Annotated in this window: 58 protein-coding genes (2 of these 58 cut by a window edge); 40 read left to right on the forward strand and 18 right to left on the reverse strand. The window is 64.8% G+C overall.

The window, feature by feature from the left end:
- The 3 genes from atpD to KTQ37_RS13050 form a co-directional block, all read left to right on the forward strand.
- Nucleotides 1-659, forward strand: partial view of a F0F1 ATP synthase subunit beta gene (atpD, locus tag KTQ37_RS13040; protein ID WP_218630955.1) — the 3' end only. 760 nt of this gene lie to the left of the window's left edge; 659 of the gene's 1419 nt are visible here — the last part of the coding sequence; its start codon lies beyond the left edge, outside the window; the stop codon is at nt 657-659.
- A 12-nt stretch (nt 660-671) separates the two neighbouring features.
- On the forward strand, nt 672-1070 hold the full coding sequence (locus KTQ37_RS13045) for a F0F1 ATP synthase subunit epsilon (RefSeq protein ID WP_218630956.1): 399 nt from the start codon (nt 672-674) through the stop codon (nt 1068-1070).
- A 130-nt stretch (nt 1071-1200) separates the two neighbouring features.
- Entirely contained in the window at nt 1201-1815 is a 615-nt protein-coding gene (locus tag KTQ37_RS13050) for a LysE family translocator (RefSeq protein WP_218630957.1), read from the forward strand.
- Between the two features lie 65 nt (nt 1816-1880).
- Here the strand turns inward: KTQ37_RS13050 and groL are convergent, their stop codons facing one another.
- Together groL and groES are read right to left on the reverse strand one after the other, a co-directional pair.
- Entirely contained in the window at nt 1881-3518 is a 1638-nt protein-coding gene (gene groL, locus KTQ37_RS13055; RefSeq protein WP_218630958.1) for a chaperonin GroEL, read from the reverse strand.
- 56 nt (nt 3519-3574) lie between these two features.
- Nucleotides 3575-3862, reverse strand: a complete 288-nt coding sequence (groES, locus tag KTQ37_RS13060) for a co-chaperone GroES (RefSeq protein WP_218630959.1) — start codon at nt 3860-3862, stop codon at nt 3575-3577.
- 215 nt (nt 3863-4077) lie between these two features.
- On the opposite strand from groES, the gene msrB reads away from it, so the two are divergent.
- The 5 genes from msrB (at nt 4078) to KTQ37_RS13085 (ending at nt 7339) form a co-directional block, all read left to right on the forward strand.
- Nucleotides 4078-4518 (forward strand): peptide-methionine (R)-S-oxide reductase MsrB, encoded by a 441-nt coding sequence (gene msrB, locus KTQ37_RS13065; protein WP_218630960.1) that lies wholly within the window; start codon nt 4078-4080, stop codon nt 4516-4518.
- A 68-nt stretch (nt 4519-4586) separates the two neighbouring features.
- Nucleotides 4587-5633: an aldo/keto reductase gene (locus KTQ37_RS13070; protein WP_218630961.1), complete on the forward strand. Its 1047-nt coding sequence runs from the start codon at nt 4587-4589 to the stop codon at nt 5631-5633.
- A 1-nt stretch (nt 5634) separates the two neighbouring features.
- Nucleotides 5635-5961: a hypothetical protein gene (locus KTQ37_RS13075; RefSeq protein ID WP_218630962.1), complete on the forward strand. Its 327-nt coding sequence runs from the start codon at nt 5635-5637 to the stop codon at nt 5959-5961.
- The gene (locus tag KTQ37_RS13080; RefSeq protein WP_218630963.1) at nt 5949-6446 is read left to right on the forward strand and encodes a lipocalin/fatty acid-binding family protein; all 498 of its coding nucleotides are present in this window, start codon (nt 5949-5951) and stop codon (nt 6444-6446) included. Before KTQ37_RS13075 ends, KTQ37_RS13080 begins: the two co-directional genes overlap by 13 nt.
- Complete coding sequence (locus tag KTQ37_RS13085) at nt 6443-7339, forward strand: EamA family transporter (protein ID WP_218630964.1); 897 nt, start codon at nt 6443-6445, stop codon at nt 7337-7339. Before KTQ37_RS13080 ends, KTQ37_RS13085 begins: the two co-directional genes overlap by 4 nt.
- On the opposite strand, the gene KTQ37_RS13090 is transcribed toward KTQ37_RS13085, so the two are convergent.
- Together KTQ37_RS13090 and KTQ37_RS13095 are read right to left on the reverse strand one after the other, a co-directional pair.
- Nucleotides 7336-8052 carry an NUDIX hydrolase gene (locus tag KTQ37_RS13090; protein WP_218630965.1) on the reverse strand — a complete coding sequence of 239 codons (717 nt, stop codon included), beginning with the start codon at nt 8050-8052 and terminating at the stop codon, nt 7336-7338. The genes KTQ37_RS13085 and KTQ37_RS13090 overlap by 4 nt on opposite strands.
- Nucleotides 8045-8449, reverse strand: coding sequence for a DUF983 domain-containing protein (locus tag KTQ37_RS13095; protein ID WP_218630966.1), 405 nt, complete (start codon nt 8447-8449; stop codon nt 8045-8047). The genes KTQ37_RS13090 and KTQ37_RS13095 overlap by 8 nt, the downstream gene beginning before the upstream one ends.
- 178 nt (nt 8450-8627) lie before the next feature.
- Here KTQ37_RS13095 and KTQ37_RS13100 point away from each other — a divergent pair, with 178 nt between their 5' ends.
- From KTQ37_RS13100 to KTQ37_RS13115, 4 genes are all read left to right on the forward strand, one after another.
- On the forward strand, nt 8628-9326 hold the full coding sequence (locus KTQ37_RS13100) for an EF-hand domain-containing protein (protein ID WP_236021219.1): 699 nt from the start codon (nt 8628-8630) through the stop codon (nt 9324-9326).
- An 82-nt stretch (nt 9327-9408) separates the two neighbouring features.
- Nucleotides 9409-9993 (forward strand): RNA polymerase sigma factor, encoded by a 585-nt coding sequence (locus tag KTQ37_RS13105; RefSeq protein WP_218630967.1) that lies wholly within the window; start codon nt 9409-9411, stop codon nt 9991-9993.
- Nucleotides 9986-10354 carry a dihydroorotate dehydrogenase gene (locus tag KTQ37_RS13110; RefSeq protein ID WP_218630968.1) on the forward strand — a complete coding sequence of 123 codons (369 nt, stop codon included), beginning with the start codon at nt 9986-9988 and terminating at the stop codon, nt 10352-10354. Before KTQ37_RS13105 ends, KTQ37_RS13110 begins: the two co-directional genes overlap by 8 nt.
- A gap of 10 nt (nt 10355-10364) precedes the next feature.
- Nucleotides 10365-10865, forward strand: coding sequence for a periplasmic heavy metal sensor (locus KTQ37_RS13115; RefSeq protein WP_218630969.1), 501 nt, complete (start codon nt 10365-10367; stop codon nt 10863-10865).
- A 3-nt stretch (nt 10866-10868) separates the two neighbouring features.
- Here KTQ37_RS13115 and KTQ37_RS13120 read toward each other — a convergent pair whose 3' ends face one another.
- Complete coding sequence (locus KTQ37_RS13120; protein WP_218630970.1) at nt 10869-12260, reverse strand: diguanylate cyclase domain-containing protein; 1392 nt, start codon at nt 12258-12260, stop codon at nt 10869-10871.
- Nucleotides 12261-12355: 95 nt separating this feature from the next.
- On the opposite strand from KTQ37_RS13120, the gene KTQ37_RS13125 reads away from it, so the two are divergent.
- The 7 genes from KTQ37_RS13125 to dacB all read left to right on the forward strand — a co-directional run bounded on the left by KTQ37_RS13125 (nt 12356) and on the right by dacB (nt 18977).
- Nucleotides 12356-12634: a DUF3572 domain-containing protein gene (locus tag KTQ37_RS13125; RefSeq protein WP_218630971.1), complete on the forward strand. Its 279-nt coding sequence runs from the start codon at nt 12356-12358 to the stop codon at nt 12632-12634.
- A gap of 9 nt (nt 12635-12643) precedes the next feature.
- Nucleotides 12644-13342, forward strand: coding sequence for an HAD family hydrolase (locus tag KTQ37_RS13130; RefSeq protein ID WP_218630972.1), 699 nt, complete (start codon nt 12644-12646; stop codon nt 13340-13342).
- 64 nt (nt 13343-13406) lie between these two features.
- Complete coding sequence (locus KTQ37_RS13135) at nt 13407-15149, forward strand: DUF4153 domain-containing protein (protein ID WP_218630973.1); 1743 nt, start codon at nt 13407-13409, stop codon at nt 15147-15149.
- A 57-nt stretch (nt 15150-15206) separates the two neighbouring features.
- Nucleotides 15207-15794: a heme NO-binding domain-containing protein gene (locus KTQ37_RS13140; protein WP_218630974.1), complete on the forward strand. Its 588-nt coding sequence runs from the start codon at nt 15207-15209 to the stop codon at nt 15792-15794.
- Nucleotides 15791-16843 (forward strand): GGDEF domain-containing protein, encoded by a 1053-nt coding sequence (locus KTQ37_RS13145; protein ID WP_218630975.1) that lies wholly within the window; start codon nt 15791-15793, stop codon nt 16841-16843. The genes KTQ37_RS13140 and KTQ37_RS13145 overlap by 4 nt, the downstream gene beginning before the upstream one ends.
- A gap of 60 nt (nt 16844-16903) precedes the next feature.
- Nucleotides 16904-17512, forward strand: coding sequence for a nicotinate-nucleotide adenylyltransferase (locus KTQ37_RS13150; protein ID WP_218630976.1), 609 nt, complete (start codon nt 16904-16906; stop codon nt 17510-17512).
- Nucleotides 17513-17567: 55 nt separating this feature from the next.
- Nucleotides 17568-18977: a D-alanyl-D-alanine carboxypeptidase/D-alanyl-D-alanine endopeptidase gene (gene dacB / locus KTQ37_RS13155; protein WP_218630977.1), complete on the forward strand. Its 1410-nt coding sequence runs from the start codon at nt 17568-17570 to the stop codon at nt 18975-18977.
- 3 nt (nt 18978-18980) lie between these two features.
- On the opposite strand, the gene KTQ37_RS13160 is transcribed toward dacB, so the two are convergent.
- Nucleotides 18981-19403 (reverse strand): tellurite resistance TerB family protein, encoded by a 423-nt coding sequence (locus KTQ37_RS13160; RefSeq protein ID WP_218630978.1) that lies wholly within the window; start codon nt 19401-19403, stop codon nt 18981-18983.
- 105 nt (nt 19404-19508) lie between these two features.
- Between KTQ37_RS13160 and KTQ37_RS13165 the strand changes: the two genes are divergently transcribed.
- Complete coding sequence (locus KTQ37_RS13165; RefSeq protein WP_218630979.1) at nt 19509-21116, forward strand: lysine--tRNA ligase; 1608 nt, start codon at nt 19509-19511, stop codon at nt 21114-21116.
- Here KTQ37_RS13165 and KTQ37_RS13170 read toward each other — a convergent pair whose 3' ends face one another.
- Nucleotides 21117-21968, reverse strand: coding sequence for a CHAD domain-containing protein (locus KTQ37_RS13170; RefSeq protein ID WP_218630980.1), 852 nt, complete (start codon nt 21966-21968; stop codon nt 21117-21119).
- A gap of 218 nt (nt 21969-22186) precedes the next feature.
- Here KTQ37_RS13170 and KTQ37_RS13175 point away from each other — a divergent pair, with 218 nt between their 5' ends.
- On the forward strand, nt 22187-24475 hold the full coding sequence (locus tag KTQ37_RS13175) for a glycoside hydrolase family 55 protein (RefSeq protein ID WP_218630981.1): 2289 nt from the start codon (nt 22187-22189) through the stop codon (nt 24473-24475).
- 49 nt (nt 24476-24524) lie between these two features.
- Here KTQ37_RS13175 and KTQ37_RS13180 read toward each other — a convergent pair whose 3' ends face one another.
- Complete coding sequence (locus KTQ37_RS13180) at nt 24525-25019, reverse strand: HugZ family pyridoxamine 5'-phosphate oxidase (RefSeq protein ID WP_218630982.1); 495 nt, start codon at nt 25017-25019, stop codon at nt 24525-24527.
- Between the two features lie 651 nt (nt 25020-25670).
- Between KTQ37_RS13180 and acs the strand changes: the two genes are divergently transcribed.
- From acs to KTQ37_RS13220, 8 genes are all read left to right on the forward strand, one after another.
- Entirely contained in the window at nt 25671-27641 is a 1971-nt protein-coding gene (acs, locus tag KTQ37_RS13185) for an acetate--CoA ligase (protein WP_218630983.1), read from the forward strand.
- A gap of 4 nt (nt 27642-27645) precedes the next feature.
- Nucleotides 27646-28338 carry an adenylate kinase gene (locus tag KTQ37_RS13190; protein ID WP_218630984.1) on the forward strand — a complete coding sequence of 231 codons (693 nt, stop codon included), beginning with the start codon at nt 27646-27648 and terminating at the stop codon, nt 28336-28338.
- Nucleotides 28339-28400: 62 nt separating this feature from the next.
- The gene (locus KTQ37_RS13195; RefSeq protein WP_218630985.1) at nt 28401-28658 is read left to right on the forward strand and encodes a DUF4212 domain-containing protein; all 258 of its coding nucleotides are present in this window, start codon (nt 28401-28403) and stop codon (nt 28656-28658) included.
- 15 nt (nt 28659-28673) lie between these two features.
- Nucleotides 28674-30401: a sodium:solute symporter family protein gene (locus tag KTQ37_RS13200; RefSeq protein WP_218630986.1), complete on the forward strand. Its 1728-nt coding sequence runs from the start codon at nt 28674-28676 to the stop codon at nt 30399-30401.
- A gap of 89 nt (nt 30402-30490) precedes the next feature.
- Nucleotides 30491-32317, forward strand: coding sequence for a DUF294 nucleotidyltransferase-like domain-containing protein (locus KTQ37_RS13205; RefSeq protein WP_218630987.1), 1827 nt, complete (start codon nt 30491-30493; stop codon nt 32315-32317).
- Nucleotides 32318-32326: 9 nt separating this feature from the next.
- Complete coding sequence (locus KTQ37_RS13210; RefSeq protein ID WP_218630988.1) at nt 32327-32854, forward strand: hypothetical protein; 528 nt, start codon at nt 32327-32329, stop codon at nt 32852-32854.
- 2 nt (nt 32855-32856) lie between these two features.
- Nucleotides 32857-33252 carry a response regulator transcription factor gene (locus KTQ37_RS13215; protein WP_218630989.1) on the forward strand — a complete coding sequence of 132 codons (396 nt, stop codon included), beginning with the start codon at nt 32857-32859 and terminating at the stop codon, nt 33250-33252.
- On the forward strand, nt 33249-35342 hold the full coding sequence (locus tag KTQ37_RS13220) for a 3'-5' exonuclease (protein WP_218630990.1): 2094 nt from the start codon (nt 33249-33251) through the stop codon (nt 35340-35342). The genes KTQ37_RS13215 and KTQ37_RS13220 overlap by 4 nt, the downstream gene beginning before the upstream one ends.
- A 3-nt stretch (nt 35343-35345) precedes the next feature.
- Here the strand turns inward: KTQ37_RS13220 and arsC are convergent, their stop codons facing one another.
- The 3 genes from arsC to KTQ37_RS13235 are packed head-to-tail and all read right to left on the reverse strand — an operon-like array spanning nt 35346 to nt 37071.
- Nucleotides 35346-35687 carry an arsenate reductase (glutaredoxin) gene (arsC, locus tag KTQ37_RS13225; RefSeq protein ID WP_218630991.1) on the reverse strand — a complete coding sequence of 114 codons (342 nt, stop codon included), beginning with the start codon at nt 35685-35687 and terminating at the stop codon, nt 35346-35348.
- Nucleotides 35678-36736 (reverse strand): quinone-dependent dihydroorotate dehydrogenase, encoded by a 1059-nt coding sequence (locus tag KTQ37_RS13230; RefSeq protein WP_218630992.1) that lies wholly within the window; start codon nt 36734-36736, stop codon nt 35678-35680. The genes arsC and KTQ37_RS13230 overlap by 10 nt, the downstream gene beginning before the upstream one ends.
- Nucleotides 36733-37071, reverse strand: a complete 339-nt coding sequence (locus tag KTQ37_RS13235; protein ID WP_218630993.1) for a DUF952 domain-containing protein — start codon at nt 37069-37071, stop codon at nt 36733-36735. Before KTQ37_RS13235 ends, KTQ37_RS13230 begins: the two co-directional genes overlap by 4 nt.
- A gap of 171 nt (nt 37072-37242) precedes the next feature.
- Here KTQ37_RS13235 and KTQ37_RS13240 point away from each other — a divergent pair, with 171 nt between their 5' ends.
- Together KTQ37_RS13240 and KTQ37_RS13245 are read left to right on the forward strand one after the other, a co-directional pair.
- Nucleotides 37243-38826, forward strand: a complete 1584-nt coding sequence (locus tag KTQ37_RS13240; protein WP_218630994.1) for a bifunctional metallophosphatase/5'-nucleotidase — start codon at nt 37243-37245, stop codon at nt 38824-38826.
- 92 nt (nt 38827-38918) lie between these two features.
- Nucleotides 38919-40181, forward strand: coding sequence for a glycerate kinase type-2 family protein (locus KTQ37_RS13245; RefSeq protein ID WP_218630995.1), 1263 nt, complete (start codon nt 38919-38921; stop codon nt 40179-40181).
- Here KTQ37_RS13245 and KTQ37_RS13250 read toward each other — a convergent pair.
- From KTQ37_RS13250 to puuE, 4 genes are all read right to left on the reverse strand, one after another.
- A complete protein-coding gene (locus tag KTQ37_RS13250) occupies nt 40178-41203 on the reverse strand; it encodes an NAD-dependent epimerase/dehydratase family protein (protein ID WP_218630996.1) in 1026 nt (341 codons plus the stop codon). The genes KTQ37_RS13245 and KTQ37_RS13250 overlap by 4 nt on opposite strands.
- Before the next feature lie 61 nt (nt 41204-41264).
- Nucleotides 41265-41753, reverse strand: coding sequence for an ureidoglycolate lyase (locus KTQ37_RS13255; protein WP_218630997.1), 489 nt, complete (start codon nt 41751-41753; stop codon nt 41265-41267).
- A gap of 77 nt (nt 41754-41830) precedes the next feature.
- Nucleotides 41831-42661 (reverse strand): bifunctional allantoicase/(S)-ureidoglycine aminohydrolase, encoded by an 831-nt coding sequence (locus tag KTQ37_RS13260; protein ID WP_218630998.1) that lies wholly within the window; start codon nt 42659-42661, stop codon nt 41831-41833.
- The gene (puuE, locus tag KTQ37_RS13265) at nt 42658-44073 is read right to left on the reverse strand and encodes an allantoinase PuuE (RefSeq protein ID WP_218630999.1); all 1416 of its coding nucleotides are present in this window, start codon (nt 44071-44073) and stop codon (nt 42658-42660) included. The genes KTQ37_RS13260 and puuE overlap by 4 nt, the downstream gene beginning before the upstream one ends.
- Nucleotides 44074-44184: 111 nt before the next feature.
- Here puuE and uraH point away from each other — a divergent pair, with 111 nt between their 5' ends.
- The 7 genes from uraH to KTQ37_RS13300 all read left to right on the forward strand — a co-directional run bounded on the left by uraH (nt 44185) and on the right by KTQ37_RS13300 (nt 49385).
- The gene (uraH, locus tag KTQ37_RS13270) at nt 44185-44541 is read left to right on the forward strand and encodes a hydroxyisourate hydrolase (protein ID WP_218631000.1); all 357 of its coding nucleotides are present in this window, start codon (nt 44185-44187) and stop codon (nt 44539-44541) included.
- Nucleotides 44542-44674: 133 nt separating this feature from the next.
- Nucleotides 44675-45901, forward strand: coding sequence for a urate hydroxylase PuuD (locus KTQ37_RS13275; protein WP_218631001.1), 1227 nt, complete (start codon nt 44675-44677; stop codon nt 45899-45901).
- Nucleotides 45902-46033: 132 nt separating this feature from the next.
- The gene (locus tag KTQ37_RS13280) at nt 46034-46663 is read left to right on the forward strand and encodes an ATP-dependent Clp protease proteolytic subunit (protein WP_218631002.1); all 630 of its coding nucleotides are present in this window, start codon (nt 46034-46036) and stop codon (nt 46661-46663) included.
- A 116-nt stretch (nt 46664-46779) separates the two neighbouring features.
- The gene (gene clpX / locus KTQ37_RS13285) at nt 46780-48045 is read left to right on the forward strand and encodes an ATP-dependent Clp protease ATP-binding subunit ClpX (protein ID WP_218631003.1); all 1266 of its coding nucleotides are present in this window, start codon (nt 46780-46782) and stop codon (nt 48043-48045) included.
- Nucleotides 48046-48168: 123 nt separating this feature from the next.
- Nucleotides 48169-48543: an NADH:ubiquinone oxidoreductase subunit NDUFA12 gene (locus KTQ37_RS13290; protein ID WP_218631004.1), complete on the forward strand. Its 375-nt coding sequence runs from the start codon at nt 48169-48171 to the stop codon at nt 48541-48543.
- 24 nt (nt 48544-48567) lie between these two features.
- Nucleotides 48568-49017: an outer membrane lipid asymmetry maintenance protein MlaD gene (gene mlaD, locus KTQ37_RS13295; RefSeq protein ID WP_218631005.1), complete on the forward strand. Its 450-nt coding sequence runs from the start codon at nt 48568-48570 to the stop codon at nt 49015-49017.
- Complete coding sequence (locus tag KTQ37_RS13300; protein WP_218631006.1) at nt 49017-49385, forward strand: DUF2155 domain-containing protein; 369 nt, start codon at nt 49017-49019, stop codon at nt 49383-49385. Before mlaD ends, KTQ37_RS13300 begins: the two co-directional genes overlap by 1 nt.
- Here the strand turns inward: KTQ37_RS13300 and aat are convergent.
- From aat to accB, 3 genes are all read right to left on the reverse strand, one after another.
- Complete coding sequence (gene aat / locus KTQ37_RS13305) at nt 49349-49987, reverse strand: leucyl/phenylalanyl-tRNA--protein transferase (RefSeq protein ID WP_218631007.1); 639 nt, start codon at nt 49985-49987, stop codon at nt 49349-49351. The two genes, KTQ37_RS13300 and aat, sit on opposite strands and share 37 nt — an antisense overlap.
- A 105-nt stretch (nt 49988-50092) precedes the next feature.
- A complete protein-coding gene (gene accC, locus KTQ37_RS13310) occupies nt 50093-51439 on the reverse strand; it encodes an acetyl-CoA carboxylase biotin carboxylase subunit (RefSeq protein WP_218631008.1) in 1347 nt (448 codons plus the stop codon).
- Between the two features lie 10 nt (nt 51440-51449).
- Nucleotides 51450-51947 (reverse strand): acetyl-CoA carboxylase biotin carboxyl carrier protein, encoded by a 498-nt coding sequence (gene accB / locus KTQ37_RS13315; RefSeq protein WP_218631009.1) that lies wholly within the window; start codon nt 51945-51947, stop codon nt 51450-51452.
- Between the two features lie 301 nt (nt 51948-52248).
- Between accB and KTQ37_RS13320 the strand changes: the two genes are divergently transcribed.
- Complete coding sequence (locus KTQ37_RS13320) at nt 52249-53586, forward strand: NAD(P)-dependent oxidoreductase (protein ID WP_218631010.1); 1338 nt, start codon at nt 52249-52251, stop codon at nt 53584-53586.
- 3 nt (nt 53587-53589) lie between these two features.
- On the forward strand, nt 53590-54879 hold the 5' portion of the coding sequence (gene preA / locus KTQ37_RS13325) for an NAD-dependent dihydropyrimidine dehydrogenase subunit PreA (protein WP_218631011.1). Its footprint extends 9 nt past the window's final position; only the first 1290 of its 1299 coding nucleotides appear in the window; it begins with the start codon at nt 53590-53592; its stop codon lies off the right edge, out of view.

Raw genomic sequence — 54879 nt, forward strand, 5'->3', positions numbered from 1 at the left:
TCCGCTTCACCCAGGCAGGTTCGGAAGTGTCGGCGCTTCTCGGCCGTATTCCTTCGGCCGTGGGCTACCAGCCGACGCTGGCGACCGACATGGGCGCTCTGCAGGAACGCATCACCTCGACCAACGCTGGCTCGATCACCTCGGTGCAGGCCATCTACGTTCCGGCCGACGACCTTACCGACCCGGCTCCGGCCACCTCGTTCGCCCACCTCGACGCCACGACCGTTCTGTCGCGTGCGATCTCGGAACTCGGCATCTATCCGGCCGTGGACCCGCTCGACTCGACCTCGCGTCTTCTCGACCCGGCCGTGATCGGCGAAGAGCACTACATGGTTGCCCGTGATGTGCAGGGTATCCTCCAGCGCTACAAGTCGCTGCAGGACATCATCGCCATCCTCGGCATGGACGAACTGTCGGAAGAGGACAAGCTGACCGTGGCTCGCGCCCGTAAGATCCAGCGTTTCCTTTCGCAGCCGTTCGACGTGGCGAAAGTGTTCACCGGCTCGGACGGTGTGCAGGTTCCGCTGGAAGACACGATCAAGTCGTTCAAGGCTGTTGTGGCTGGCGAATACGACCACCTGCCGGAAGCGGCCTTCTACATGGTCGGCGGTATTGACGAAGTGATCGCCAAGGCCGCGAAACTCGCCGCTGCGGCGTAAGGAGGCTGATCCATGGCCGATACGATGCAGTTCGACCTCGTCTCCCCTGAACGGAAGCTCGCTTCCGTCCAGGCCCGCGAGGTGCGGATCCCGGGCGCTGAAGGTGACCTGACCGCGATGCCGGGTCACTCGGCCCTGATCACGACCCTGCGCCCCGGCATCCTGACCGTCGTCGGACCCGAAGGCACCGCGGAATACGCGGTGACCGGCGGCTTCGCCGAGATCAGTGCTGAAGGCGTGAGCGTTCTGGCCGAGCGCGGCGTGCCGAAGGCGGAACTGACCGCCGCGATCCACGCCGAGATGATGGCCGAGGCCAAGAAGGTCGTTGACGTGGCTCATCCGTCGGTGACGGATGCCGCGGTCAAGATGCTCTCGGATATGGAAGCGCTCGGCGCCCATATCAACGCCTGAGAACGGCTCTGACTTTTTTGAAAGGCCCCGGTGAAAACCGGGGCCTTTTTCTTTGGGCCGCTCAAAGGGGGGCCTTGCAAGGCGATCCCGATATGCGTCTTCTCGTATGAACCATAGGGGGGAGGGCGCGATGACCTGGGAAAGTTGGCTCGGCTATGTTCTGGCCTATACCGCCATTTCCGTCATCCCCGGGCCGAGCGTGCTGATGATCATCAGCCAGTCGCTGACCAGGGGCCGCCGCGCGGCACTCATCTGTATTGCGGGGGACCTTGCCGGAGGGCTGATCGTGATGAGCGCAGCTTACCTCGGGTTGGGCCTGGTTCTTGCCGCGTCCAGCCTGGCCTTCGCGGTGCTCAAATGGGTCGGGGTTGCCTATCTGGCTTATCTCGGCTGTGCGCAAATTCTGACCGCGCGATCGCTTGCCGAGGGGGCGGTCGAGATACCCCGTCGCGATGGCAGGAGCTTCCGTGCGGGGTTTCTGACCGGGGTGCTCAATCCGAAGGCCATCCTGTTCTACATGGCGTTCCTGTCGCTGTTCATCGTCCCCGAGGCACCGCGTCTGCCGCAGTTCCTGATCCTGATGGCCAGTTCCACCGTGATTGTCGCGCTGGTGTTGGGTGGCTACGCCATGATGGCGACGATGATCGGGGCGCGGCTGCGCAGCGTACAGGCGCGCAGACACATGGGGTATGCCGCGGGGGCATGCCTCATGGGCGGGAGCGGGCTTCTGGCCGTGGCGCGGTAAGGGCCGGCAGCGCGCAGTAAAAAGGGCGCCCGGAGGCGCCCTTTTCGTTTCCCTTGGGGGGAAGATTACATCATGCCGCCCATGCCGCCCATGTCGGGCATGCCACCGGCCGGAGCCTTCGGCTCGGGCTTCTCGGCGATCATGCATTCGGTGGTGACGAGCAGGCCAGCAACCGAAGCGGCGTCTTCCAGTGCGGTGCGGGTCACCTTGGCCGGGTCGATCACACCGAACTTGAACATGTCGCCATATTCTTCGGTCTGAGCGTTGAAGCCGAAGGCCAGATCCGAGGACTCGCGGATCTTGCCGGCAACGACGGCACCGTCAACGCCTGCGTTCTCGGCGATCTGGCGCATCGGGGCTTCCAGTGCGCGCTTGACGATCGCGATACCGGCTTCCTGGTCGCTGTTCGCGCCCTGAAGGCCGTCGAGCTGCTTGCCAGCCTGAACCAGAGCCACGCCACCGCCGACAACGATGCCTTCCTGAACGGCCGCGCGGGTCGCGTTCAGCGCGTCGTCAACGCGGTCCTTGCGCTCTTTCACTTCGACCTCGGTCATGCCGCCAACGCGGATGACGGCCACGCCGCCAGCCAGCTTGGCCACGCGCTCTTGCAGCTTCTCGCGGTCGTAGTCCGAGGTGGTTTCCTCGATCTGGGTGCGGATCTGTGCCACGCGGGCTTCGATCTCGGCCTTGTCGCCGGCGCCGTCCACGATGGTGGTGTTCTCTTTCGAGATCGTCACTTTCTTGGCGCGGCCGAGCATGTCCATGCCGACGTTCTCAAGCTTCATGCCGAGATCTTCCGAGATCACCTGGCCGCCGGTCAGGATCGCGATGTCCTGCAGCATGGCCTTGCGGCGGTCGCCGAAGCCCGGAGCCTTGACGGCAGCGATCTTGAGGCCGCCACGCAGCTTGTTGACCACGAGGGTGGCCAGCGCTTCGCCTTCCACGTCTTCGGCGATGATCAGCAGCGGCTTTTGCGACTGGATCACGGCTTCGAGCAGCGGAACCATCGGCTGAAGCGACGAGAGTTTCTTCTCGTGCAGCAGGATGTAGCAGTCTTCGAGATCCGCGATCATCTTGTCGGGGTTGGTCACGAAGTAGGGCGACAGGTAGCCGCGGTCGAACTGCATGCCTTCGACGACTTCGACTTCGGTTTCCATGCCCTTGTTCTCTTCGACGGTGATAACACCCTCGTTGCCGACCTTCTGCATCGCGTCAGCGATGAAACGGCCGATCTGGGCTTCGCCGTTGGCCGAGATGGTGCCGACCTGGGCGACTTCGTCGCTGTCCTTCACCGGGCGGGCGGCAGCCTTGATGGCCTCGACGACCTTGGTGGTGGCCAGATCGATGCCGCGCTTGAGATCCATCGGGTTCATGCCGGCGGCGACCGCCTTCATGCCTTCGCGCACGATGGCCTGGGCCAGAACGGTCGCGGTGGTGGTGCCGTCGCCAGCCTCGTCATTGGTGCGCGAGGCGACTTCTTTCACCATCTGCGCGCCCATGTTTTCGAACTTGTCCGACAGTTCGATTTCCTTGGCGACCGACACGCCGTCCTTGGTGATGCGCGGGGCACCGAACGACTTTTCGATAACAACGTTGCGGCCTTTCGGGCCCAGGGTCACCTTCACCGCATCGGCGAGGATGTTCACGCCCTTGAGCATACGGTCACGGGCGTCGGTCGAGAACTTCACGTCCTTGGCTGCCATTTTGCTTGGCTCCTTGACTTGGAATTTCGTTAGAGATCAGAGGGTTCTCGTGAGAATTACGAGATGATCCCCATGATGTCGGATTCTTTCATGATCAGCATTTCGGTGCCGTCGAGGGTCACTTCGGTGCCCGACCATTTGCCGAACAGCACGCGGTCGCCGACTTTGACCGAGGGTGCGATCAGCTCGCCCGAATCCTTGCGCGCGCCTTCGCCAACAGCGACGATCTCGCCTTCAGCCGGCTTTTCTTTCGCCGAGTCGGGGATGATCAGCCCGCCCTTGGTCTTTTCTTCGCTTTGCACGCGCTTGACCAGCACGCGGTCATGAAGCGGTTTGAATGCCATCTGGGTCACTCCCTAAGGTTCCAGGTTCTAAACTTTTAGCACTCAGCGATGGCGAGTGCTAACGGCGCAGGAGTTAGGCATTCCTCCCCCTGGGTGTCAACACCCCGGCCGCGGATTTTCTGTGAAATCGACATGCGCATGGTGTGGGCGCAGGACAGGGCTTTTCCTGTGCGCCGCGGCACCTATCTTTCGGGAAAGCGGAACAGGAGGAAACCATGACGGAATTTCGCAAGACCCCCGAGGCTCTGGCGCGACTGACGCCCGAGCAATACCGCGTTACGCAGGAAAGCGGCACCGAGCGGCCCTGGTCGGGCGAGTTTGTCTCGAACAAGCGGCGCGGGATCTATGTCGATATCGTCTCTGGCGAGCCACTGTTTTCCTCGGCGGACAAATACGAGTCCGGCTGCGGCTGGCCCTCGTTCACGCGGCCCATCCTGTCCGAGCATATCCGCGAGCTGAGCGACGTGAGCCATGGCATGGTGCGCACCGAGGTGCGCTCGACCCACGGCGACAGCCATCTGGGCCATGTGTTCGAGGACGGCCCGGAGGAAGAGGGCGGCTTGCGCTACTGTATCAACTCTGCCTCTCTCCGGTTCATCCCGCTCGAAGAGATGGCGGCCGAGGGCTATGCCGACCTGATCGATCTGGTCGAGTAGGCCCGGCCCCTTTTCCTTGCCCGGCCCCTGTGGCAGGGTCGCGCCCAAACCGGATCGAGGAGTAGATGATGCGCAAGGTGGAGCTTGGCCGCACGGGCCTGAAGGTGTCTGAACTGTGTCTGGGCTCGATGACCTGGGGCACGCAGAACACCGAAGGAGAGGGTCACGCCCAGATCGACCGCGCCGTCGAGCGTGGGGTGGATTTCATCGATACCGCGGAGATGTATCCGGTCAACCTGGTCACTCCTGAAACCTGTGGTCGCACCGAAGAGATCATCGGCACGTGGTTTGCAAGCCGTCGGCAGCGCGATCAGATCGTGCTGGCGACCAAGGTCTCGGGCGAGGGGCTGCGCGCGGTGCGCGATGGCGCGCCAATCTCGCCCACGTCGATCCGGCTGGCGGTCGAAGGGTCGCTTCGGCGTCTGCAGACCGATTATATCGACATCTGCCAGTTCCACTGGCCGAACCGGGGCAGCTACCACTTCCGTCAGAACTGGAAATTCGCGCCGAACAAGCAGGCGCCGAAAGAGGTGATCGAGGCCGACATGGTTGCCTGTCTCGAAACCCTTCAGGTGCTGGTGGAAGAGGGCAAGATCCGCCACTTTGGCCTGTCGAACGAAAGCGCATGGGGGACGGCGCAGTGGCTGCGGCTGGCCGAGGCCGGGCATGGTCCGCGCGTCGCCACCATCCAGAACGAGTATTCGCTGATGTGCCGCCTCTACGATACTGACATGGCCGAGATGGGCGTGCATGAGCAGGTCACGCTGCTGGCCTATTCGCCGCTGGCCGTAGGGATGCTGAGCGGCAAGTATTCCGGTGGGGCGGTGCCCGAAGGCTCGCGCCGCTCGATTGTGCGCGAGTTGGGCGGACGCTCGAACGCGCGGGCTTTCAAGATCGCCGATCATTATGTTGCTCTGGCGCGGCAGGCGGGGCTCGACCCGGTGACCATGGCCATCGCCTGGACGCTGAGCCGCCCGTTCCCGATCGTGCCGATCCTGGGGGCAACCTCGGTCGCGCAGCTGGACAAGTCGCTCGACGCGGCGGGGATGGAGCTGCCGAGCGATCTGCTGCGTGAGATCGAAAGGACGCATCATGCGCATCCGATGCCGTTCTGAGATGCGCGCGCTTACCCTGTCCCTAGCCGCTGCGGTGTTGCTGGTCGGCTGCAAGCCCGATGACGGCAAGCTGGAACCCGTGGGCGAGTCGCTGATGCAGCTGGAGCAGGCCGCCTGCGAAAAGCGCGGCGGCGAGTGGAAATCTGACGGCAGCGCGCGGTTTTGCCTGAACCGCACCCGCGATGGCGGCCAAAGCTGCCGCACCGCGCGCGATTGCGAAAGCGCCTGCCTTGCGCGCTCGATGACCTGCGCGCCGGTCAAGCCGCTGGTCGGCTGCAACGAGGTGATCACGAGCGGTGGGCTGCGGGTGACCGAATGCGTCGACTGATCCCGGCGCTTTTGTGCCTGCTGGCTGCCTGCGCCGCGCCGCCGCCCGAGCAGGGTCTGCGTAACCGCGAGGCGATGATCTCGTCTGCGGTGGTCTTCGATCCGGCGCGTTTTGCCGGGCGCTGGCATGTCGCCGCAAGCGGTGTTCCGGGCTGCGCGGGCGCCGCGCAGGACTGGGCGCTCGATGGGCGCGGCGCCTATGTGCTTAGCGGCATCGACTGCGCGGGAACGCGCCCGGCGCATCTGACTGGCCGTGCGGTCATCACCGGCCCCGGCGCGCGCTTTGCTCCGGATGCGGGGTTCGGGCGTGCCCCGGTCTGGGTGCTCTGGGTCGATCAGGATTATCGCATCGCCGTTCTGGGCACGCCGGAGGGGCAGTTCGGTATGATCGTCACGCGCGAGCTTCCCCCGCGCGCCGATCTGATGGCCGCGGCGCAAGAGGTTCTGGCCTTCAACGGCTACGATCTGCGGCGGATCGGGCGGTGACTCTGCTCTGGGTCTGGGTGACGCTGGCCGCCGCCGCCGTGCAGACCCTGCGTTTCATGTTGCAAAAGCGCCTGACCGGAACCGGCCTTTCGACCGGTGGCGCGACCTTCTCGCGCTTTCTTTTCGGGGCGCCGATTGCTGCGTTGGCGGCGGTTCTCACCCTTGCCATGGCGGGGGGCGAGGTGCCTGTGCCCGGGCCGCGCTTCTGGGCGTTCGCGCTGGCTGGCGGGGCCGCGCAGGTCGCCGCGACCTTCCTGACCGTCGCGCTGTTCAAGCTGCGCAATTTCGCGGTGGGCGTGGCCTTCACCAAGACCGAGACGGTTCAGGTCGCCGCCTTCTCGGTGCTGGTTCTGGGAGAGGCCGTGACGCCCCTTGGTTGGTTCGGGATCGCGCTTGGGCTGGTGGGTGTGCTCTTGCTGTCGCGCACCCCGCGCGGCACGGCCTTTTCGGCGCGCGCGGTGGTTTATGGTGTGCTCGCAGGGGGGCTCTTCGGGCTTTCGTCCATCGGCTATCGCGGCGCGACGCTTGAACTGATGCCCGCCGCCTTCTTTACCCGCGCCATCGTGACGCTGGCCTGCGTGACCTTCGCGCAAAGCCTTGGCATGGCGCTTTACCTGCGTTTGGTCGAGCCGAGAGAGCTCGGGCGCGTGATCCGGGCCTGGCGGCGCACGATCTGGGTAGGCGTGACGGGGGTTGCAGGCTCGGCGGGTTGGTTCACGGCCTTTGCGCTGATGAACGCGGCCTATGTGCGCGCCCTTGGTCAGGTCGAGATCGTCTTCACCCTGATCGTATCCGTGCTGGTCTTCCACGAGCGGCTGAGCCCCCGCGAGGGGGCCGGGATCGCCCTTGTCGTGGCCTCGCTGATCGCGATCGTGCTGGCGCAGTCGGTCTAGTCGATCCGACGGAACACCGAGCGCGCGCCCGAGTTGTCGAAGAACGGCACGCTCGCGGGTGGCGCGATCTGCGCGCCCGACTCGGCCAGAACCGCCTGAACCTCGGCCAGAACAACCTCGGTGATGAAGGGCAGGTTCAGCGCGCGGGCCTCGGCCATCGGCACCCAGTGCAGGTGTGAAAGCTCGTCGCAGGCGCGCGAGAAATCCTCGGGGTCGGTGGAAAGATCCGCCGCGTCGATCAGGAAGAAGCGGGCGTCAAAGCGGCGCGGCCGGCCCGGAGGCGTGATCGCGCGGAACACGAAATGCAGCGGCGCGGCCGAGGGCGTCATGCCCTGCGCGGCAAAGCCCGTCCAGTCGGCGGGCGGTGCGATGGGCCATTCGCCACGTGTGCCCAGGATTTGTCCGGTTTCTTCCCACAACTCGCGCACGGCGGCGGCGGCAAGGGCGTGGCCGATCCGGGCGGGGGCCTCGACATCGAGGCGCCGCGCACAGGTGGCATTCAGCGGGCTGCCAAAGGGGATCTCCGCATCGCCCTGATCCAGCGCGCCGCCGGGGAACACATATTTCGAGGGCATGAAGGCCGCGCCTGCGCCCCGCATCCCCATCAGAACGCGCGGGGCACCGGGGCCGTCACGGCGCACGACCAGAACAGTCGCCGCGTGGCGGATGGCCGTCTTGTCGGCGGAGGGTGCTGCCAGGGCCGTCTCAGTCATGCACAACATCTCCGGCGCCGAACCCATGCATCCGGCGCGACCATTGGATCGCGACGATCGCCCCCTTCATGCGCGGCAAAAGCGCCAGCGACAGCGCGACCGTGCCGGTCAGGAAGATCGCGATCATGGTCAGCGGGGTGGGGCGGAAGGCAACGAAGAACCACAGCATCAGCGGCGCCATCAGATGGCCCACGATCAGGATCGTCAGATAGGCCGGGCCGTCGTCCGCGCGGTGATGCTCCAGCACTTCGCCGCAATCGGGGCAGGACGTGCGCACCTTGAGATAACTTTCCAGCAGATTGCCCCGGCCGCAGGCGGGGCAGCGGCACATCAGGCCGCGGCGGATGGCGGCGCCGACGGGGCGGTCGTCCTCGGTGTCATGGCTGGCTGCGATCATCGACTTCTCCCTTTGCGCCTTTATCGACCGAATGTGGGGCAGAAGCAAAGCCTAAGCGCTGCGGGCAATGCGTTCACGCCTGTGTGAGCCTGCGCGCGTTGCGACGGAAACCCGAAAGAGCGGCGTTTGGACTGATGGGAGCAGCGCAGACCGCGCCGCAGGAAACAGGAGAAAGACGATGAAACGCAGCATCAAACAGGCTCTTGTCGGGGTTTTGCTGGCCGGGACGGCCCTTGCCGCGGTGCCGGCTGTGGCGCAGCAGATGAATGGTCAGCCCCAGATGCGGGCGCAGATGCAAGATGGCACCGGCCCGATGGCGGGCGGCATGGGCGCAGGCCCGATGGGCGGTGCCGGAATGATGGGGCAGATGGGCGACGCTGACATGGGCGATGGCCCGATGGGCATGATGTTCGACCGCTTTGATACCGACGGCGACGGGACTGTCACCAAGGAAGAAATCGCCGCCAAGCGCGCGGCCGACGCGGTTGCGCTGGATGCCAATGGCGACGGCAAGCTGAGCGCCGAGGAACTGGTTGCCGCCGATATGCGCCGGATGCAGCAGCGCGTGGAAGAGCGTGTGAAGGCGCGCATCGCGGCTCAGGATATTGATGGCGACGGGATGCTGTCGGCGGCCGAGCTGGCGATGCCCGATATGCCGGCGATGATGTTCCAGCGTCTTGATACCAACGGTGATGGTGCGCTGGACAAGGACGAACTCGCTGCGGCCAAGGCGCGGAAGCAGGGCCGTATGGCAGAGCGCGGCGGCCATAGTCATGACGGCAAGCACATGGGCGGTCACATGGGTGGCATGCGCCATGGCGGCCAGCAGGACGGCATGATGGGCCAGCGCTGGATGATGAACCCGCAAGGGAACTAAGCACGGCCCGGCCCGGGGTCAGCGCCTCGGGCCGGTTGTCCAAATTGCCTTTGTCCGGGATTCGGGCTAGGCGGGGACGAGTATGGACATGGCATTCGACGCGCTTTCCGACGCCTCGGACGAGGCCTTGCTGGTTCTCTATGGTAATGGAGACCCTGCGGCCGCGCGTTCGCTGACGCTGCGCATGGGGCCGCTGGCCTTTCGTGTCGCGATGCGGATGCTCGGCGATCGGGCCGAGGCAGAGGATCTTGCGCAGGAGGCCATGCTGCGGCTCTGGAAGATCGCGCCCGAGTGGCGTCAGGGTGAGGCAAAGGTTTCGACCTGGCTCTACCGCGTGGTGACCAACCTGGCGACCGATCGGCTGCGTCGCCGCCGCGGCGTGGGGCTCGATGACGCGCCCGAGGTGGCCGACGGGGCAGCCTCGGCGGTTGAGCGGATGATCGACGCGGATCGTGCCGCCGCGCTGCAACTGGCGCTTGATCAGCTGCCCGCGCGGCAGAGGCAGGCGGTGATCTTGCGCCATCTGGAGGGCCTCGCGAACCCCGAGATCGCCGCAGCGATGGAAATCGGGGTCGAGGCCGTAGAAAGTTTGACGGCGCGTGGAAAGCGCGCCTTGGCAGCCCTGCTGGAGGGGCGACGGGAAGAATTGGGGTATGGTCATGACTGACGAAAAGGCGAAAGGGTTGGCGCTCGACGATTTCTTTGCCGCCGCCCGCAGCGATCTGCCCGAGCCCTCGGGCGTGTTTCTTGCGCGTGTTCTGGAGGATGCCGAGGCGGTTCAGGCCGGGTTCGCCGCCGTGCCGACGGCGCCGCCGCGTGCGGGGCTGTTCGCGCGCTTTGCCGATCTTGTCGGCGGCTGGCCTGCCTTGGGCGGTATGGTGACAGCAACGCTTGCCGGAGCCTGGATCGGGTTTGTCGGGGTGGACCGGATCGACACCATCTCGGGGGCCTATTTTGCCTCGGCGGAGACGCTCGGGACGGTTAATCTCTTGCCGGACGGGGACCTTCTGGCCCTGGCCGCGGAATGACGGGGGAGCGATGACGCAGGAAAATAGCACTGCCAAACCGGCAAGCGGCACGCCGACCTGGGTGCGCGTGTTGCTGGGCGTGTCGCTGACGCTGAACCTGCTGGTTGCAGGGGTCGTGGTGGGCGGCATTCTGGGGCATGACCGTCATCCGTCGCGTCCCGAGATCGAAGAGGTCAATCTGGGGCCCTTCACCGGCGCCTTCTCGCGTGACGACCGCGAGGCGATGCGCCGTGCAGCTGACGCGGAGGGGCTGAGCTTCCGTGCCATGCGGCGCGAGGCCCGCGAAGATCTCGACGCCCTTATTGGTGCGTTGGAGGCCGAGCCCTGGGATCAGGGCGCCGTCGCGGCGATGATCGGCCGCTACCGCGAGCGCACGCTTGGTCGGATCGGCATCGGCGAGCGGCTGATGATCGAGCGGCTCGAACAGATGCAGCCCGCAGAGCGGCGCGCTTTTGCCGAACGTCTGCGCCAAGGCTTCGATCATGGTCGCATGCCGCCGCGGGATCGCTGATCCTCAGGCGGCGTTGTCGCATGAGGCGGTGGTCACCCGGTTGCGGCCCTCGCGCTTGGAGCGCATGAGCGCCTGATCTGCCGCGTCCAAAACCGCCGAGACCGGGTCGGTGCCGTCACTGGTCGTTACACCCACGGAAATCGTGACCGCGACATTCCCGGCATCGGCCGGCAATGCGAAGGGTGTGGCCTCGATCGCACGGCAGATCGCAGAAGCGATGGCTTCGGCTTGTGGCAAAGAGGTCTCGGGCAGGGCTATCAGGAATTCCTCCCCGCCAAAACGGGCCAGTAGATCCTGTTCTCGCAGGCAGTTGCGCAGGCGCTGTGCGACATCGGTCAGGACGGTGTCGCCTGCAGCATGGCCGAAGGTGTCATTGACCTCCTTGAACCGGTCTAGGTCGAGAGCCATGAGCGCGAAGCCTTGCCCGCTGGTCCTGGCCTGATCGGCGAGACTGCCCAGTCGTTGCAGGGCGTAGCGGCGGTTGTGGAGCCCTGTCAGGGGGTCGGTCATCGCAAGTCTGAGCCCGTCGGCGACAAAGCTCCGCTTGCGGTCTCGCGTCCGCTTCCGCTCCAGCTGCATCGAAAGGCGCAGCGCGGCTTCCTGCGTTTGGGAGGGTTGCGTGACGTCGATGGGCAGCACATCATCGGCGCCCATGTCCAGCGCCATGACAACCGTATCGCTATCGCTGCGCGCCGGTGCGATGCAGATGACCGAATTGCGCGACTGCGCGCGCGAGCGCAGTTCGGACATCAGGCGCAGCCCGTCGCCGGGCTGGGTGCGGTCGGTCGCGATCACATAGGCATCCGGTGCTTGCGTCGCCGTCTGCCCGAGCGCATCGCTGGCGCTCAGGCTTTCGACCCGGTCGTTCGGTAGATCCCGTGCAAGCGCATCGGTCCAACGCGATGCCGTGTCGCGATCCGGCGCGATGACAGCGACCCGTGCGGCAGGCGCGAAATGTGACGAGGGTTCAGCAAGGCCCCAGTCACGACAGGCAGCCTCTCCGACGCGCAGGTCCTGCTCGGTCTCGCGGGCGCGCAGCAGGCTGCGCAGCCGCGCCATCAGGATGCTTTCGTCCACGGGCTTGGCCATGAAATCGTCAGCACCCGCGCGCAAGGCCGCAAGCCTGTCCTCGGGCGCGGGCGTCGCGCTGAGCACGATCACGGGAAGGGTGGCTGTTGACGGATGTGCCTTGATCTGGCGGCAAAGGGCAATGCCATCGATATCGGGAAGGTGCATGTCCAGCAGCAGCAGATCCGGCGCCTCCTGCGCGATCTGGCGCAGAACCTCCGCCCCGGTCCAGGCCTGAACGGTATCATACCGGGCTGCCGAAAGCTTGACCTTCAACATGATCCGGTTCGTCGCAACATCATCCACGATCAGGATTTTTCCTGCCATGGCGATCCGAACTCCCTTACCCTGAAACGATACCTCCTGTAGCTATGCGTCGATAAGGTTAACAAACTCTTTCACGCCGTAAGGGGGCAGGGGAAATGCAGCATGAATCGGCGCAGGTTCTGGCCATTCGCGCACTTGGCTGGCTGGCCGGTCAGGATGAGATCTTCGACGCCTTTCTTGCCGCCTCGGGGGCTGCGGCAAGCGATGTGCGCGCGATGGCCTCTGATCCCGGTTTTTTGTGCGCGATGCTCGATTTCCTCATGCAAAGCGATGCCTGGGTGATTACCTGTGCCGGTGATCTGGGCGTGCCCCCCGAGGTGCTGCAAGGCGCGCGTGCGGTGCTTGGCGGTGGCGATCAGAGGCACTGGACCTGAGGGGATGAGATGACGCGGATAGCCGGGATTCTGTTTGACAAGGATGGAACGCTCTTTGATTTCAACGCTACCTGGGCGGTTTGGGCGCATGGGGTGATTGAGCGGCTGAGCCGCGGCGATGCCGGGCTAGCCGCGCGGATGGCGGACGCGATCGGGTTTCTGCCCGCGCAAATGCGTTTCGCCTCGGGGTCGCCCGTCATCGCGGGCACCCCGGCCGAAGTCGCGGGGTATCTGCTGGCGCATCTTCCGGGCCGCGCGCTGGATGAACTGGTGGCCGAGCTGGACGCGGCCGCGCAGACGGCGCCGCAGGTGGCGGCGGTTCCCCTCGCTCCCTGTCTGGGCGAGTTGCAAGCGCAGGGTCTGCGTCTGGGCGTCTGTACGAACGATTCTGAGGCCGCCGCGCGCGCACATCTGGATGCGGCCGGGGTCGCGCAGCTTTTCGACATGATTGTGGGCTATGACAGTGGCTATGGCGAGAAGCCCGCGGCGGGGCCGCTGCTGGCCTTCGCGCAAAGGGTCGGGCTGGAGCCCGCGACGATTGCGATGGTGGGTGACAGCCCGCATGATCTTCATGCCGCTCGGGCGGCGGGCATGGTTGCGGTGGGCGTGCTGAGCGGCCCTGCCGACGAAGCGACCCTTGCACCACTGGCCGATGTCGTTCTGCCCGACATTTCGGCACTTGCCGCATGGGTAGGGCGTCGGGGCTGACGGCGCCTCTGGCCAAGCACATGCCCACCGGCTAGCGTGAAGCGAGATCGCAAGGAGGCGGGCCATGATCGGGGCAAGAGTGCAGTATCTTCTGTTGGGTATCGCGGGCGGCCTGGCGTTCTGGCTGCTTCAGCAGATCGACGAAGAGATTGCGGCCGGGCGCCTGCTGCTCGCGCTCGGCGTCTTCTCGGTGACGTTCTTCGGCGGTGCCCTTGGGATGCTGAGCGAGCTTGGCCTACGGCGCTCGGTGATTGGTGCGGCGGGGCTGGGCGTGGTCGTTTCGCTCTTGGCGCTTTGGGAAAGCCTCGGGTTTGCTACGGCCGGCCAGATGCTGTCGGCGGGTCATGCACTCGTCGCCGTCGCGACCGTCGCGGCCTTGCCGGTGCCGTTCCTGATCGCGGCTGGCTTGCCCGGCGGCAAGGGCTGGTCCGACTACCGCATCCTGTTCATGGAAAGCTGGAATATCGTCGTGCGATACGGTGCGGCCTGGCTTTTCGTCGGGATCGTCTGGATGGTCCTGATGCTGGGGGGCGAGTTGCTGGAGCTTGTGGGGATCACCTTCCTCACCGAGATTCTGCGCGAAGATATTGTGGTCTCGCTTGTTTGCGGCGCGGCCCTTGGCCTGGGGCTATCGGTGGTGGCCGAGATGTCCGACATGGTCTCACCCTACCTTCTGCTGCGCTTGCTGCGCCTGTTGACGCCGGTGGTGCTGGCGCTGGTGGTGATCTTTCTGGCCGCGCTTCCGGTGCGCGGGCTGACGCATCTGTTTGGCGGCATCTCGCCAAGCGGCGTTCTACTAGGCATGGCCTGGGCGTCGATTTCCCTCATTTCCATCGCGGTTGATCAGGACGATATCGAGGCCGTGCACGGCCCGCTTCTGGCCTGGGCCGGGCGCGGGCTTGCGCTGGTGTTGCCGGCGCTTGCGGCGCTTGCGGGGTGGGGTATCGCGCTGCGCGTGCAGGACCACGGCTGGACGCCCGACCGGGTGATGGCGGCCACGGTGGCGGCGGTCGTTCTGGGCTATGCGGGCCTCTATGCGCTGAGCGTGCTGGCGGGGCGGGGCTGGATGGTCTGGATCCGGCGCGCCAATATTGTAATGGCGCTTGCCCTCATCGCGCTTGGGGTGCTGTGGCTTTCGCCGCTGATCAACCCCGAGAAGATCTCGACCCACTCGCAGATGGCGCGGTTCGCGGCGGGTGAACTGACGCCCTCCGAACTGCCGCTGTGGGAGTTCAAGAGCGAATGGGGCAACCCAGGCGCGCTTGCACTGGCCGAGTTGCAGCGAACGGCGCAGGACCCCGCGCAGGGCGATCTTGCGAAGCGGCTGGAGAAGTTGGCCAGCGCCGAGAGCCGGTATGATCTGCCGGGGCCCGACGAAACCGATCTTGATCTTCAGGTCGACGGCCTTCGCGGTGCTGTGACCACCGTGGCTGCGGGCGGTGAGGCGCCCGAGGCGCTCTGGATCGAGCTTGTGCGTATGAACGCGCCGGGCTACGCGGCGGATTGTGCGACCAAGACCGCGGCGGGGAACGGGCGTTGTGTTCTCGTTCTGGCCGACTTCCGGCCTGAAGTGCCGGGCGAAGAGGCCATTTTCTTCCGCGCCCGGCCGGATGGTGCGCTTGAGACCCAAGCCTATCGCGCCGAGGGAGGGCGGTGGCTGACGACGGCGGCGGTGCCTCTGGTCGGGGCCGGGTCGATGCCTGCGGATGTGCTGATCGACACGCTCTCGGGGCAGGCCCCTGCGCTGGTTCCCTCGGGTATCATGGCGCTTGAGATCGGCGGTGCGAAGTTCACCGTTTCGCCCTGAGCGCCTTGGGGAATTGTTAACGGGCCTGTCCTAACGTGCCTCTGGGACGGAGGCATCATGCACGGCTTGATCAACAAATCGATTCAGGCGTTTCTGCGCGCAAATTACGGCCAAAGGCTATGGTTGCAGGTCGCCGAGCGTGTCGGTTTCGATTCCGAGGGGTTCGAGGCGATGCTGCGATATGACGATCAACTGACCGAGGATCTGCTGCAAGCTTCGGTCGAGGCGCTCGACAAGCCGCGCGGTGTGTTGCTGGAGGATATTGGCGCTTATCTCGCCTCGCTTGAGCCGATCAGGCGGCTGCTGCGCTTTGGCGGAGAGGATTACTGGGAATTCCTGCAATCGCTCGATGAATTGCAGGGTCGGGGTCAGATGACGTTGCCCGACCTGGAGTTGCCTGAACTGGCCCTGCGAACGCTGCGTGGGGCGCAGTTCATTCTGGATGTGGACGGGACGATACCGGGCTGGGGGGCGGTCATGACGGGCCTTTTACGAGCCATGGCCGATGACTACGGCGCCTTGGCAATGATCGAAGAGGCGGAGGCCGCCGAGGGCAGGGAGGCCGTGCAGGTGGTTTTGCTGGAGGCGGCTTTCAACGAGGGGCGGCGGTTCGATCTGGCGCGCCCTGTCGGGAGTAGCCGATGAGCGCGCCCTGTGCCTGCCAGAACTGGGTGCGTCTTGCACGGGGGCTTGGCCCGGATGCCTTGGGGCAGCTGATGCCGATGTTTCTCTGGCTTGACCCGCAAGGACGGATCAGCGCCCTCGGCCCGGCGCTTGGCAAGATCCTGGGGCCGGGTCGCATACTTGGATCGCGCTTCGAGCAGCATTTCCGGTTGCGTTGCGCGCGGGCGGGCCGGTCCGGCGTGGCCTCTGCGCTCGATGGCCGTCGCCGGATCAGCCTGTCGCTGCGCGTGCGCCCCGAGATCACCCTGCGCGGCTCGGTTGCCGATGTTGGGCTTGGGGCGGCGGACGGGTTGCTCTTAAACCTCAGCTTCGGGATTCATCTTGCGGAAGCCGTGCGCGAGTTCGGCCTGACGGAAACCGATTTCGCACCGTCGGACATGGCGATGGAACTGCTCTACCTGCAAGAGGCCAAGGCGACCGTGTTGAACGAGTTGCGCGCCCTGACCGTGCGGCTGGAGGATGCCCGCCGCTCCGCGCTGAGCGAGGCGCAGACCGACCCACTGACCGGGGTCGCGAACCGCAGGGCTTTCGATCTGGCACTGGAACGCCTGATCCGCGGTCTCGGGCGCGGCGGGCAGAGCTTCGCGTTGGCCCATGTGGATCTGGATTACTTCAAGTCGGTCAATGACACGCTTGGGCATGCCGCGGGCGATCAGCTGTTGCGCAACGTCGCGCGGGTGCTTGAGGAAGAGACCCGCCGGAGCGATCTGGTCGCGCGTGTCGGCGGCGACGAGTTCGTGCTGCTGCTGCGCGGCGCGACCGATCCCGAACGTCTCCAGTCACTTGGCGCGCGGATCATCGCACGGCTGGAAGAGCCGTTCACCTATGGCGAGCAGACCTGCCGGATCTCGGCCTCGATCGGTGTCGCGCTCTCGCCCGATTACGATGAGCCGACCGCCGAGGCGATGCTGGCCGATGCGGATGCCGCGCTTTATCTGTCTAAGCGGCTGGGCAAGGGGCGCTGCTCGCTGGCCGCGCCACAGGCGGATGCCGAAGGGATGCGCGCCTAACGTCATCGGTGCGTTACATTTTTCTTTCCAGTCCCGAGGCGGATCGGGTAGGGCTTGCGCATGAAGCAGGGCTTTCCCATTGCGGCGCCGGGGATGCGGATCGGCATTCTGGGTGGATCGTTCGATCCTGCCCACGAGGGACATGCGCATATCACCCATCAGGCGATCCGGCATTTCGGGCTGGACCGGGTGTGGTGGATGCTCAGCCCGGGCAATCCGCTCAAGGCGCGCGGTCCGGCGCCAATGGCGCTGCGCATAGCGCAGGCGCGCCGGATCATTCCCGACCCGCGCGTCGATATTACCGATCTCGAGACCCGGCTGGGCACACGCTACACCGCCGAAACGCTCTCGCGCCTGTTGCCGCTTTATCGCGGCGTGCAGTTTGTCTGGCTGATGGGGGCTGATAACCTGGTGCAATTCGATCGCTGGGACAATTGGCAGGAGATCATGCGGATGGTCCCCGTTGGGGTTCTGGCCCGGCCTGGATCGCGCCTGGCCGGAAAATGCGCCCGCGCGGCGCGGATCTTTGACGCGCATCGCCTCCCGGCCGAGCAATCCCACCGCCTGCCGCTGGCGCAGCCGCCCGCCTGGTGCTTCGTCGATATGCCGATGTCCGATCTGTCGTCCTCGGCGATCCGGGCGCGAGGTGACTGGCGCGGCACGGCTTGAAGCCGCGCAAGCTTGCGCGCTAGGCTGCGGCAAGGGCTTCGGTGCGGAGTAGGCGATGCAGCTTTCACGACGTCATATGATCTTCGGGGCGGGGGCGCTTGCCTGCGTCATTCCGCGTGTCTCCTGGGCGGCTGGTGGGGCGGATGGCCTGATCGCGGGCCTGAGCGGGGATGTCAGCTATGTCGTAGCCGATCTGGCCAGCGGCAAGATACTTGGCGCGCGCAACGCAGAGAAGGCCATGCCCCCGGCGTCCACCGTCAAGGCGATCACCTCGCTTTACGCGCTGGAGACCTTGGGGGGCGGGTATCGCTTCGCCACCCGGCTGATTGCGACCGGGCCGATTTCGGGCGGTGTGCTTCAGGGCGATCTGGTGCTGGCGGGTGGCGGCGATCCGACGCTGACGACCGACGATCTGGGCGATATGGCCGCGCAACTGGCAGCGTCCGGGCTGCGCGGGGTCAGTGGGCGCTTCCTCGTCTGGGGCGGGGCCTTGCCCTACGCGCCCGAGATCGCGGGCGATCAGCCGATCCATGTCGGCTACAACCCGGCGATCTCGGGTCTGATCCTCAACTTCAACCGCGTGCATTTCGAGTGGCGCCGTGCCGGGAAGGGCTGGCAGATCGGCATGGATGCGCGGGGCGAACGGTTCCAGCCCAAGGCCTTCACCGCCGAGGTCGCCTTGGCGAACCGCAAGTCGCCGCTGTTCACCTATGCCAATTCGGGCGGGAAGGAGCATTGGACGGTCGCCGCGAGCGGGTTGAACAAGCATGGCAGCCGCTGGCTGCCGGTGCGCAACCCCGATGCCTATGCGGGTGACGTATTCCAGACGCTGGCGCGTGCTCAGGGGCTGGCGCTGCCTGCACCGCGATCCGTGCGGGATATGCCGGGCGGCACGGTTCTGGTCGAGCACCGCTCGGAACCGCTCGGCGTCATCTTGCGTGGCATGCTGAAATACTCGACCAACGTGACCGCCGAGGCGGTGGGCATGACGACGAGCACCGCGCGCGGCGCGCCTGCGGGGCGCGGCCAATCGGGCGCGTCGATGGGGCAATGGCTTGCGGCGCGCATGGGCGGGTCGGGGGCGCGGTTCGCCGATCACTCGGGGTTGGGCGCCGAGTCGCGCATTTCCGCGCAGGAGATGGTGCGTGCGCTTGCGCAGCTTGGCCCCGGCATGGGACTGCGCGACTTGATGAAGGGGTTCGATCTGCGCGACGACGCGGGGCGCAAGATGCAGAACCAGACGCTCCAGATCGAGGCCAAGACCGGCACGCTGAACTTCGCCTCGTCGCTGGCGGGCTACATGACCGGGCGCAACGGGCGGCAACTTGTCTTCGCGATCATGACGGCGGACATGAACCAGCGCCGCCGCACGGCGGGCCAGGAAACGCCGGCAGGATCACGCGAGTGGATCCGCCGCTCGAAAATCCTGCAAAGCCGCCTGCTGGAGCGCTGGTCCGCGCTTTAAGCCTCAGAGCTTGACGTGACGCACCTTGGCGCCCCACTCGATGGCAACCGCGTGGAGGCGGTCGATCGCCATCTCGCCGCGAATCTCCTCAAGCATCCGCAGCTCGGGCTGATGCAGCACGCCATCGGCGGCGGCCACGTCGCAGGCCAGCGCATAGGCGGTTTCATATAGCTTCTGAGGTAGGGCTGCGCGCACGAGGCCAAAGAGCGCCTCAAGCCCCTCTTCCTCTTCAAAGAGCGAATAGACGGTCTGCGCGACGGGACGGATGCGGTCGATGTCATAGGTGGCGAAGATCGGCATGTGGTTCACCATCCGCTCGATCGCGACCAGTTCCGATGTCCGGATGTTCTCATCCGAGGCCGAGACCGCGACCATGACGGCGACAAGCGCGTCTTGCGGGGAAAGCGAGGGCAGGGTGTCGGTCACGGGGGGCATCCTTTCACTGGTTCTGTGGGCAAATTATTGACGATTGCGCCCCCGTTCAATAGGTGGGTCGCGAATGGGCGCATGGGGCGCCCGGTGAGGTGTGAAATGACGAGCCTTCGTGACGCAGCGATGAAATCCAAAGCCTGGCCCTTCGAGGAAGCCCGCCGGGTTCTCAAGCGTTACGAAAAGAAAGACCCGGAGAAGGGCTACGTGCTCTTTGAGACGGGCTATGGCCCGTCGGGTCTGCCGCATATCGGCACCTTCGGCGAAGTGGCGCGCACCACGATGATCCGCCGCGCCTTCGAGACGATCTCGGACATCCCCACGCGCCTGCTGTGCTTCTCGGACGATATGGACGGGATGCGCAAGGTGCCGGAAAACGTGCCGAACCAGGATCTGCTGAAGGCCAATATCCAGAAGCCGCTGACCGAGGTGCCCGACCCGTTCGAAGAGTTCGAGAGCTTCGGCCACCACAACAACGCGATGCTGCGCCGTTTCCTTGATACCTTCGGGTTCGAGTATGAATTTGCCAGCGCGACCGAGTATTACAAGTCGGGCAAGTTCGACGCGATCCTGCTGAAGGCCGCCGAGAAATACGATGAGATCATGGCGATCATGCTCAAGTCGCTGCGCGAGGAGCGTCAGCAGACCTATTCGTGCTTCCTGCCGATCCACCCGGAAACCGGGCGCGTGCTTTACGTGCCGATGAAGAATGTCGATGCCAAGGCCGGCACGGTGACCTTCGACGACGAAGAGGGGCGCGAGTGGACGCTGCCGATCACCGGCGGCAATGTGAAGCTGCAATGGAAGCCCGATTTCGGCGCGCGTTGGGCCGCGCTCGACGTCGATTTCGAGATGTATGGCAAGGACCACTCGACCAACACGCCGATCTATGACGGGATCTGCCGCGTGCTAGGTGGCCGCGCGCCCGAGCATTTCACCTATGAGCTGTTCCTTGATGCCAATGGTGAGAAGATCTCGAAGTCCAAGGGCAACGGTCTGTCGATCGACGAGTGGCTGACCTATGCCTCGACCGAGAGCCTGAGCTACTTCATGTATCTTAAGCCCAAGACCGCCAAGCGCCTGTGGTGGGATGTGATCCCGAAGATGGTGGACGAGTATCACCAGCAGCTGCGTGCCTATCCCGATCAGGACATGGACCAGCAGGTGAACAACCCGGTCTGGCACATCCACGGCAGCAACCCGCCTGAGTCGAAGATGGTGGTGCCGTTCGCGATGCTGCTCAACCTCGCCTCGGTGGCCGGTGCGACCGACAAGGAGGGGCTGTGGGGTTTCATCAAGCGTTACGCGCCCGAAGCCACGCCCGAGACGCATCCCGACCTCGATCAGGCGGCCGGGTTTGCGGTGCGCTACTTCCACGATTTCGTCGCGCCCGAGCGTCAGTTCCGCCTGCCGAGCGATCAGGAGCGCGCTGCGATGGAGGATCTGGCGGCCCGCCTCGAAGCACTGCCCGATCAGGATCTGCACCTGACCTTCGCCGATGCGGACCCCTCGGAAGCGTTGCAGACGATGGTCTTCGCGGTTGGCAAGGAGCATGGGTTCGAGAACCTGCGCGAGTGGTTCCAGGCGCTTTACGAGGTGCTTCTGGGCGCGTCGCAGGGGCCGCGTTTCGGCGGGTTCATCGCGCTTTACGGCGTGAAAGAGACCATCGCGCTGATCAATCGCGGTCTTGCGGGCGAACTGGCGGCCTGATCATCCGGCGCGCCAGAGTTTGAACCAGCGCCCCCACCGGTCCGCTAGGGCCTCGGGCGGTTCGGCAAAAAGACGGGAGCCGAGGCGGAATGCCTCGGCTTCCTGCGTTTTCTGGATCTGCCGGATATGGTGGCGTAGGGCTTTCGCCGCGTCATGCGGTAGATGGGTGGGCGCGGCTTCGGCCAGCACGGCGAGGTCGTGGTGCTGGCCAAGCAACTCACCCAAGGTGTCGACGATCTGAGCGTGGCCCTGCATCTTCTCGGGCCAGATCGGCTCTAGCAGGCGCGTATGATACCAATGGTGCTTTGTTCGCGACCGCCAGGCGTGCAGGGCCTCATCGGTTGGATCATGCTGCGCGCGCGCCATCCGGGCTTGCGCTTGTGCGTAGCTCTTGCTCAGGCCGGGGGCGAGCGCCTTCCAACCCTTGCCGATCACGCTCCAATGTGCGGCGCGGTCGCGGATGGTGGCGATGTTTTGCGCGAAGGTCTCAAGGGCTTCGTGCTGGAGGGCCGTTGCAGTGACATCCGACAACCGTTCGTGCATCAGTTCCGCCTCGGCGGAGCCCTGCGCGATACCTTGCAGGGTCTCGCGCATGACCTCGGCGTCGCGCAGTTTCGCGATCCCGGCGGCGGCATCGCGCAGGGCGGCGTTTTCTTTGGCAAAGCTCTCGAAGCGCGGCGCGACAAGACGCAAGAGCCCACGCGTCTTCTTGGTTGCCTTGCGCAACTCGTGAATGTGCGCGGCGCCTTCGGGCGTCCGTGCGAGTTCCGCCGCGAATGATAGCTCTTCGGTTGCGATGCGGCGCAGCATCGCGGTGGTGTCGGTGTCGTCGGCTTGCAGGCGGTAAGGCATGGTGCGGTCAGTCTGGAGGCTTGCCCATTTGGTAGCAAGCCGCTGCGTCGGTTTCGTGACACGGCGAGCGTTCGCTGCCCTCAGCACATTTTTAACCCTGGCGGCTAGTTCTGGCGCGGCCGGTGCGGCGGGCGCCCCGTGCATTTCCATGACGAACCGCCATCGCGCCGCTTCATGCCGGTGGCGCTCGGGTGGGACTGAACCAAGAGGAACCTCGAATGAACATTGCGGTTACGGAGGGTCTGGCGCTAATGCCGCCGGCTTTCGAGCTGGGGCTTGATGTGTGGTCGAGCGCAGACGGAACGGCTGGATCGGCATCCTATCAGGGCGCGGCGAATGCGGCGATCGTTCCGGCCGATCAGGATTTTGGCGCCTGTCTGGAGCTGACCAAGACCCATTCCACCCAAAAGCTGCGCTACATGGGCCAGACGCCGATCCTGCCTGGCGCCTATCTGCGGATCACGGCGCGCGTCAAGGCGATCAGCGGCAACCTGCCCATCGTGCGGATCGCCGCCTACGCGATGAATGCTTCGGGCCACGTCGCGGGGCTGGTCGAGCGCTCGGCCGAGATCGCGCTGGAAAGCTATGGGCAGGTGGTGAGCGTGTCCGCCATCGTCGGCACGGGGCAGCGCGTGGGCGTGGACATGCCCTGGGGCACCCAGCCCAGCTACGGTCACTTCGGGATCGACCTGACCGGCGCAAACGGCGGCGTCGTGCGCATTGATGACATCGTGATCGAAGATGTGACCGAGGTTTTCCTGCGCGATATGATGGACTGGGTTGATGTGCGCGATTACGGCGCGCGGGGCGATGGCGTGACCGATGACCGAGCGGCCTTCATCGCGGCCGACAATGCCGCCAACGGGCGTATGATCGTGGTTCCCAAGGGCAGCTACCTGATCGGCTCGACGCTGTCGATCAATGCGCCGATCCGCTTTGTCGGCACACTGGTCATGCCCACCGCCGCGCGGCTTTCGCTGATGTCGAGCTTCGACTTCCCCACCTATGCCGAGGCCTTCGGGGGTGAGCTTGCCGGCCTGAAGAAGGCGCTTCAGGCGCTGTTTGCCTATACCGATCATAATTCGCTCGACCTGAAAGGCCGCCGGGTTGAGGTGACCGAACCGATCGACATCAAGGCCCTTGCGCCGGATCTGAGCAGCTTCTCGAACCGCCGTGTGCTGCGCAACGGCCAGCTGAACGTGATCGACGGCGCGGTCTGGGCCGATACGGTTGTGACCTCGCAGGCGACCTATTCCATCAGCGCCCCCGAGACGCTGACCGGCGTCGCCAACATCGCCAATATCCCGGTCGGTGCGCGCGTGTCGGGCACGGGCGTCGGGCGCGAGGTCTATGTGCGCGCGGTCAATGTGGGTGCTGACTCGCTGACGCTGTCGCACCCGCTGTTTGGCGGGGCGGGGACGCGCACGCTGACCTTCACGCGCCACAAATACGTACTCGATTTCTCGGGGCTTGCGAAGCTCGACCGCTTCAACATCGACGATGTCGAAATCCTGTGCAACGGCGAGGCCAGCGCGATCATGCTGCCGCCCTCGGGGCAGATGTTCCATGTGCGCGACTGCTACATCAACGCGCCGAAGGACAAGGGGATCACCTCGATCGGCACCGGCTGCCAGGACATGCTGATCGACCGCTGCCAGTTCCTGTCGAACGAAAGCCAGGTCCCGGCGACGCAGCGCGTCTCGGTCGCGTTCAACGCAAATGCCAATGACACCAAGATCCGGGATTCGCGCTTCGTGCGCTTCGGGACGACGATGATCCTGCACGGGACGGGGCACCTGATTGTCGGCAATCACTGGTTCCAGGGCGATGAGGAAACGAACGGCGCCCGCATCGCGGGCCTCGTGTTCACCCAGACCAATGTGCAGTCGGCGGTGACGGGGAACTACATCGACAACTCGGTGATCGAGTGGACGAACGAATACGATCCAACCCCGAATTTCGGCAACGAGTATTCCTTTGGCGGCCTGACCGTCACCGGCAACACCCTTGTCAGCCTCGACGCAGCGCCCTGGTTCACCTGGTTCTCGATCAAGCCCTATGGTTCGGGGCATTTCATTCACGGGCTGAACATCTCGTGCAACGTGTTCCGCGCCATCAACGGCGAGGTCGATCGCATCGAGAAGGTGGACACGACCTATGCCGACCTCGATCGCTCGCGCTTTCGCAATATCCAGATCGAGGCGAATACCTTCAACGGCGTCGGGCAGTTCGTCTGCAACCCGGTTTTCCTGCAGGTCGATCAGTCGACGGCCCAGACGGTCTGGACGGTGACGCCGGGTGCCTATCTTCCGTTTGGCGGGTGGGCGCGGAATGTGGAAAGCGTTCTGGCCGAGGGGATGATCACCAACAACTCCGGCTCGCGCGTTTCGTCGATGCCCTATGTGGTGGTCGAGCAGGGAGCCGCCAAGCAGGATGTCACGCTGAACTGGGCCGAGGCCGCCAAGGGGCGCGTCCAGATCAAGATCCGTTGCGATAATCCGAACTGATCCGGTCCCGCGATCGGCCGGAAAGAAGGGCGCCCGTTTGGGCGCCCTTTCATTTTTGCGCCAGATCCTCGGCGCTCAACCGATAGGCCCGCGCGAAGCCGCCGTTAAGAAGGCCCGACAGGAGCCGAAACTCGACGAAGAAGAAGCCCGGCAGGTCGATGTAGAGCCTGGCCTTGGGATGATCGGCAAGCCATCTGTCACGCGCGACGGCGCCGCGCGGGTCATCCGGGGGCAGGGCGTGCGCCTCGGCCTGAAGGCTTAGCCGCGGATGGGTCAGTGGATCGCCCTTGGCGCCCGGCTCACCCAACAGAAGGCCCGCCCGTGCGTCGTGCCGCAATGCCCGGCTGTGCGCCGAAAGGCCCGATAGCAGGGCCCAAAGCCCGCCTTCGGGGGCCGGGCCCAGGGCGATGCGGCTGACCGAGGGAAAGCCCGTCTCGGGGTCGATAACGGCGAGCGATCCATGCCGCGCTGCGGAAATCAGATCATGCGCAAGTTGGCGCGCCTCGTTGTCGGTGGTGCGGATCGGGGATTGGGGCGGTGCCATCCGGGGCCTCCTGCAAGGATCTGCGGGGTCTCTGGGTGCAATGCGTAGCAATGCGCGCACCGCCGGACAAGCGGTGCTTGATACGCGAATGAGTCGCGAATCATCGTAGGAAAGTCGCAAACGCAGATCGTGCCCGAGACGCGCTAGCGCTGGCGTCCTCAAAGCGATCCAACGGCTAGGGCTGCGCATCTGGTGCCCGCCCTGTTCCTTGCGAAGGCATCCGGATGCTGCCGGCTCAGTGGGGCGGCAGCCCGTTGGCAGCCCCCCGCACTTCCCGCGATCAGAGATTCGGCTGCGCAACGTGGGCACGAATCAGCCCTGCGTGCTGCGCTGCGGCATCGGAGTTGTGGCAAAAAGCATTGATATCGCAGAAGTTCGGGGGTCGGGTCGGTCGGCCACGGAAATGAAAAATCTCACGCAGCCGTGAACTGGCAAGGGTATGAAAGAAAATGTCAAATTTTCGGACATTCCAGTAACATTAACATAATTATCTTTTTTGTTGTGAAGAAATTTACAGAAAATTCAATTTCTATTAGGGGGTTACATGAAACCTGACAATTGGTTTAAAGTGCCGTTGGGGTAGGATGTCTCTGACTTGTTCGGGGGCGGGTTGCGGCCTTGTGCCGCTGGTTTTTCTAGGGAGGATTGGCCATGGCGGCTCAGGAGCAGGCAAACGCAGCGCCCGACGTGCGTGAAGTTCCGGCTGGATTTGAGAATGCTCACGCGAACACGCAGAAATATCTGGAGATGTACCGTGAGTCTGTTGAAAACCCGGACGCGTTCTGGGGCCGTGAAGGCAAGCGTCTGGACTGGATGACGCCCTATACCAAGGTGAAGAACACGGACTTCACCTATGGCAAGGTTTCGATCAAATGGTTTGAGGACGGCGTTCTGAACGCCTCGGTGAACTGCATCGACCGCCACCTGAAGGATCGCGCGCTGCAGACTGCGATCATCTTCGAACCCGATGATCCGGCTGAGCCTGCCCAGCACATCACCTACAAGGAGCTGTCCGAGAAGGTGAACCGGATGGCGAACGTCCTGCTGTCGCAGGGCATCATGCGCGGCGACCGCGTTGTCATCTACCTGCCGATGATCCCGGAAGCGGCCTATGCGATGCTGGCCTGTGCCCGTATCGGCGCGATCCACTCGATCGTCTTCGCCGGCTTCTCGCCGGACGCTCTGGCGAACCGCATCAACGACTCGGGCGCGAAACTGGTGATCACCGCCGACTTCGCTCCGCGCGGTGGTCGCAAGACCCCGCTCAAGGCCAACACCGACGCCGCGCTGCTGCATTGCTCGGACAAGGTGCGTTGCCTTGTCGTGAAGCGCACTGGCGACCAGATCTCCTGGGTGCAGGGCCGCGACGTCGACCTGCTCTACCTGATGGATCACGTCTCGCCCGACTGCCCGCCGCGCCCGATGAACGCCGAAGATCCGCTGTTCATCCTCTATACCTCGGGTTCGACCGGCAAGCCGAAGGGGGTCGTGCACACGACCGGCGGCTATCTGGTCTATGCCTCGATGACGCATCAATACACCTTCGACTACCATGACGGCGATGTCTTCTGGTGCACCGCGGACGTGGGTTGGGTGACCGGCCACAGCTACATCGTCTATGGTCCGCTGGCCAATGGCGCCACGACGATCATGTTCGAGGGCGTGCCGACCTATCCGGACGCGGGCCGCTTCTGGGAGGTCTGCGAGAAGCACAAGGTCAACCAGTTCTACACCGCGCCGACGGCGATCCGCTCGCTGATGGGGCAGGGGCCGGAATGGGTTGAGAAGTACGACCTCTCGAGCCTGCGCGTTCTGGGTTCGGTGGGTGAGCCGATCAACCCCGAAGCCTGGGTGTGGTACGACAAATACGTCGGCAAGGGCAAATGCCCGATCGTCGACACCTTCTGGCAGACCGAGACCGGCGGCCACATGCTGACGCCGCTTCCGGGCGCGACGCCCACCAAGCCCGGCTCGGCCACCAACCCGTTCTTCGGCGTCAAGCCGGTGATTCTGGACGCGGCGACCGCCGTGCGTCAGGGCGAGACCGAGGCCGAGGGCGTGCTGTGCATCTCGGACAGCTGGCCGGGTCAGATGCGCACCCTCTGGGGCGATCACGAGCGCTTCCAGGAAGCCTATTTCGCGCAGTATCGCGGTTACTACTTCACCGGTGACGGCTGCCGCCGCGACAAGGACGGCTACTACTGGATCACCGGCCGCGTCGATGACGTCATCAACGTCTCGGGCCACCGGATGGGCACGGCCGAAGTGGAATCCGCGCTGGTTGCGCACCCGACCGTGGCCGAGGCCGCCGTTGTGGGCTACCCGCACGACCTCAAGGGCCAGGGCATCTACGCCTATGTCACGCTGATGAACGACATCGAGCCGACGGACGAGCTGCGCAAGGAGCTTGAGAAGTGGGTCCGCACTGAGATCGGCCCGATCGCCAAGCCCGATATCATCCAGTGGGCCCCCGGCCTGCCCAAGACCCGTTCGGGCAAGATCATGCGCCGCATCCTGCGCAAGATCGCCGAGAACGATTTTGGCTCGCTCGGCGACACCTCGACGCTGGCCGATCCTTCGGTGGTTGACGATCTGATCGCCAACCGTGGCAACAAGGGCTGAAACGATGGCAACTGATAACAACGCAGTCGCGACGACGCCCGCCGTTCTGATCCTGCTCGGCCCCCCCGGGGCCGGGAAAGGCACCCAGGCCCGGATGCTCGAAGAGCGTTTCGGCCTGGTGCAACTCTCGACCGGCGATCTGCTGCGCGCCGCCGTTGCGGCGGGCACGCCTGCTGGCCTCGCCGCGAAAGCGGTGATGGAGGCCGGTGGCCTCGTCTCGGATGAGATCGTGCTGAACATCCTGCGTGATCGCTTGGGCGAGCCGGACGTGACCGCAGGCGTGATCCTCGACGGCTTCCCGCGCACGGCGGGTCAGGCCGAGGCGCTCGATGCGCTCCTGTCCGAGGCCGGTCAGCGGGTCACCGCGGCGATCAGCCTTGAGGTGGATGACGAGGCAATGATCCAGCGCGTCGCTGGCCGCTATACCTGCGGCAGCTGCGGCGAGGGCTATCATGACGACTTCAAACAGCCCGTCCAGGCGGGTGTTTGTGACAAATGCGGAGGCACGGAGTTCAAGCGCCGGGCCGACGACAACGCCGAGACGGCGCGTGCAAGGCTGGTCGCCTACCACGCCCAGACGGCACCGCTGATCGCCCACTACGGGGCCCTCGGCGTTCTCGAGAAGATCGACGCGATGGGTAACATCGACGAAATCGCCTCGGGTCTCGGGTCGATCGTGGAACGCGTATCGGCTTAATTTTGGGGGAGGGGCGGGCCCGTTCCGGGCCCGTTTCGGAAAAAAAACAGGGAGTTACGCTTATGGCGGACAAATCTTCGTCCAATGCCTACTGGAGAGCGAATATCCGGACCATCCAGCTGTATCTGGTGATCTGGTTCGTCTGCTCGTTCGGCTTTGGCATCCTTCTGCGCCCGATGCTGTCGGGCATTGGCATTGGCGGCACCGATCTGGGCTTCTGGTTTGCTCAGCAGGGCTCGATCATCGTCTTCTTGATCCTGATTTTTGCTTATGCCGCGCGCATGAACAAACTGGATAAAGAACACGGCGTGGAAGAATAAGGGAGAGCAGGGACAATGGATCAGTTTACCCTAAACCTTCTCGTGGTGGGTGCGACTTTCGCGCTCTACTTCGGGATCGCGATCTGGGCCCGCGCGGGCTCGACCGCAGAATTCTACGCGGCCGGTGGCGGCGTTCACCCGGTTCTGAACGGTATGGCGACCGGCGCTGACTGGATGTCGGCCGCGTCGTTCATCTCGATGGCCGGTATCATCGCTTTCGGTGGCTACGACACCTCGGCCTACCTGATGGGCTGGACCGGTGGCTACGTGCTTCTGGCGATGCTTCTGGCGCCTTACCTGCGCAAGTTCGGCAAGTTCACCGTGCCGGAATTCATTGGTGACCGCTTCTACTCGGGCACCGCGCGCGTTATCGCCGTTATCTGCCTTCTGATCGCGTCGATCACCTACGTTATCGGTCAGATGTCGGGCGTTGGCGTTGCCTTCTCGCGCTTCCTCGAAGTCGAGGCTTCGACCGGCCTGTTCATCGGCGCCGCGGTCGTGTTCGCTTATGCCGTTCTTGGCGGCATGAAGGGCATCACCTACACGCAGGTCGCTCAGTACGTCGTTCTGATCATCGCCTACACCATCCCGGCGATCTTCATCTCGCTCAACCTGACCGGCAACCCGATCCCGGCTCTCGGCCTGTTTGCCGACGCCAAGTCGACCGGTGAGCCGCTGCTGACCACGCTGAACGGCATGCTCGCCGACCTCGGCTTCAGCTCGTACACGCAACAGTCCGACACCACGCTGAACATGTTCCTGTTCACGCTGTCGCTGATGATCGGTACTGCGGGTCTGCCCCACGTTATCGTGCGCTTCTTCACCGTTCCCAAGGTGTCGGACGCCCGTTCGTCGGCTGGCTGGGCGCTGGTGTTCATCGCGCTGCTCTACCTGACGGCTCCGGCCGTGGCGGCGATGGCACGCATCAACCTGGTCAACACCGTTTATCCGGAAGGCACCACCGCTGCGCCGCTGGCGTACGAAGCTCGTCCGGATTGGGTCAAGAACTGGGAGAAGACTGGTCTTCTCAAGTTCGAAGACAAGAATGGCGATGGCCTGATCAACTACGTTGCTTCGAAAGATGCCAACGAGCTTGACGTGAACCGCGACATCATCACCCTGGCGAACCCGGAAATCGCTGACCTGCCTGGCTGGGTTATCGCTCTGGTTGCTGCCGGTGGTCTGGCTGCCGCTCTGTCGACCGCTGCGGGCCTGCTCATGGCGATCTCGTCGGCTGTGTCGCACGACCTGATCAAGGGTCAGATCAACCCGGGCATCTCGGAAAAAGGCGAGCTTCTGGCCGCCCGTGTCTCGATGGCCGTTGCGATCGTTCTGGCGACCTACCTGGGTCTGAACCCCCCGGGCTTCGCGGCGCAAACCGTGGCTCTTGCCTTCGGTCTGGCAGCTTCGTCGATCTTCCCGGCGCTGATGATGGGTATCTTCTCGAAGCGTGTGAACTCCAAGGGCGCCGTTATGGGTATGCTCGCGGGTTTGCTGACCACCCTCGTGTACATCTTCCTTCACAAGGGCTGGTTCTTCGTCGCAGGCACCAACAGCTTCACCGACGCCGACCCGCTGTTCCTCTCGATCAAGTCGACCTCGTTCGGCGCGATCGGTGCGATGATCAACTTCGCGGTCGCCTACTTCGTGTCGAACGCGACCGACGATGTTCCGGCCGATGTGCAGGAACTGGTCGAGTCGATCCGCATCCCGAAAGGCGCTGGCGCGGCCACCGGCCACTAAGCGTTTGGGCTTGGGTGGCGCTCCGGCGCCACCCCACAAAATCCCGGGTCGCCCGACAGGGCGACCCTCCTTCTCCGGAGAAAGTCATTATGGGCGGCGCACAACAGGCCATTATCGCGTTTCTTGAGAGCGTCCATCCTTATGACAACCTGCCGCGGGACGAGTTGGTGCGCGTCGCCAGTTCCTTCAGCCGCAGGGAGGTTCCCGCCGGAACCGACATCTATCGCAAGGACGACAAGCTTGAGGGCCTCTACCTGATCAAGTCGGGCGGGGTCGAGATCACCGAGGAGAACGGTGCCCTCGTGTCGATCCTTGGGCCGCGCAACTCGTTCGGCGAGCGCGGGCTGATGCGCGAAGGTATCGCCGTCACCAGCGCAAAGGCGACCGAGCAGACCGTGCTTCTGATGCTCCCGCTGGCCGAATTCGCCCGCCTGAGTGACGAGTTCCCTCCCTTCAAGCGGTTCTTCAACCGCACCCGCGGGCGCGAGTCGCGCCAGGCCGATATCGCGACGATGAAGATCGCCGATCTTCTGGCGCGCAAACCGATGAGCTGTTCGCCCGATGCGACGGTGCGCGAGGCCGCGCAGATCATGCGCGATTCCCATGTCTCTTCGCTCGGCGTGACCGAGGGTGACAAGCTGCGCGGCATCGTCACTGTGCGCGATCTGTCCAACAAGGTGCTGGCGGGCGGGCTGAGCCCGGATGTGCCGGTGCGCGAGGTCATGACGCCCGATCCGATCTCGCTGCCGCTCAGTGCGCTTGGGTCGGACATCCTGCACATCATGCTGGAACGCCGTATCGGCCATCTGCCGATCGTCGAAGGCGGCCGCTTCGCCGGGATGATCACCCAGACGGACCTGACCCGCTTCCAGGCGGTCAGCTCGGCCGTGCTGATCCGCGACGTGGCTGGCGCCGACAGCGTCGAAGAGATGGCGGCGGTCACCGCGCGCATCCCGCAGCTTCTGGTGCAACTGGTCGGCGGGCATCACAGCCACGAGGTCGTTACCCGGCTGATTACCGATATCGCCGATGCCGTGACGCGGCGCCTGCTGGCCATGGCCGAGGCCGAGCTTGGCCCGGCGCCCGTGCCCTACCTCTGGCTGGCCTGTGGTAGCCAGGGCCGACAGGAGCAGACCGGCGTCAGCGATCAGGACAACTGCCTGATCATCGACGATGCCGTGACGCCCGACGACATGGTTTACTTCCGCAAACTCGCCAAGATCGTCTCGGACGGGCTGCATGCCTGCGGCTACGTTTATTGCCCCGGCGACATGATGGCGACGGCTGATCGCTGGTGTCAGCCCGCGCGGGTCTGGCGCGACTATTTCCACGGCTGGATCAACAAGCCGAACCCCGAGGCGCAGATGCTCGCCTCGGTGATGTTCGACCTGCGCCCCATTGGCGGCAATGGCCCGAGCCTCTATCAGAGCCTGCAAGAAGAGACGCTGGAGATCGCCGCGCGTAACTCGATCTTCGTGGCGCATATGATCTCGAACTCGCTCAAGCACACGCCGCCACTTGGCCTGATCCGCGGTTTCGCGACGATCCGTTCGGGCGAGCATCGCAATCATATCGACATGAAGCACAATGGCGTGGTGCCGGTCACCGATCTGGGCCGCGTCTATGCGTTGCAGGGGCGGTTGACCGCCGCCAACACTCGGGCGCGTCTGCTCGGTGCCGAGGAGGCGGGGATCATCTCGGCCTCGGGCGCGCGCGATCTGATCGAGGCCTATGACCTGATCGCCACGATGCGGCTTGAGAACCAGTCGCACCTGATCAAGGCAGGGCGGAAGCCGGACAACTATCTGGCGCCGTCGGACCTGTCGGATTTTGAGCGCTCGCATCTGCGCGACGCTTTCGTGGTGGTGCGCACGATGCAGTCGGCCGTCGGACACGGCAAGGCAGCAGTGAGCTAAGGGGTAACGATGGTCAACGATTTCATCACCATGCTGGCAGCGGCCTTTCTGGCCGTCGTCGTGGTTTTCGCGGCACGCCATGCGCTGCGTAAGATCCTCGGCGTACAGCTGCCCAAATGGGCGATGCCTGCGACGGCCGGTGTGGCAATGCTGTTCGCCACGATCTGGAGTGAATACGCTTGGTATCCGCGCCTGCGCGCTGGCCTGCCCGAGACCGCGACGATCCTGCGCACGGTCGAGGAGAGCAAGCCGTGGCGGCCCTGGACCTACGTATTCCCGATGACGGTGCGGGCGATGGCGCTGGATCGCGGCACGGTCCGCCATCCTGCACCGGGGATCGCACAAACCGAACTCTTGTTGATGCAGCGTTGGATGCCGGTACAGCCGGTCAGCGTTGCCTATGACTGCGAAAATGCGGCGCGCGCCGATCTTGTGGAGGGGGCGCAGATCAACCCGGATGGCACGCTGACGGGGGCCGAATGGTACCCGTTGGATGCCACCGATGAGGGACTGAAGGCCGCCTGTCTGGGAGGATGAACATGGCCGACGGTGGGAGGAAACATCGTGTCCTTATCGTGGAGGATGAGGACAACATCGCAATCGCGCTCGACTATCTGATGAGCCGCGAGGGCTTCGATCACGACCGCATCGCCACCGGTGCGGGCGCGATCGATCGCATCCGTGCGACACATCCCGATCTGGTGCTTCTGGATGTCATGCTGCCCGAGGTATCGGGCTATGAGATCTGCCAGGAAATCCGGGCCGATACCGGTCTGAGCGACGTGAAGATCCTGATGATGACCGCGCGCGGCTCCGCCATGGAGCGGCGCAAGGGGCTTGCCCTCGGGGCTGACGGGTTCATCGCAAAGCCGTTCGAACTCAAGGAATTGCGTGACGAGGTGCATCGTCTTCTCGATGAGGGAGCGCAGACATGACCCTGGCCAATCTCAGCCTCCGTTTGCGCGTCTTTCTGTTTTTTGCCGCGCTGGCGGCTGGGAATATCGGCGCCCTGGTCGCTGGAATGGTCTTCGGGTTTGAAAAGCTGGGCGTGCCCGAGGCGCTCGATGGTTTCATCATCGGCGGCACGGTCGCCGGTTTCGTGATCCTCGGGTTGATCACCGGCGTATGGTTCCTGTTCGACGAAAACGTGGCCAAGCCGATTGAGCGGCTTGCAGGCGGGATGCGCGCGCGCACCCACGCCGAGGTCGCCTCGGAGCTCGACCAGTCCTCCGGCCGTTATCTGGGCGATCTGGCCCCCGCAGCAGCCGCCGTCACGCAGCATCTGGCCGAGACGCGCTCGGCCCTCATTGAGTCGGTGCAGCGCGAAACCAACCGTCTTGCGCGCGAGAAGGAGCGGCTCGAGGCGTTGCTTTCGGACGTTCCCGTGGGGGTTTTGCTGTGCACCCCGGACCATCAGCTGGTTTTCTACAACGGGCAGGCGGTTGACCTTTTAGGTGGCGGCCATGCGCCGGGCCTTGATCGCCGGGTGTTTGATTACCTGCACCAGGCGCCGGTCGCCCATGCCTATGCACGTCTGATCGAGACCGACGATCCCGACGCCGCCTCGGACTTGCTGTGTTCCACGGTGGCTGACGGCAAGGTGCTGGCTGCCCGTATGCGCCTGTTGTCCGAGGGAGAGGATCGTCACATCACCTCCCGCCCCGGCTATGTTCTGACCCTGCGCGATGTGTCGGGCGACATGCGCGCCCATGCGCAGCGAGAGCAGCTGATGGACGAGCTGTTCGACCGGATCCGCCGCCCTGCCGCGGCGCTGCAATCGCTGACCGGGGTACTGACCGCGGATGACGGCCCGTCGGGCGCGGCACGCGACAAGGTGCGCTCGGCTGCGCGAACCGAGGCGCTGATGCTGGCCGATGCGATCCATACCCTCTTCGAGCGTCACGAGGCCAACCGCGCCGACTGGTGGCCGCTCGGGATGATCCGGGCTTCGGACCTTGGCGATGCGGTGCGTGCGCGGGTCGAGGCCGATCACGGTCAGATCGAGATCGAGGCCGCGCCGCTCATGTTGCGCTGCGAGGGTTTTGAGATGGTTGCGCTTCTCGGAACGCTGACGTCGCGGCTAGAGGGCCGCTCCGCGTTCCGCCTTGAGATCTCCGAGGAAGAGGGCGGTGCGCTGATTGCACTGGAATGGCATGGTGCACCCGTGCCGATCAGCGAGCTTGAGCAATGGCTCGATGCTCCGCTTGAAGTAGGCATGGCCGATGTGACCGGGCGGCGGGTGCTTGTGACCCACGCCAGCGAGATCTGGCCCGAGCCGATGGCTGGCGGACGGGGGCGGCTCTGCATCCCGCTGCGCGAGGCCCGCCGCGTCACCAAGCGCCCCAAGCCGATCCCGCGCGCGGTGGTTTACGATTTCGAACTCCTGGGCCAGGTGCGCGACGCCGAGGTTGCCGCAACGCCGCTGGAACGGCTGACCTATGTGGTCTTCGATACGGAAACCACAGGCCTTTTGCCGACCGAGGGTGATGAGATCGTGCAGATCGCCGCCGTGCGTATCGTGAACGGGCGCCGGGTCGAGACCGAAGTGTTCGACACGCTCGTGAACCCGCACCGCAGCATCCCCCCGGCCTCGACCGAGGTGCACGGAATCTCGGATGCGATGGTCGTCGATGCGCCCGATATCGTCGAAGTCGGACGGCGTTTCCATAAATTCGCCGAAGGGGCGGTTCTGATCGCCCATAACGCGCCCTTCGATATGGAGTTTCTGCGCCGCAAGGAATTGTCGATCGGGGAGCATTTCGACAACCCGATCCTCGATACGGTTCTGCTGTCGGCGGTGGTGTTCGGCCAGTCCGAGACGCACAGCCTTGATGCGCTGACCCATCGCCTCGGGATCACGATCCCCGAGGAGGCGCGTCACACCGCGATCGGCGACACGGTCGCAACGGCGGATGCCTTCCTCAAGCTGCTGCCGGCGCTGAAGGCGCGCGGACTGAACACCTTTGGCGAGGTCGTGGCAGAGGTGCGCAAACACGGGCGGCTGCTCAAGGACCTCAACGCCTGAGGATCAGACGATCTCCAGAACGGCCTCGGGTGGGCGCCCGAGGCGCGCCGCCGTGTCGCTCAGGACCAGAGGGCGTTCGATCAGCTTGGGCTGCGCCGCCAGCGCGGCCAGGATCGTCGCGGTGTCCGCTTCGCGCGTCAGCGCCGCGGGGCGCTCCGCCTCTTTCCAGCGCACAAGCGTTTCGGCGGGCTGGTCCAGCAGGGCCAGTGCTTCGGCAAGCTCGGCAACGCTCGGCGGATCGGTGAGGTAAAGCCGCACCTCGGGCGTCAGTCCGCGCGCCTCAAGCAGCGCGAGCGTCTCGCGCGACTTGCTGCAGCGCGGGTTGTGCCAGATCGTCAGAGCCATTTGTCGCGCCCCGTACCCACGGCTTGCGAGACCGAGCCGAACCCGTCGCGCGCCAGCAGCGCATCGAGGCCGCGCGCGATCTCGGCGGCCAGTGACAGCCCGCCATAGACCATCGCGGTGTAAAGCTGCACGGCCGAGGCGCCCGCGCGGATCTTTTCATACGCCTGTTCTGCGGTGCTGACCCCGCCAACCCCGATCAGCGGCAGCTTGCCCTGCGTGAGACGGAACATCTGCGCCAGCACGCGCGTGGACTTTTCGAACAATGGCTGCCCCGAAAGGCCGCCTTGCTGGCCACGATCTGCACTTTTCAAACCATCGCGCGAAAGCGTCGTGTTCGTGGCGATCAGACCGTCGATGCCCGCGTCAAGCGCGACCTCGGCGATCTCCTCCAGTTCCGCCGCGCTCAGATCGGGTGCGATCTTGAGGAAAACCGGGATACGGCGCGGCAGTCCGTTGCGCGTATCGATCACCCCGGCCAGCAGTGCCGAGAGCGCCTCTTTGCCCTGAAGGTCGCGCAGCTTCTCGGTGTTGGGGGAGCTGACATTGACCGTGGCGAAATCGATATGCGGCCCGGCATGGCGCAGGACGGTGGCGAAATCGGCCGCGCGGTCGGCGCTGTCCTTGTTCGCGCCAAGGTTCAGGCCCACGGGGATACCGGCGGGCTTGGCGGCCAGACGGGTGGTGATCGGCTCCATCCCCTCGTTGTTGAAGCCAAAGCGGTTGATCGCGGCGTTATCCTCGGTCAGGCGCCACAGGCGCGGGCGCGGGTTGCCCTCTTGCGGGCGCGGCGTGGCGGCACCGACCTCAAGGAAACCAAAGCCCGAGCGCATCAACTGCGGCAGGGCCACGGCGTTCTTGTCATAGCCCGCGGCCAACCCGATCGGGTTAGCCAGATCGAGGCCCGCAAGCTGCATCGCCAGACGCGGCGAGGTGATGGGGCCGGGAAGCGGCACCAACCCCGCGCGCAGCGCGCGCAGCGACAGGCCATGGGCGGTCTCGGGGTCGAAGCGGTGCAACAGCGCCAGCCCGGTGCGTTCGATCATGTTCACAGCAAACCCTCGGGGAAGATATGGCCGGTCGCGCCAAGCGGCAGGGAGCGATCCCAGGCCACCTCGGGCAGTTCCAGCGGACGGTAAAGATGCGGAAACAGCGCTCCACCGCGCGAGGGCTCCCATTTCAGGTCGGGGCCAAGCGCCTCGGCATGAACGGCCACCAGCACCAGATCGCTTTCGGTCGCGAAATGCTTGGCGGCGGTTTCGGCCACTTGTGACGCGGTCGAGAAATGGATGAAGCCGTCGGCCAGATCGACCGGAGCGCCAAGGGTGCGGCCCGCGTCACGGAACGCATTCCATTCAGGGCGGCGAAAGATCTTGTAAATCAGCATGGCAACCAAATGCCCTGTGCCCGGAAAATGGTCAATCCCGGCAATGCACCGATATGGCGCCAAGTCACCGCCCTGTTACGCATGGCCGCTAGCCAAAGTCGGACCGCAACCTTTGACAGCGCGAGAAACTGACCTCACAGTAAAAACTGTCTGACAACACCGGAGGGTTCGATGCAAGCTCGTTTCCTGGCCTCAGCCGCAGCGCTCGCGCTTTCGGCGGGCACGGCTTCGGCCGATTACACGCTGCATGTGCTGCATATCAACGACATGCACAGCCGCATTGAAGAGATCAACAAATACGACTCCACCTGTTCGGCCGAGGATTCGGCCGAAGGCAAGTGCTTTGGCGGCGTTGCGCGCGTGACCACCAAGATCAACGAGTTGCGCGATGCGATCAAAGCCGAGGGCGGCAATGTGATCGTGCTGGACGCGGGCGACCAGTTCCAGGGCTCGCTGTTCTACACGACCTACAAGGGCGCCGACACGGCCGAGTTCATGAACAAGATCGGCTTCGACGCGATGGCCGTCGGTAACCACGAATTCGACGATGGCCCCGAAGGGCTGGCGGGTTTTCTGGAGAAGGTCTCGTTCCCGGTGCTGTCGGGCAACCTCGACCTGAGCCAGTCGAACGTGCTCAACGGCAAGGTCAGCGACACGGTCGTGCTCGAGGTCGGCGGCGAGAAGGTCGGCATCGTTTCGGCGCTGGCGACCGATACGGTCGAGACCTCCTCGCCCGGTCCGGCGGTGCTTTTCCAGGACGAGGCCGAGAGCCTGAAGGCCGATGTGGCCGCGCTTGAGGCCGAGGGTGTGAACAAGATCATCGCACTGACCCATGTCGGCTTCGTCAAGGACAAGGCGCTTGGCGAGGCGGTTGCCGGGCTCGATGTGGTTGTCGGTGGCCACTCGCACACCAAGTTCTCGAACACCGAGGAAGGGGCTGAAAAATACCCGACGATGGCGGGTTCGGTGCCGGTCGTCTCGGCCTATGCCTATTCGAAATACGTCGGCCATCTCGTGCTGACCTTCGACGATGCGGGTATGCTCAAGGATGCCTCGGGTGATACCGTTCTGCTCGATGCCTCGGTTACCCCTGATGCCGCGATCGCCGCGCGCGTGGCCGAGCTGGCCAAGCCGCTTGAAGAAGTGCGCGCCAGGGTCGTGTCCGAGACCACCACTGAGGTCGATGGCTCGCGCGATAATTGCCGGCAGATGGAATGCGCCATGGGGAACCTTGTGGCCGATGCGATGCTCGACCGTGTGAAGGGGCAGGGCGTCAGCATTGCCATCCAGAACGGTGGCGGTCTGCGCGCTTCGATCGACGCGGGTCCGGTGACCATGGGCGAGGTTCTGACGGTGCTGCCGTTCCAGAACACGCTCTCGACCTTCGAGGCGAAAGGCTCGACCATCGTCGCGGCGCTGGAGAACGGCGCGAGCCAGCTTGAGGAAGGCGCGGGCCGCTTTACTCAGGTTGCGGGCCTGAAATACACGCTTGACCCGGCACAACCGGCAGGCAGCCGGATCTCCGACGTCATGGTGATGGACGCGGGCAGCTGGATGCCGATCGACCCGGCGAAAGTCTATGGCGTGGTGACCAACAACTACGTTCGTCAGGGCGGCGACGGTTACAAGATGTTCGATAGCGAGGGCATGAACGCCTATGACTACGGCCCGGACCTCGCCGATGTGACGGCGGAGTATCTGGCCAAGGTCGGCCCCTATACCCCGGCGCTCGATGGGCGGATTACCCGCAAGTAAGCGGCCGAAAATGCCAATGCAGCGGGGGCTTCGGCCCCCGCTTCTTCTTGCGTGCCCCGGTTCTGCGCCTAGGATCGCCGCAGGAGGAGCCAATGGACAGCCAGACACCCCAAACCCTGTTGCGCGCGATGTTCGACGCGGCCGTGGCCGCCGCCGATCCGATGCGCGTCATCCCCGCGCATCTGCCGCCGCGCCCGGCCGGGCGGGTGGTTGTGGTCGGGGCGGGCAAGGCCTCGGCCCGGATGGCCGAGGCGGTTGAGACGGTTTGGGCCCCCTGCGAGGGGCTGGTAATCACGCGCTACGGCTATGCGCGCCCGACGCGGGGCATCGAGATTGTCGAGGCCGCCCATCCGGTGCCCGACGCCGCCGGAGTCGCGGCCACGCGGCGAATGTTGACGCTGCTTGAACGGCTGGGGCCGGACGATTTCGTTCTGGCGCTGATTTCTGGTGGCGGCTCGGCGCTGCTTTGTGCTCCGGCGGGAGATCTGACGCTGGCGGATAAGCAGGCGGTCAATGCCGCGCTTCTGGCCTCTGGCGCGCCCATCGACCAGATGAACACGCTGCGCAAGCATTTAAGCGCGGTGAAGGGCGGGCAACTGGCGGCAGCGGCCTATCCGGCGCGGATGCTGGCGCTGATGATCTCGGATGTGCCCGGGGATGATCCGGCCTTCATCGCCTCAGGGCCGACGGTGGGGGATGCGCGCGGAATTGACGCGGCGCGCGCCATCGTTGCGCGCTACGGGATCGCCCTGCCACCGGCGGCCGAGGCGGTGCTGGCCCAAGGCGGGCGGGTTCTGGCGCCGGACGATCCACGTCTGAGCCGCACCGAGACCCGGATCATCGCCGCCCCCGCGCAATCGCTGGCGGCGGCGGCCGAGGTCGCGCGGGCAGCGGGGGGCGATGTGCGGATGCTCGGCGATGCGCTGGAGGGTGAGGCCCGCGATCTCGGCCGGGCGCAGGCGCGCATGGCGCGGGAATTGGCGACCTCGGGGTTGGATCGGCCGCTTGTGCTGCTGTCGGGCGGCGAATGCACGGTGACGCGGGTTGCCGGGTCGGACGGTGTCGGCGGGCCGAATGCCGAGTTCGCCCTTGCCGCAGCGCTGGAATTGCAGGGCGCGCCGGGTATCTACGCGATTGCCTGTGATACAGATGGCGTCGATGGCGCGGCCGAGGTTGCGGGCGCGATCATCGGCCCCGATACTCTGGCGCGAGCCGAAGCCACGGGGCTGGATGCGCAAGCCGCGCTGGCCCGTCAGGACAGCCACGGCTTTTTTGCGGGGGTCGCAGGGCAGGTGGTGACTGGCCCGACGCTGACCAATGTCAACGATTTCAGGGCCTTCCTGATCCTGCCTTAGACGCCGTAATAGTCGCGATACCAGGCAACGAAGGCCTTCACCCCCTCAGGCACACGGGTCTTGGGCGCGTAGCCGGTAAGGTGCTTGAGAAGGCTCGCATCGGCCCAGGTGGCGGGTACGTCGCCGGCCTGCATCGGCATCAGGTTGCGCGTGGCGGAGCGGCCCGTGGCGGACTCGATCGCGGCGATGAAATCGGTCAGTTGCACGGCGTCGGAATTGCCGATGTTCACCACGCGCCAGGGCGCCACGGGCGAGAGGCTGTCGCCCTCTGGCACCTCTCCGTTCTCGGGGCGGACGGGCGGCGTGTCGATCAGCAGGCGGATGCCCTCGACCAGATCCTCGACAAAGGTGAAGTCGCGCTTCATGTCGCCGTAATTGTAGACGTCGATCGGCTCACCGTTCAGGATCGCCTTGGTGAACTTGAAAAGCGCCATGTCGGGGCGGCCCCAAGGCCCGTAGACCGTGAAGAAGCGAAACATCGTCACCGGCAGGTTGAAGAGATGCGCGTAGCTATGCGCCATGGCCTCGGTTGCCTTCTTTGTCGCCGCGTAGAACGACATCTGGTGATCGGCCTTGTCGGTCTCACGGTAGGGCATCTCGGTATTGGCGCCGAAGACCGAGGAGGTGGAGGCCAGAAGCAGGTGTTGCGGCGGATAAGCGCGGGCGGCCTCAAGCAGTTCGAACGTGCCAGTGATGTTGCTGTCGAGATAGGAGCGCGGGTTCTCGATCGAGTAGCGCACGCCCGCCTGTGCGGCGAGGTGGATGACGATGTCGGGGCGCTCATCCGCCATCAGGCTCATCAGTAGACCCGGCGTTTCCACCCGGTCGTTCACCGCGCGGAAATTGGGGTTTTGCAGCAGCATGGACTGGCGGCGCTCTTTCAGCGCGACGTCGTAATAGTCGGTCATCGCGTCGAGGCCGATCACGCGGAACCCGTCGGCGAGCAGGCGCTTGCAGGTGAAGTAGCCGATGAACCCGGCCGAGCCGGTGACGAGAGCGGTGCGTTGGGTGGTGGGCGTCATCGGATGTCCTGCTGCGCGGTTTGCCCCTGCATAGCCCGGCGCGCCGCCCAAGAAAACCGTTTCAGGCGGTGACGGTGAAGGGCGCGGGCAGATGGACCTCTTCGAGGTTCGGGGTCGCGCCGATCCGGTCGATGACGGCGAAGAGGCCGGGTTCGGCCAGCGGCGTCAGAACGCCGTGCCAGGTGCCGCGAAGCAGGTTGATGCCCTGCGCCCCGTTCGTCAGGAAAGCGCGCGGCGAGCCGGGCTGGCCGTTTTCGTCGGGGGCGACGATAACAAGGAACGGATCGGCAGTCATCGGGAGGAAGGCCTGGCTGCCCTCGGGGTGACGTTCGAGCAGATCGCAGCGGTAGGGAAGGGCGCGGGGAACGGCCTTGAAGATCGAGATCCCGGCGCGCCCGCCTGTGTCGTCGCCGAAGTCGAGCTGCGCGCGGTCGTGGAAGCGGCCGCAAAGCCCCGCGTTGATCAGCTTGTCGGGGGCACCTGTGGCCGCGAGCACATCACCGAAGGGGGCGAAGGCCACGGGCGTCAGGGGTTCGGCGCGGATCTGCATGGGGTGCTCCGGGTTGGGAAGGCCGGGGGTTTCACACCCCCGGACCCCCGTGGGATATTTCGGCCACGTTGAAGGGGTTAGCGCGCGAAGGGGCCGCGCAGTTTGGCGTGGCGGTTGACGTCCTTGTAGAGCAGGTAGCGGAACGGGCCGGGGCCGGCGGCGTAGCAGGCCTGCGGGCAATAAGCACGCAGCCACATGAAATCGCCCGCCTCGACCTCGACCCAGTCGGTGTTGAGCTTGTAGACCGCCTTGCCTTCGAGGACGTAGAGGCCATGCTCCATCACATGGGTTTCCTCGAACGGGATAAGACCGCCCGGCTGGAAGGTGACGATATTGACATGCATGTCGTGGCGCAGGTCGGTCGGATCGACGAAGCGGGTGGTGGCCCACCGGCCATGCGTGTCGGGCATGGCGATGGGGGCGATCTCGCGCTCGTTCGTGACGAAGGCTTCGGGGGCGGGCAGGCCGTGGGCGCGCTCGTAGAGTTTGCGCATCCAGTGGAAGCGCAGAGGGTGGTCGGCGCCGTTGCGCACATGCCAGGCGCAACCGGGCGGGATATAGGCGTAGCCGCCTGCGGAAAGCTCATGCTCCTGACCGTCGAGCGAGAGCCACATCTCGCCATCGGTGACGAAGAGGACGTGTTCGGCGCCCTCCTCCGGATCGGGGTTGTCCGAGCCGCCGTCGGGGCCGACCTCCATCACATATTGGCTGAAGGTTTCGGAGAAGCCGGTCATCGGGCGGGCGATCAGCCAGAGCCGTGTCTCGGTCCAGCCGGGCAGGTAGCTGGTGACGATGTCCGAAAAGCAGCCCTTGGGAATGAAGGCATAGGCCTCGGTGAAAATGGCGCGGCCGGTCATCAGGGCGGTTTGCGGGGGCAGACCCCCGGGGGGCGTGTAATAGCCGGTCATGGCAGTTGATCCTTCAGGCGCAGGTAGGCGATCCGCTCGACCTGGGCGCAGGCTGTGGTGAATTCTTGCTCGGGGCTGTTGGCGATCCGGGTCTCGAAGGCGCGCAGGATGCCCGCCTTGTCATGGTCGCGCACGGCGATGATGAACGGGAAGCCGAAGCGGGCGGTGTAGGTGTCGTTGAGACGGGTGAAGGCCGCCCGCTCGTCATCGGTCAGCGCATCAAGCCCGGCGCTGGCCTGTTCCGAGGTGCTCTCGGCGGTCAGGCGTTTGGCCTGCGCGAGTTTGCCCGCAAGATCGGGATGGGCGCGCAGCACGCCCATGCGCTCGTCGGGGCTGGCCGAGCGGAACATGCGGGCAAGCGCGTTGTGTAGCCCGATGGCACTGTCATGGGCAGGGCCGAGTTCGAGATCGAAGGCGCGTTCCGCGATCCAGGGGCTGTGCTCGAAGATCGAGCCGTAGCGGGTGACGAAAGTGGTGCGGTCCATCTCACTTGGGCGCTCGAAGTGCACGGGTGGGTGGGTGGCGGCCCAATGCGCCGCGATCTGGCCGCGGGTGGCGAACCAGACGCCCTCGTGCCCGCGTGCATAGTCGAGGAAGCGCTTCAGGCCCGCGACCTTGCCGGGGCGACCGATCAGGCGGTTGTGCAGCCCGACCGAGAACATCTTGGCCTGACCCGCCAGCCCCTCGGCATAGAGCGTGTCGAAGGTGTCCTTGAGGTAGGTGAAGAACTGCTCGCCCTCGATATAGCCGGGTGCCGTTGCAAAGCGCATGTCATTGGCTTCGAGCGTGTAGGGGATGACCAGTTGATCGCGCCCGGCGATGTGGCGCCAGTAGGGCAGATCGTCGTCATAGGTGTCCGAGATCCAGTCGAAAGCGCCCGTTTCGGCGGTTAGCCGCACGGTGTTGACCGAGCAGCGGCCGGTGTACCAGCCGCGTGGGGGGGCGCCCACGACCTCGGTATGCAGACGGATCGCCTCGGCAATCTGGCGGCGCTCCTCGTCTTCGGGCATGTCCTTGTGCTCGACCCATTTCAGGCCGTGGCTGGCAATCTCCCACCGCGCAGATTTCATCGCGGCGACCTGTTCGGGGTTGCGCGCAAGGGCGGTGGCGACGCCATAGATCGTAACCGGGATGTTGAGGCCGGTGAACAGCCGGTGCAGCCGCCAGAAGCCCGCGCGCGCGCCGTATTCGTAGATCGACTCCATGTTCCAGTGCCGTTGGTCGGGCCACATGGCCGCGCCTGCGATGTCGGACAGGAACGCCTCGGAGGCCGCGTCGCCATGCAGGACGTTGTTTTCGCCGCCTTCTTCGTAGTTCAGCACCATCGAGATCGCGATGCGCGCCCCGCCGGGCCAGTCTGCGTCGGGGGGATTGGCGCCGTAGCCGCGCATGTCTCGGGGGTAGCGGATCATTGGGGTCTCCGATCTTTTACTTGCCGATCAAAGGCCGAAACCGGCGCTGGCGCAAGGGGTGCCTTGCGGGGTTGGCGGGGCGGGCGCATAGTTGCCCAAAAGGAGGGCGAGATGGACGGATACCTGACGACGCATGTGCTCGATACCGCCCGGGGCGTTCCGGCCGAGGGGTTGCGCATAGAGCTTTACGCCCATCGCTACGGTGGGCGGGAGAAGATTGCCGAGGCCGTGACCAATGCCGACGGGCGCACCGATGGCCCGATTCTGCCCAAGGGGGATTTCGGCCCGGGTGAGTATGAACTGGTCTTCCATGCGGGCGATTATCTGCGCGCTTCGGGCCAGGCCGGGGCGTCGCCGCTGTTTCTCGACCTCGTGCCGATCCGCTTCGGGATCAGCGATGCGGGCGCGCATTACCATGTGCCGCTGCTGCTCTCGCCCTACGGCTATTCCACCTATCGCGGCAGCTGAGCCGCTCAGCGCCCGGCGCGGGCGTGACGTTGTGAGAATGCATGGGCGCCCCCACCGCGCGTAGAGCGCCACGGATTGAGGGCTTGCCGTTTTCACGATGGCGGCGGAAGCTGCAGGAAAAAACGAGGGTCCGATGCTCGACTATACCTTCTGGCTGGAATGGGCGCAGTTCGCCGTGCGCTGGCTGCATGTGATCACCGCGATCGCCTGGATCGGCTCATCCTTCTATTTCATCGCGCTCGATCTGGGCCTGCGCCCCGAGGAAGGTGCGCCGAAGGGCGTCCATGGCGCCGCCTGGCAGGTGCATGGCGGCGGCTTCTACCATATCCAGAAATACCTGGTCGCGCCCGAGCGGATGCCGGCGGATCTGACCTGGTTCAAATGGGAAAGCTACATGACCTGGGTGTCGGGCTTTGCCATGCTGGTCCTGGTCTATTGGGCGGGCGCGCAGTTCTACCTGATCGACCCGAGCGTCGCGGACCTGCCGGTCTGGGCAGCGATCGCGATCTCACTGGGTTCGCTGACCATCGGCTGGATCGCCTATGACCTGATCTGCAAGTCGCGCTTTGGCGACGACAACACGCGGCTGATGCTGTTTTTGTATGTCGTGCTGGTGGTGATGGCCTGGGGCTATACGCAGGTCTTCTCGGGGCGGGCGGCGCTGCTGCATCTGGGCGCGTTCACCGCCACCATCATGTCGGCCAACGTCTTCTTCATCATCATCCCGAATCAGAAAATTGTGGTGGCCGACCTGATGGCGGGCCGCGCGCCCGATCCGAAATACGGCAAGATCGCCAAGCAGCGCTCGACCCATAACAACTATCTGACGCTGCCGGTGCTCTTCCTGATGCTGTCGAACCACTATCCGCTGGCCTTCGCGAGCGAGTGGAACTGGTTGATCGCCTCGCTTGTCTTCCTGATGGGCGTGACGATCCGGCATTTCTTCAACACCCATCACGCGCACAAGGGAACGCCTTGGTGGACCTGGGGGGTCACGGCGGTGCTGTTTGCGCTGGTCGTTTGGCTCTCCAACCTGACCGGCCCGCAGGAAGAAATGGACGAGGCTACCCTGCCGCCCGCCGCGCAGCGTTTTGCCGAGGCGCCGGGGTTCGAGGCGGTGACGGATATCGTGATGGGGCGCTGCTCGATGTGCCATGCCGCCGAGCCGGGCTTTGACGGGATCGGGCGCGCGCCCAAGGCGGTGTATCTGGAGACGCCCGCGCAGATCGCCAATGCCGCGCATCAGATCTATGTGCAATCGGGGCTGACCCATGCGATGCCGCCCGCCAATCTCAGCTTCATGGAACCCGACGAGCGCGCGCAGATCCGCACATGGTATCGCGCCGCGACCGAGGGCTGAGGCGCGCAGCGTGCGCAATGGGGTCCGGAACAATTGCCGAGGTGGCCTTGCAGGGGCCTGCCCGCGCCACTAAGACTCCGGTAAAGGACTTCGAATAATCGTTTCGCGAGATACGCAGGGAAGGGCAGGCCAATGAAAGACCCGATGGACCTCTACATGAACACGCTGGTGCCGATGGTGGTCGAACAGACCTCGCGCGGCGAGCGTGCCTATGACATCTATTCGCGTCTGCTCAAGGAGCGGATCATCTTCCTCGCGGGTCCGGTTCATGACGGCATGTCCACGCTGATCTGCGCGCAGCTCCTGTTCCTCGAGGCCGAGAATCCCTCGAAGGAAATCGCGATGTATATCAACTCGCCCGGCGGGGTGGTGACCTCGGGCCTGTCGATCTACGACACGATGCAATACATCCGCCCCAAGGTCTCGACGCTGGTGATCGGCCAGGCGGCCTCGATGGGCTCGCTGCTGCTGACCGCGGGCGAAAAGGGGATGCGCTTCTCGCTGCCGAACTCGCGCGTGATGGTGCACCAGCCCTCGGGCGGCTACCAGGGCCAGGCGACCGACATCATGATCCACGCGCAAGAGACGCAAAAGCTCAAGCGGCGCCTGAACGAGATTTACGTCAAGCACACCGGCAACGAATACGACAAGGTCGAGGCCGCGCTGGAGCGCGACAACTTCATGTCCGCCGAAGAGGCCAAGAACTGGGGCCTGATCGACGAGATCCTCGACAGCCGCGGCAAGGTCGAAGAGGCCAAGTGATCCCGCCGCTTGCGACGGAATTTTGACATTGTGATGGACGGGGGGCTGTCCTAGACTTTTGGAAAGGCAGCCCTTCAAAGGCCCCGGAGCACTCCGGGACAGCGCAGAGGACGACGATGGCTAACAACAACGGCTCAGACAGCAAGAACACGCTCTACTGCTCGTTCTGCGGCAAGAGCCAGCACGAGGTGCGCAAGCTGATTGCGGGCCCCACTGTGTTCATCTGCGACGAATGCGTCGAGCTGTGCATGGATATCATTCGCGAGGAAACGAAGACCGGCGGCCTCAAGGCCACCGACGGCGTTCCGACCCCGCGCGACATCTGCAAGGTTCTGGACGATTACGTGATCGGGCAGGAGCACGCTAAGCGCGTCCTCTCGGTCGCCGTGCACAACCACTACAAGCGGCTCAATCACAGCGCCAAGACCGATATCGAGCTGGCGAAGTCGAACATCCTGCTGATCGGCCCGACCGGCTGCGGCAAGACGCTGCTGGCGCAGACGCTGGCGCGCATCCTCGATGTGCCCTTCACCATGGCCGATGCAACCACGCTGACCGAAGCCGGTTACGTGGGCGAGGATGTCGAGAACATCATCCTCAAGCTCCTGCAGTCCTCGGAGTACAACGTCGAGCGCGCGCAGCGCGGCATCGTCTATATCGACGAGGTCGACAAGATCACGCGCAAGTCTGACAACCCCTCGATCACCCGCGACGTGTCGGGCGAGGGTGTGCAGCAGGCGCTCCTGAAGATCATGGAAGGTACCGTGGCCTCGGTTCCGCCGCAGGGCGGGCGCAAACATCCGCAGCAGGAATTCCTGCAGGTGGACACCACGAACATCCTGTTTATCTGCGGCGGCGCCTTTGCCGGTCTCGACCGGATCATCGCGCAGCGCGGCAAGGGTTCGGCCATCGGCTTCGGTGCCGAGGTCAAAGACCCCGAATCGCGTGGTGCGGGTGAGCTGTTCAAGGAGCTTGAGCCGGAAGACCTGCTGAAATTCGGCCTGATCCCGGAATTCGTCGGGCGTCTGCCGGTGATCGCAACGCTCGAAGATCTCGACGAGGCGGCGCTGATCACCATCCTGACCGAGCCGAAGAACGCCTTGGTCAAGCAGTACCAGCGCCTGTTCGACATTGAGGGCGTCAAGCTGACCTTCACGCCGGATGCGTTGAGCGCGATTGCCAAGCGCGCGATCAAGCGCAAGACCGGTGCGCGCGGCCTGCGCTCGATCATGGAGGACATCCTGCTCGACACGATGTTCGAGCTGCCGGGACTCGATGGCGTGCAGGAGGTCGTGGTGAACGAGGAGGCCGTGGACAAATCCGAGGCCAAGCCGCTTCTGATCTACGCGGATGCCAAGAAAGAACCCAAAACCGCCGGTTAAGGTGGGGACGGCGGGCCAAGGCCCGCCGTTTTGCTCTCCGGGGTCTGCAAATCGCGCCCAAATCACTGGACCTTGCCGCGCCCTGCGCTATAAGGGGCCAAGCAAGCTCTGCGGAGGATAGACATGAAATTCCTGCTTCGCCTTCTGACCTGGTGGAACGGCCAGACCCTCGGCACCCAGATCTTTACCGCGCGCAAGGGCGTGAAGGTCGGCGAGGACGAGCAGGGCAACGTCTATTACCAGACCGCCGATGGCAAGCGCCGCTGGGTGATCTACAACGGCGAGGTTGAGGCAAGCCGCATTTCGCCCGACTGGCACGGCTGGATGCACTTTACCTATCCCGAACCGCCGACCAAGCAGCCGCTGCCGCACAAATCCTGGGAACTGCCGCACAAGGACAACCGCACCGGCCTGGCCGATGCCTATGTTCCCGCCGGGTCGATCCGTCGTGCGTCGCTGATCGAGCGTCGCGATTACGAGGCTTGGCAGCCGGAGTGAGGCTGCCCCTTCAAGGAGGGCGGCATGAGTGAAAATCGCGTAGAAGTGTTTGCAGGGGCGGTCGTTCTGGCCGTCGCGGTTGGTTTCATGGTTTGGGCCGGGCGTGATTCCGGGCCGAGTTCCGGCACTTATCCGCTGCATGCCTCGTTCCGTTCCGTCGAGGGAATCGTTGTCGGCACCGACGTGCGCATGGCGGGCGTGAAGGTCGGCAGCGTGACCGAGATCAAGCTCGACCCCCAGACCTTCTTCGCCGACACCACGCTCGCGCTGCGCGACGACATTCAGCTGCCCGACGATTCGGCCGCGCTGGTCTCGTCCGAGGGGCTCATGGGGGGCTCGTTTGTCGAGCTGGTCCCCGGTGGCAGCCTCGAGACGCTGGCGGAAGGCGACGAAATTCTCGACACTCAGGGGGCTGTCTCCGTGCTGGCGCTGATGATGAAATTCGCGGGCGGAAGCTCGCAGGAAGGGCAGTAATGATCCGTTTGGCGATGCTGGCGCTGGTGCTGGGCAGCGGCGCGGCGATGGCGCAGGACACGCCCGAGGGGCTGGCCGAGGCGCCCGGCGCGATTCTGCGCGGCCTCGACAAGGTGGCAGGAACCTCCTCGGATATCATTCTCTCCGCAGGACAGACGGCCGAGTTCGGCTCGATCAGCGTGACGCTGCGCGAATGCCGCTATCCGGCGGACGACCCGTCCTCCAACGCCTATGCCTATCTGCTGATCAATGAGAAGGGCGCAGCGCAGCCTGCCTTCGCGGGTTGGATGATCGCCGACAGCCCGGCGCTTTCGGCGCTGGATCATCAGCGCTATGACGTCTGGGTCATTCGTTGCAAGATGGAGTAAGCGTCGGGGATCGGCGGTGCGGTGAAATCCGCGTCCATCGCCAACGCCGCAGCCAGCCTTCCGCGATACTCCGCGCGCGAGATTTCCGTGGCGCCCAGGCTTGCCAGATGCGGCGTCAGGTATTGCGTGTCGAAAAGCGTAAAGCCCGCGACGCGCAGGCGGTCCACCGTATAGGCCAGCGCGACTTTTGAGGCATTGCTAGCGCGCGAGAACATGCTCTCGCCGAAGAAGGCCCCGCCAAGGGTGATACCATAGATCCCGCCCATCAGTCGCCCGTCCTGCCAGGTCTCGACGCTATGGGCAAAGCCCGCGGCGAAGAGTTCGTCATAGAGATCGAAGAGCGGCCCGTTGATCCAGGTCTCGGGGCGTTCGGCGCAGCCCTCGACAACGGCGCGAAAGGCGGTGTCGGTTCGAATAGTGAAGGTTTCACGCCGGATGGCTTTCGCCAGCGAGCGCGAAATGTGGAAATTTTGTAGATCGAAAATGCCGCGCCGCTGTGGGTCGAACCAGTGCAACTCGGGCGCATCGCGGCTTTCGGCCATCGGGAAGATGCCCTGGGCATATCCCGATAGCAGCATCCGCGCTGTCAGCTTTATCGCCATGCCCGTCCCCGAGATCGTCCCGCGCGGCAAGCATGGTCTGATTCCGCCCGGCATTCAAACCGATTGGAGCTAATGAAAACGCCCCCTTTCGGGGGCGCATCGCGATCAGCCGAAGGTCTTGGCGAGCCACTTCTCGAGCCAGTGGATCGAGTAGTCGCCCTTCTGGATATCGGGCTCGGCCAGCAGTGAGTGGAACAGCGGAACGGTCGTATCCACGCCGTCCACGATCAACTCGCCCAGGGCGCGGCTTAGGCGGGCCAGCGCCTCATCCCGGTCGCGGCCATGCACGATCAGCTTGCCGATCAGGCTGTCGTAATAGGGCGGGATCTTGTAGCCGTCATAGAGCGCCGAATCCATCCGAACACCCAGCCCGCCGGGGGCGTGATACTGGGTGATCTTGCCGGGGCAGGGGCTGAAGTTCGGCAGCTTCTCGGCGTTGATCCGCACCTCGATCGCGGCGCCACGGATCGTCAGGTCTTCCTGGCGGAAGTCCATCGGCAGGCCCGCAGCGACGCGGATCTGTTCGCGCACGAGATCGACGCTGAAGATGGCCTCGGTCACCGGGTGTTCCACCTGAAGGCGGGTGTTCATCTCGATGAAGTAGAACTCGCCATCCTCGAACAGGAACTCGATCGTGCCAGCGCCCGAGTATTTCAGCTCGGCCATGGCGTCGGCGCAGATGCCGCCGATGCGGGCGCGCTGCTCGGGGGTGATGCAGGGGCCGGGGGCCTCTTCGAAGACCTTCTGGTGACGACGCTGGAGCGAGCAGTCACGCTCACCCAGATGCACGGCGCGGCCCTTGCCGTCGCCGAAGACCTGGATCTCGATGTGACGCGGCTTCTGGAGGTATTTCTCCATATAGACTTCGTCATTGCCGAAAGCGGCCTTGGCCTCGGAGCGCGCGGTGCGGAAGGCGATTTCCAGCGCCTCTTCGTTCTGCGCGACCTTCATCCCCCGACCGCCGCCGCCGGCGGTGGCCTTGATGATGACCGGATAGCCGATCTCGGCCGCGACGCGCTTGGCGGTCTCGTAATCCGGCACACCGCCGTCCGAGCCCGGAACCACCGGAATCCCGAGGTTCTTTGCGGTCTCCTTGGCGGTGATTTTGTCGCCCATGATGCGGATATGCGCAGCCGAGGGGCCGATGAAGGTGATGCCGTGGTCTTCGAGCACCTGAACGAAGGTCGCGTTCTCGGACAGGAAGCCATAGCCGGGGTGGATCGCCTGCGCGCCGGTGATCTCGCAAGCGGCGACCAGCGCGGGGATCGACAGGTAGCTTTCGGCCGAGGAGTTCGGGCCGATGCAGACGCTCTCGTCCGCCATGCGCACATGCATCGCGTCGCTATCGGCGGTGGAGTGCACCGCGACCGAGGCGATCCCCATCTCGCGACAGGCGCGGATCACGCGCAGCGCGATCTCGCCGCGGTTGGCGATCAGGATCTTGTCGAACATGGGGGCCCCCTTACTCGACGATCATCAGCGGAGTGCCGAACTCGACGGGCGAGGCGTCATCGATCAGGATGCGCTTCACGGTGCCCGATTTCGGTGCGGGGATGTGGTTCATCGTCTTCATCGCCTCGACGATCAGCAGCGTCTGGCCTTCCTTGACCGCATCGCCGACCTTGACGAAGGCCGAGGCGCCGGGCTCGGGCGACAGGTAAACGGTGCCGACCATCGGCGAGGTCACGGCGCCGGGGTGGGCGGCCGGGTCAGCCTCGGCTGCGGCGGCGGGGGCAGCAGCAGCGGGCGCGGCCGCCGGGGCCGGAGCGGCCATCGGCGCGGCGGCGTAAACCGGGGCGGGGGCGGCAACGACCGTCGCCTGCTTGACCACGCGCACCTCAAGGCTGTCATCCTCGCCATACTCGCGCACGACGGAAAGCTCCGTCAGCTCATTCTTGTTCAGAAGCTCTGCCAGCGCCTGAATGAATGCCACGTCGTTTTCATGGGATTGTTTGCTCATGCCGTCCTCGAAGGGTGGTGTCGGTTCTCTTGTCGGCCCTTTTTGAGAGGTGGGCCGCGCCTTGATATGGGGGGGTTATACGCCAGCACAACGTGGGAGGAAAGCGCCAACGACTGTCCCGGCGTCATCCTTTGTCGCAGGCAAGGCCGGTGTTTGCGCCTAAAAAAGCGCCGTTTCGCGGCGAGGGAGGGCTGAAAATCCGCGATATTGGCCGGAAAGCGATTTTCTGAATTTTACCACTTGATAAAATTTCTACCTGTGGCAGCGTTGGAAAAAACAACGCCAGTCAGGGAGGTCCGACGTGACCACAAGCCAGCTTACACCCGGTATCGCGCCGGGGCGGCTTTCGCCGGAACAATATTGCGAGAACTTCGCCGATGTCGCGCCGCCGCTGGGCGCGCATGAGGCGCGCGTTGCGGCGGACCGCTGCTATTTCTGCCATGACGCGCCCTGCGTTACGGCCTGTCCGACCTCGATCGACATTCCGCTGTTCATCCGCCAGATCGCCACGGGCACGCCCGACGCGGCGGCCAAGACGATCCTGTCGCAGAACATTCTGGGCGGCATGTGCGCCCGCGTCTGCCCGACCGAGAACCTCTGCGAGGGGTCATGCGTGCGTGAAACCGCCGAGGGAAAGCCGGTCGAGATCGGTCTTTTGCAGCGTTTCGCCACCGATACGCTGATGGAGAAGGGCGCGCATCCCTTTGCCCGCGCGGCCGAGACCGGCAAGCGCGTGGCCGTGGTCGGGGCGGGGCCTGCGGGCCTGTCCGCCGCGCACCGTCTGGCGATGAAGGGCCATTCGGTCACGCTCTACGATGCGCGCGCCAAGCAGGGTGGGCTGAACGAATACGGCATTGCCTCGTATAAGGCGCCGGGCCGCTTTGCGCAGGCCGAAGTCGAGTGGCTGATGCAGATCGGCGGTATCTCGGTGGTTCAGAACTGGGCGCTTGGCCGCGCGGGCGATGGCGCGCTTGAGGATCTGCTGGCTGAATACGATGCGGTCTTCCTTGGCATGGGGCTTGCGGGCGTGAATGCGCTGCGCCTGCCGGGCGAGGAACTGGCCACCCCGGCCACCGAATTCATTGCTGAACTACGTCAATCCACCGATCTGGCCACCCTGCCGATCGGGCGCAAGGTGGTGGTGATCGGCGGGGGTATGACCGCTGTCGATGCCGCCGTGCAGTCGAAACTGCTGGGCGCCGAGACCTCGACCATCGTCTATCGCCGCAGCCAGGCCGAAATGCCCGCCTCGGCGCATGAACAGGAACACGCGGCCACCAGCGGCGTGCGTATCATGACCTACGCGGCGCCCGTGGCGATCCACAAGGTTGCGGACGGGCTTGAGGTCGAATTCGCCCGCACCGAGATGACCGGCGCGGGGCTTCGCAAGCTTGATGACACCTTCCGCCTCAAGGCCGATCAGGTCTTTACCGCGATCGGTCAGGCGCTTGGGCCGCTGCCCGAGGGGGTCACGACCGCTGGCGGCAAGATTGCCGTGGACGGTGCGGGCCGCACCTCGGTCGCGAAAGTCTGGGCCGGGGGCGACTGCGCCGTAGGCGGCGACGATCTGACCGTGACGGCCGTGGCCGAGGGCCGCGATGCCGCCGAAGACATCCACCAATATCTGATGGGGGCCTGATCCATGGCTGACCTGCGTTCCGAATTCATCGGCATCAAATCTCCGAACCCGTTCTGGCTGGCCTCAGCGCCGCCCACCGACAAGGAATACAACGTCCGCCGCGCTTTCGAGGCCGGTTGGGGCGGCGTCGTGTGGAAGACGCTCGGCTCTGAGGGGCCGCCCGTCGTCAACGTCTCGGGGCCGCGCTACGGCGTGATCCACGGCGCTGACCGTCGGGTGCTTGGCATCAACAACATCGAGCTGATCACCGATCGCCCGCTTGAGGTGAACCTGCAAGAGATCAAGTCGGTCAAGCGCGACTACAAGGATCGCGCGCTGATCGTCAGCCTGATGGTGCCCTGCGACGAGGAAAGCTGGAAGGCGATCCTCAAGCGCGTCGAGGAAACCGAGGCCGACGGGGTCGAACTGAACTTCGGCTGCCCGCATGGCATGGCCGAACGGGGCATGGGCTCGGCCGTGGGGCAGGTGCCGGAATATATCGAGATGGTGACCCGCTGGGTGAAGCAGTACTCGCGCATGCCCTGCATCGTGAAGCTGACGCCCAACATCACCGACATTCGCAAACCGGCGGCTGCCGCCAAGCGCGGGGGCGCCGACGCGGTCAGCCTGATCAACACGATCAACTCGATCACCTCGGTCAACCTGGACGAGTTCTGCCCCGAGCCGATGATCGACGGCAAGGGCACCCATGGCGGCTATTGCGGCCCGGCAGTGAAACCCATCGCGCTGAACATGGTGGCTGAAATCGCGCGTTCGGCTGAAACCGCTGGCATACCGATCTCGGGCATCGGCGGGGTCACCACCTGGCGCGACGCGGCCGAGTTCATGGCGCTTGGCGCGGGCAACGTGCAGGTCTGCACGGCGGCGATGACCTATGGCTTCAAGGTCGTGCAAGAGATGATCTCGGGCCTGTCGGATTACATGGACCAAAAGGGCTTTGCCTCAACCGCCGAGATCGTCGGGCGCGCGGTGCCCAAGGTCACGGACTGGCAGTATCTCAACCTCAACTACGTCACCAAGGCCGAGATCAATCAGGACGACTGTATCAAATGCGGTCGCTGCTATGCGGCCTGCGAGGATACCTCGCACCAGGCGATCGCCGTTGATGAGGAACGCGTCTATTCGGTGAAAGACGAGGAATGCGTGGCCTGCAACCTCTGCGTCGATGTCTGCCCGGTCGATTGCATCACGATGCGCAAGCTGCCGCTCGGCGAGGTCGATCCGCGCACGGGCCGCGAGGTCGCGCCCTACGCGAACTGGACGACCCACCCCAATAACCCGAGCGCGCAGGCC

Source organism: Sedimentimonas flavescens, from assembly GCF_019264375.1.
GTDB classification, from domain to species: Bacteria; Pseudomonadota; Alphaproteobacteria; order Rhodobacterales; family Rhodobacteraceae; genus Rhodobacter; species Rhodobacter flavescens.

Coding starts and splice junctions, on each gene's coding strand:
- KTQ37_RS13045 (WP_218630956.1), top strand. CDS start 672: ATGGCCGATACGATGCAGTTCGACCTCGTCTCCCCTGAACGGAAGCTC.
- KTQ37_RS13050 (WP_218630957.1), top strand. CDS start 1,201: ATGACCTGGGAAAGTTGGCTCGGCTATGTTCTGGCCTATACCGCCATT.
- groL (WP_218630958.1), bottom strand. CDS start 3,518: ATGGCAGCCAAGGACGTGAAGTTCTCGACCGACGCCCGTGACCGTATG.
- groES (WP_218630959.1), bottom strand. CDS start 3,862: ATGGCATTCAAACCGCTTCATGACCGCGTGCTGGTCAAGCGCGTGCAA.
- msrB (WP_218630960.1), top strand. CDS start 4,078: ATGACGGAATTTCGCAAGACCCCCGAGGCTCTGGCGCGACTGACGCCC.
- KTQ37_RS13070 (WP_218630961.1), top strand. CDS start 4,587: ATGCGCAAGGTGGAGCTTGGCCGCACGGGCCTGAAGGTGTCTGAACTG.
- KTQ37_RS13075 (WP_218630962.1), top strand. CDS start 5,635: ATGCGCGCGCTTACCCTGTCCCTAGCCGCTGCGGTGTTGCTGGTCGGC.
- KTQ37_RS13080 (WP_218630963.1), top strand. CDS start 5,949: ATGCGTCGACTGATCCCGGCGCTTTTGTGCCTGCTGGCTGCCTGCGCC.
- KTQ37_RS13090 (WP_218630965.1), bottom strand. CDS start 8,052: ATGACTGAGACGGCCCTGGCAGCACCCTCCGCCGACAAGACGGCCATC.
- KTQ37_RS13095 (WP_218630966.1), bottom strand. CDS start 8,449: ATGATCGCAGCCAGCCATGACACCGAGGACGACCGCCCCGTCGGCGCC.
- KTQ37_RS13100 (WP_236021219.1), top strand. CDS start 8,628: ATGAAACGCAGCATCAAACAGGCTCTTGTCGGGGTTTTGCTGGCCGGG.
- KTQ37_RS13105 (WP_218630967.1), top strand. CDS start 9,409: ATGGACATGGCATTCGACGCGCTTTCCGACGCCTCGGACGAGGCCTTG.
- KTQ37_RS13110 (WP_218630968.1), top strand. CDS start 9,986: ATGACTGACGAAAAGGCGAAAGGGTTGGCGCTCGACGATTTCTTTGCC.
- KTQ37_RS13115 (WP_218630969.1), top strand. CDS start 10,365: ATGACGCAGGAAAATAGCACTGCCAAACCGGCAAGCGGCACGCCGACC.
- KTQ37_RS13120 (WP_218630970.1), bottom strand. CDS start 12,260: ATGGCAGGAAAAATCCTGATCGTGGATGATGTTGCGACGAACCGGATC.
- KTQ37_RS13125 (WP_218630971.1), top strand. CDS start 12,356: ATGCAGCATGAATCGGCGCAGGTTCTGGCCATTCGCGCACTTGGCTGG.
- KTQ37_RS13130 (WP_218630972.1), top strand. CDS start 12,644: ATGACGCGGATAGCCGGGATTCTGTTTGACAAGGATGGAACGCTCTTT.
- KTQ37_RS13135 (WP_218630973.1), top strand. CDS start 13,407: ATGATCGGGGCAAGAGTGCAGTATCTTCTGTTGGGTATCGCGGGCGGC.
- KTQ37_RS13140 (WP_218630974.1), top strand. CDS start 15,207: ATGCACGGCTTGATCAACAAATCGATTCAGGCGTTTCTGCGCGCAAAT.
- KTQ37_RS13145 (WP_218630975.1), top strand. CDS start 15,791: ATGAGCGCGCCCTGTGCCTGCCAGAACTGGGTGCGTCTTGCACGGGGG.
- KTQ37_RS13150 (WP_218630976.1), top strand. CDS start 16,904: ATGAAGCAGGGCTTTCCCATTGCGGCGCCGGGGATGCGGATCGGCATT.
- dacB (WP_218630977.1), top strand. CDS start 17,568: ATGCAGCTTTCACGACGTCATATGATCTTCGGGGCGGGGGCGCTTGCC.
- KTQ37_RS13165 (WP_218630979.1), top strand. CDS start 19,509: ATGACGAGCCTTCGTGACGCAGCGATGAAATCCAAAGCCTGGCCCTTC.
- KTQ37_RS13170 (WP_218630980.1), bottom strand. CDS start 21,968: ATGCCTTACCGCCTGCAAGCCGACGACACCGACACCACCGCGATGCTG.
- KTQ37_RS13175 (WP_218630981.1), top strand. CDS start 22,187: ATGAACATTGCGGTTACGGAGGGTCTGGCGCTAATGCCGCCGGCTTTC.
- KTQ37_RS13180 (WP_218630982.1), bottom strand. CDS start 25,019: ATGGCACCGCCCCAATCCCCGATCCGCACCACCGACAACGAGGCGCGC.
- acs (WP_218630983.1), top strand. CDS start 25,671: ATGGCGGCTCAGGAGCAGGCAAACGCAGCGCCCGACGTGCGTGAAGTT.
- KTQ37_RS13190 (WP_218630984.1), top strand. CDS start 27,646: ATGGCAACTGATAACAACGCAGTCGCGACGACGCCCGCCGTTCTGATC.
- KTQ37_RS13195 (WP_218630985.1), top strand. CDS start 28,401: ATGGCGGACAAATCTTCGTCCAATGCCTACTGGAGAGCGAATATCCGG.
- KTQ37_RS13200 (WP_218630986.1), top strand. CDS start 28,674: ATGGATCAGTTTACCCTAAACCTTCTCGTGGTGGGTGCGACTTTCGCG.
- KTQ37_RS13205 (WP_218630987.1), top strand. CDS start 30,491: ATGGGCGGCGCACAACAGGCCATTATCGCGTTTCTTGAGAGCGTCCAT.
- KTQ37_RS13210 (WP_218630988.1), top strand. CDS start 32,327: ATGGTCAACGATTTCATCACCATGCTGGCAGCGGCCTTTCTGGCCGTC.
- KTQ37_RS13215 (WP_218630989.1), top strand. CDS start 32,857: ATGGCCGACGGTGGGAGGAAACATCGTGTCCTTATCGTGGAGGATGAG.
- KTQ37_RS13220 (WP_218630990.1), top strand. CDS start 33,249: ATGACCCTGGCCAATCTCAGCCTCCGTTTGCGCGTCTTTCTGTTTTTT.
- arsC (WP_218630991.1), bottom strand. CDS start 35,687: ATGGCTCTGACGATCTGGCACAACCCGCGCTGCAGCAAGTCGCGCGAG.
- KTQ37_RS13235 (WP_218630993.1), bottom strand. CDS start 37,071: ATGCTGATTTACAAGATCTTTCGCCGCCCTGAATGGAATGCGTTCCGT.
- KTQ37_RS13240 (WP_218630994.1), top strand. CDS start 37,243: ATGCAAGCTCGTTTCCTGGCCTCAGCCGCAGCGCTCGCGCTTTCGGCG.
- KTQ37_RS13245 (WP_218630995.1), top strand. CDS start 38,919: ATGGACAGCCAGACACCCCAAACCCTGTTGCGCGCGATGTTCGACGCG.
- KTQ37_RS13250 (WP_218630996.1), bottom strand. CDS start 41,203: ATGACGCCCACCACCCAACGCACCGCTCTCGTCACCGGCTCGGCCGGG.
- KTQ37_RS13255 (WP_218630997.1), bottom strand. CDS start 41,753: ATGCAGATCCGCGCCGAACCCCTGACGCCCGTGGCCTTCGCCCCCTTC.
- KTQ37_RS13260 (WP_218630998.1), bottom strand. CDS start 42,661: ATGACCGGCTATTACACGCCCCCCGGGGGTCTGCCCCCGCAAACCGCC.
- puuE (WP_218630999.1), bottom strand. CDS start 44,073: ATGATCCGCTACCCCCGAGACATGCGCGGCTACGGCGCCAATCCCCCC.
- uraH (WP_218631000.1), top strand. CDS start 44,185: ATGGACGGATACCTGACGACGCATGTGCTCGATACCGCCCGGGGCGTT.
- KTQ37_RS13275 (WP_218631001.1), top strand. CDS start 44,675: ATGCTCGACTATACCTTCTGGCTGGAATGGGCGCAGTTCGCCGTGCGC.
- KTQ37_RS13280 (WP_218631002.1), top strand. CDS start 46,034: ATGAAAGACCCGATGGACCTCTACATGAACACGCTGGTGCCGATGGTG.
- clpX (WP_218631003.1), top strand. CDS start 46,780: ATGGCTAACAACAACGGCTCAGACAGCAAGAACACGCTCTACTGCTCG.
- KTQ37_RS13290 (WP_218631004.1), top strand. CDS start 48,169: ATGAAATTCCTGCTTCGCCTTCTGACCTGGTGGAACGGCCAGACCCTC.
- mlaD (WP_218631005.1), top strand. CDS start 48,568: ATGAGTGAAAATCGCGTAGAAGTGTTTGCAGGGGCGGTCGTTCTGGCC.
- KTQ37_RS13300 (WP_218631006.1), top strand. CDS start 49,017: ATGATCCGTTTGGCGATGCTGGCGCTGGTGCTGGGCAGCGGCGCGGCG.
- aat (WP_218631007.1), bottom strand. CDS start 49,987: ATGGCGATAAAGCTGACAGCGCGGATGCTGCTATCGGGATATGCCCAG.
- accC (WP_218631008.1), bottom strand. CDS start 51,439: ATGTTCGACAAGATCCTGATCGCCAACCGCGGCGAGATCGCGCTGCGC.
- accB (WP_218631009.1), bottom strand. CDS start 51,947: ATGAGCAAACAATCCCATGAAAACGACGTGGCATTCATTCAGGCGCTG.